This is a genomic window from Nonomuraea sp. NPDC049309, from assembly GCF_043196965.1.
GTDB lineage: Bacteria > Actinomycetota > Actinomycetes > Streptosporangiales > Streptosporangiaceae > Nonomuraea > Nonomuraea fastidiosa.
Map to the genome: position 1 here is coordinate 55,496 of NZ_JBICSH010000002.1, position 53,402 is coordinate 108,897.

The following is a 53,402-nucleotide window of genomic DNA, read 5'->3' on the forward strand; positions in this document are numbered from 1 at the left end:
GAGGAACACGTTGTCGAGCACCAGCAGCCCGCCCGGCCGCAGTCTGGGGACGATCTCCTCGTAGTAGGCGGGGTAGCCGGGCTTGTCGGCGTCCACGAAGGCGAAGTCGAAGGCGGGCTCGGCGGGCAGCGCGCGCAGCGTGTCGATCGCGGGGCCGATCCTGAGGTCGATGCGATCGGCCACGCCCGCCCGCTCCCAGAACGGCCGGGCGATGGAGGTCCACTCGGTGCTCACGTCACAGGCGATGAGCCGCCCGTCATCGGGCAGCGCACGGGCGATGCACAGCGACGAGTACCCCGTGAACACCCCGACCTCGATCGCCTGCCGCGCTCCCGCAAGGCGTACCAGCATGCCGAGCAGCGCGCCCTCGTCGGCCGAGATCTGCATCCCGGCCGAGCGCCCGGTCAGCTCCCGCGTCGTGGCGGCGAGTTCGCGCAGCAGGTCGTCGGCGGGGGTGCAGTGGGCGAGCAGGTAGTCCTCGACGATCGGGGAGACCGGCTCGATCCGGTCTCCGTTCACGGGCGCGTCCCACACCACCGGCTCCTGGAGGTGCCGCGTGACCGCGTCCTGGACCTCCGCCAGCCCGTCCGCGCCGGCCGCGGCGGCGATCAGCAGCAGTTCGCTCCTCGACGCCAGCACCGTGCAGGTGCCGCCGGGCAGGCTCACCGTGCCCCTGCCTGGGCCGGTGAGCCGGGCGTCCGGCTTCAGCTCCTCGGCCAGCCGGGCGAGGCGCTGGTCGGGGTGATCGATGGTGAGGCGCGCTGTGGACAGGGGCATGACTGATCCTTTTTTCGGGATATATCAGTACACGCCCAGTCTGCCGTGCGATCAGCCGATCGACAGGTCGAGACGGGGGAACGTGGCGATCTCCGCCTGGACGGTGGCGGCCTCGCCGGGCAGGGCGAAGAGGCTCCAGAACGTACGGGTCTGGCCGGGGGCGTACTTCTCGGTGGTGCTGCGCACGCCGGAGACGTCGGTGCAGGCGCAGTAGGCGCCCTTGTCCGTCTGGAGCCGTCCGGGCAGGTAACGGCGGCGTCCCGCCTGGTCGGTCAGCCGCACGTTGCCGGCCGCCTGGTGGGTGAGGCTCTCCCAGTCCTGCGCGTGGTGCAGCTCGTTGTACCAGGTCTCGGCCGAGCCCTCGTTCGTGATCTCGTACGTCAGCAGCCCGAGCCCGCCCGGCAGCCGGCGCAGCCCGGTGACCTTCATCGAGAACGGCTCGCCCCCGGCCGCCTTGACCTCGGCGGGCTCGGACGTCCGGGTGGCGCCGGCGGCCGGTTCCCGCCGCTCCTGCGGCCTGGCGAAGGTGACCGTCACGCGCCGGTTGCGGCGCCTGCCCTCCTCGGTGCCGTTGTCGTAGAGCGGGCGGCGCGAGCCGAAGCCGCGGGCCTGGAAGCGTACGCCGTCGCGGGTCACCAGGTTCTCCAGCTCCCGCTGCACGGCCTGGGCGCGGCGCTCGGAGAGCGGGTCGTTGATGGCGTCGTTGCCGGTGGCGTCCGCGTGGCCCTCGACCCGCACCGTGGCGGCCGGGGACGCGTCGATGAGCTTCGCCGTACGCGCGAGCACCGCCTTCGCCTTGCCCGTCAGCGTGGCCTTGTCGACGGCGAACAGCACGTCCGAGGAGAGGTTGACCTGCAGGTCGGTGCCGTTGTCGGCGATCTCGTCCGACTTGTCGAGCGACTCCGACGGCGTCACGATCCGCCGGACGATCGGGAGCACGGCCTGCGCGTCGGGGTCGGGGAAGTCGCCGGCCGGGGGCTCGTCGCTGATCGGCACGTCCGGCATGGGCGGGGCGACCGGGGTGACGACGGTGGCCGTGGCCGGGTTACCCGAGGGGGCGGGGACCACCGCGTACACGGTGATCGACTCGCCTGGCGGGATCGCGTACGGGAGATCGTCGCGCGTCTGGTCGCTGCACAGGCACGGGGAGCCGTCCGGCCGGTACGGCAGCAGCCACGTGTGGGCCGCCGCGTCGAGCACCCCGATGCCGGACGCCCACCTGATCTCGCCGAGCGGGCGGGTGTGGTCGCCCAGTTCGCCGGTCCACGGAAGGTCGTCCGTGCCGGTGTTGGACAGGCGGAGCTGCACGACCAGATGCTTGCCCTTGACCCGGTTGAGCCCGACGACCTCGAGCTTGAAGTCCTCCGTCATCGTGCTGCGGGTCTCGGCGAGCGCGGGCCTGGTGTCCTGCGCCGGGGACCCGCCGCCGGTGGGCGTCGCCGATGACGGCGCCGGGGAGGCGCTCGATGGGGCCGGAGGTGGCGGGGTCTCGCGCGGGGACGACATCCCGCAACCTGCCACGGCGAGCGCCAGGATCGCGGCGGCCATGGCATGGTTTCGGTGGAACATGCCGGCGATTGTTCCATGTCCGAAAAATCCCGCCAGCGAATTTCGCCGCCCTGGTACGGTGCTCACTTGTACCGGGTCGGCGCGGACGGGGACAGAAGGCAACGGCGCTCAGCCCGTACTGGACGGGTTGGGCGGAGGGGCGGAGGGCTACGGCGCTCGGTTCGTACCGTACGGACTGATGGGGGGCGGAATGCTGGAGCCGGAGGCACGGCGCGCGACGGCCGCGGCGATGACGACCGCCTCCTCGCTCGGCCTGGCGGCCGGCGACGCGATCGTCCTGCAGAACTCCAACAAGCTCATCCTGCGGCTGCTGCCCTGCGACGTCCTCGCCCGCGTGACCCCCGCCGCCGAACAGGTCGCGGACCTCGAAGTGGACCTCGCCCGCCGGCTCACCGAAGGCGGCGCTCCCGTCGCCGCCCTGGCCTCCGGGGTGGAGCCGCGGCCGTACGAGCACGACGGCTTCGTCCTCACCCTGTGGACGCACTACGAGCCGGCAGCCCGGCAGGTGACGCCGCCCGCCTATGCCGACGCCCTGCACAGGCTGCACCTCGGCCTGCGCGGGCTCGACGTGCCGGTGCCGCACTTCACCCACCGGGTGGAGCAGGCGCAGCGCCTCGTGGCCGACCCCGGCCGCACCCCCGAGCTGACCGCCGCCGACCGCGACCTCCTGGCCCGCACGCTGGACGACACGACCCGGACGATCCTCGCCGCCTCCCGCCCCGACCAGCCGCTCCACGGCGAGCCGCACCCCGGCAACGTCCTGGCCACGCCGGAGGGCCCGCTGTTCATCGACTTCGAGACGTGCTGCAGGGGCCCGGTGGAGTTCGACCTCGCCCACGCGCCGGAAGACGTGGCCTGCCACTATCCAGGGGCGGATGCGGACGTGCTCCGCCAGTGCCGCCTCCTCGTCCTGGCCATGATCACCACCTGGCGCTGGGACCGCGACGACCAGCTCCCCGACGGCCGCCGCCTGGGCACGGAATGGCTCGCCCGGCTCCGCGCCGAGTCACCGGAACCCACCCCTGCACCACCCCGCCCCACGGCCTCCCGGACGACGGCTCCGGCACCGGCACGTAAGGCTGCTCTGGAAAATCACGGGGCCGTCCGCCGGGGCCGTCCCCCCGCGCCGCCGGACGGGATCGGGCCGCGCGGGGAGACGTACGTGGCGTGGACGCGACGCGGTCAGGACGTACGGGGCTCCTCGGCCCGTTCCAGCAGCACCACCGGGATCTTCCGGCCCGCGGCCGCCTCGAACTCGGCGAACTTCGGGACGAGCGCCACCTGCTTCGCCCAGATCCGCTCGCGCTCCTCCCCCTCGGCGAGCCGGGCCACGACCGGCACCCGCTCCGTCCCGACCTCGACGACGGTCCGCGGGTTCGCCATGAGGTTGTGGTACCAGACCGGGTGGCGCGGGCTGCCGCCGTACGTCGCGAACACGGCCCAGCCCTTGTCGACCTCCAGGTAGAACAGCGGGTTGATGCGCTCCCGCCCGCTCTTGGCGCCGATGTGGTGCACCAGGATGAGCCGCAGCCCCCGCTCGTCGAATCCGGGCAGCGGCGGCGGGACGGGCCGCCCTGCGGCGAGCTCCTCTTCGCTGCTCCAGTGCACCCACCCGCCGTTGGCTCGGAACTCGGCGATGACGCGCGAATTCCAATCGTTGATGTCGGCGCCCCCGGCCTCTGCGGCACTGGTGACAGGCTCGTCGGACATGGAATCCCCCTTGACATATCCGGAGCATGTGATCGGCAAAGTAGCACAAAGCGGAGCAATCTCTCCGGATACGAGGGGACACCGGCCTCCGCGCACCGCTCCCCCGCCGGCCGGAGGTTCCGGCATGCCGCAAGCCCGACGGAGGAAGAGGGGCGTGATGGACTTCGGCCATGGGGCCCTGAGGCGTACGAGGCCTGCCAGGGCGCTCACCCGGGGGCCAGGCGGCTGAGCCGCTCCCATGCCTTGTACTGCTCGATGCGCCCCTGCTCCATCTGGAGCACCATGTCGTACGAGGCGCCGCCGACGATGAGCCGCGCCGGCGGCTCCGGCAGGTCGATGAGCTCCATGACGGCGGGCACGGCGGTGCTCGGGTCGGGACCGGCGTCGTCGCCCCACATCTCGGCGAGCCGGGCGCGCAGGTCCGCGTACCGGGGGTCGGGCTCGGTCGTGGTGGTGCCCACCGTGAACAGGCCGGTGTCGTAGCCGCCCATCTGCAGGATGGTGACCTTGATGCCGAACGGCGCCACCTCCATGGCCAGCGCCTCGCTCACCGAGTTCAGCGCCGATTTGCTCGCCGCGTACATGCCGGTCGAGGCGAAGCCGCCGCTCGCGCCCATCGAGGTCACCTGGAGGATGTGGCCGGAGCCCTGGGCGCGCAGGTGCGGCACGACGGCCTGGGTGACCCAGACGGCGCCGAAGAAGTTGACGTCGAACTGCTCTCTGAGCTGCTCTTCCGTGGCCTCCTCCACCATGCCGAGCAGCAGCCGGCCGGCGTTGTTGAGCACGATGTCGAGCCGCCCGAACGCGGCCACGGCCTTCTCCACGCCGTCGAAGACGGCCTTGCGGTCGGACACGTCGAGCGGCAGCCGTACGAGGGCGCCGGGGTAGCGACCCTCCAGCTCGGCCAGCGGCTCCACGTTCCGCGAGGCGGCGACGACGCGGTCACCGGCGGCCAGCGCCGCCTCGGTGAAAGCCCGTCCGAGGCCGCGGGACGCACCGGTGATGAACCATACTCGGGTCAATTTGCTCTCCTCAGCGATTGAGTGAGACGAGACGGTCCGTCTCGCCTCAAGGCCCCTTCACTGTGACGCACCCCCGCGCCGCTATCAAGACGGACCGTCTCGTCTCGCCGGAGTGTTATGCTGCGGCGCATGTCCAAGCACCCAGACCCCTCACGCCGCAGCGAGCGCTCCCGGCAGGCCATCCTCGCCGCCGCCCGCGAGCTGGTCTCCGAGGTCGGGTACGGCAAGGTCTCCATCGAGGCCATCGCCGCCCGCGCCGGGGTGGGCAAGCAGACGATCTACCGGTGGTGGCGCTCCAAAGGGGCGGTGATCTTCGACGCGTTCCTCGCGCTGAGCGAAGCGGACGAGGGCGGCGTGACGCTGCCCGACACCGGCGACATCGAGGCCGACCTGAAGACCGTGATGCGGGCGACGGTGGCGGAGTTCGCCGACCCGGCGTTCGAGGCGCCGATCAGAGCGCTCAACACGGAGATCATCAACGACCCCGACCTCGCCGCGCAGTACCGCGAGCGGCTGGCCGGGCCGGTGAACGAGGCCAAGAAGGCGCGGCTGCGCAGCGCGCAGCAGGCCGGGCAGATCGCCGCCGACCTGGACCTCGACCTGGCTCTCGAGCTGCTGTACGCGCCGCTCTTCCAGCGCTGGCTGCACCGCTCGGGCCCGCTGACCCCCGAGTACGCCGACGCCCTGGTGGACCTCTTCCTCAAGGCCGCCCGCCCTAGTTGACCCGGCAGGGCTCCGTCCAGATGCACCAGGGGCCGGAGAAGCGCTTGGAGAAGCCCGTCGCGTCGATGTCCGGCGCGCCGTCCTGGCTCCACGCAGCCGCTGCGCTCCAGGAAACCCGTGGCCACGATCGTGAAGGCGAACGCCTCACGCGATCGTGGCCACCCCGCCGAGCCTGTGAGCGCGTCCTAGCCGCGCTCCCCCGGACGGTCGACGATGACCGAATCCAGCAGGGCGATGGCCCATACCGAACCCTTGCGGAAGGCGGGCTCCGGGTTGCCGCCCACGCGCTCGTCCTGGAGCCAGACGGTCCGTTCGCCCAGGTAGTGATAGGTGTGCGGGTCGAGGATGTGGTACCTCCTGTGGATCTCGTCGCGCCCCTCCCGGTAGACGCCCAGCCCGGTGCGGCCCGCGGCATCGGTCACGCCCGATTCGACCCGTACGCCGGGGATCAGCGCCAGGGCCTCGAACATGGCCGACTCCAGCCGCGGCGGCATCGTGCCGTACCTGCTCAGATAGAGCATGATCACCCGAAACGCCCGGTCGGCGTCCGGTTCCGCGCTCTTCGGGACGCCCTCCTCGCGCGGGTAGTCGATCCAGTGGCGGTCCTTGGTGACCTTGGCCAGCAGCTTCTTCGGGTCGGTCGGCAGCGCGCGGAGCTTGGCGTCGTACTGCTGCGGCGACAGGTCGTCGTCGCCCGGATCCGGAGGCACGTCCTGGACCCGCAGCCTGCCGTTCTCGTCGTAGCCGGCGGTCTGCTTGCCGTCGTAGCGGGTCCAGCTCTCACGGGTCTCGGCCTCGTCCGAGTTGGGCTGCTTGTCCAGAACGCGGGTGTACTGCCACTGGGTCGGCTCCGGTACGGAGGTGGCGCCGCGCCCGCCGGCCACCTCGGCGGCCTTGGCGAGCACCATCCCGGAGTCCAGAGGCACGGTCGTCGAAGGGACGGCCACGGGCTGGGTCCCGGAGGGGCCGCCGGGCAGGACGACCACGGCGATCGCGGTGGCCGCCGCCCCCGCCGCCGCGACGGCGACCAGGCGGAGTGCGAGGCTCCGCCGGCGGCGCCGCATCCGGTCGAGCAGGCGGCGGCGCTGCGGGACGAGCCACTGCCCGTCCGGTTCCGGGACCTCGGCGCGCCACTCGCGCAGCGTACGCAGGTCATCCATCGAAAGCCTCCTCTCGCGTCGCCACCAGCGCCTGCCGGGTCCTGGCCCGAGCCCGGTGCAGGCGGGATCTGACCGTGCCGATCGGGATGTCCAGCGCGCGGGCCACGTCCTCGTACGTCATGTCGGCCCAGGCCACGAGCAGCAGCACCTCCCGGTCGCCCGGCGACAGCTCGGCCAGGGCCCGCGCCAGCCCGGCCTGCTGCGCCGCGACCCTGGCGTCGACGTGGTCGGCGTACGGCTCGATGACCTCGTCGACGCCGGTGCGGACCAGCGCGGTAGAACCGGAGCTCCACCCGGCGGTGCCGTTTGATGAGCCGGGCGGCGATGCCGTACAGCCACGGGCGGGCGTCCGGCTGGCTCGAGTCGTAGCGGTGGCGGCGCCGGAAGGCCGCCAGGAAGGTGTCGGAGACCACGTCGTCGGCCAGGGACGGGCCCAGCCGCCGAGCGACGTAGCGGCGGAGCGCGGGCGCGTGCCGGTCGAAGAGGTCGGCGAAGACCTCCGGCTCGCGTTCCGAGCGCCGTATCAGGGCCGCGTCATCGGCCCTGACGGGTTCTACGGCGATCACACTCATTGCTCCCGTCCTGCGCGGTTGCTTTCGACGGCTTTCGCCCGTACGGCCGTCGAAAGTTCGCGGTACGGGATGTGATCAGGACCACACTAGCCGGAGACGGCGGCGGCGACGGCCTTGAAGGCGGCCAGCACCTCCTGCTGATCGTGCGCGCCGGTCGAGGTGGTCGACTTGACGATCACCACGTCGTGCTCGGGAGAGACGTAGATGTACTGCCCGCCGAAGCCCGCCGCCATGAAGTCCTTGCCGCCGCCGAGCCACCAGTGCAGCCCGTATCGCGGATCGACCCCGGACGGGCTGGTGGACGCCTTCACCCACGACGCCGGCACCACCTGCTTGCCGTTCGCCTTGCCCTGGCGCAGGAAGAGCAGGCCGAAGCGGGCGTAGTCGCGGTCGGTGGCGTGGAAGCAGCAGTAGCCGAGGCTGTTACCGTCGCCGTCGGCGTCGATCCGGGCCGTGCCCGCCATGCCCGCGGGCCGCCAGATCTTCTTCTCGACGTAGCGGTGGTACGGGGTGCCGGTCGCCTCGGTGAGGACCCGGGCCAGCACGTACGAGTTCATGCTGTTGTACTCGAACCGCGTCCCCGGCTCCCAGTCGGAGCCCCGCTTGGTGACCATGGGCGTGAGCGGCAGGCCCTTGGCGGCGGCGACCTGCATCTTGGGGACGTCCTTGGCCTCGTCCCATTCGACGCCGGACGACATCCGCAGCAGGTTCCTGATCGACACGCCGTCGTAGCCGGAGCCGCGCAGCTCGGGCACGTACCGGGTGACCGGGTCGTCGATCGAGCGGATGTGCCCCTCCTTCAGCGCGACACCGATCGCCGCCGAGGTGAACGACTTGGCCATGGACCACGACTGGAACCGGGTCGTCCGGTTTGCGCCGGTGTACCGCTCGTGCACGATCTTCTGTCCGCGCAGGACGAGGAAGCCGTTGGTCTTCGTACGGGTGAGGAAGTCGTCGAGCGTGTGCTGCTCGCCCTTGTAGGTGTAGGTGACCGAGAGCGGGCGGTCGGCGTTGACCAGCGGGACCGGGTCGGCCGACGGCCTGATGACGTCGGCGGGCGGTGCCGTATGGGCGGTGGCCAGGGTGAGCGCGATGAGGATGCTGCGCACGTCGCCTCCTGTAGTCGGCTGAATCGGACAGGGGGCGATGGTGGACCGCTTTTCTGGCAGATCTCTGGCAGTTCGCTCCGCTCACTCCAGCCATGGGCGTGGCCTGCCGGTACCGCCGGCGGTGGGCAGCCGGATCTCGAAGCGGGCGCCGGTCACGGTGGCGGTGCCGCCGTGCAGCTCGGCCTGCTGGCGTACGAGGGTCAGGCCGAGGCCGGAGCCGGGACTGTCCCTCCTGCGGTGGAAGCGGGTGAACACCGTCTCGCGGTCGGCGTCCGGGACGCCTGGGCCGCTGTCGGCGACGGTGAGGACGGCGGTCCGCCCGGTGAGCGCGCTCCCCTCGCCGGAGGCGCCCCGCCCGCCCGACGCGACCTCCCCGCCGGAGGCACCCCGCACGCCCGACACGGCCTCCCCGCCGGAGGCGGGCTCCCCTTCGAAGGCGAGTGCCACGGTGATGGGCGGCTTGCCGTGCGTGGCGGCGTTGTCGATCAGGTTGTCGGCGATGAGCCGGAGCCCTTCCGCCCAGCCGCGCACGGTCACGCCGTCCGCCACCGCCTCGGTGATCGTCAGGCCGGGGTGGCGGCGGCGGGCCGCGGCGACGGCCTCGCGCACGATGCCGCTCAGATCGGCCGGCGCGGCGGTGGCGGGGTCGAGCAGCTCACCGGCGGACAGCTGGCGGAGCACGGTGACGAGCCGCTGGACGCGGGCCTGCTCGGCGGTCAGGTCGGCGACGACCTCGGCACGGTCGTCCGGGGTGAGGCCGGGATGCTCGAGCAGGGAGAGGTTGGCGGCCATGCTGGTGAGCGGGGTGCGCAGCTCGTGCGCGGCGGTGGCGGCGAACGCGCGGGCGGTCTCCAGCGCGGCGTCACGCCGGTCGAGCAGGTCGTTGAGCACCCCGGCCAGGTGGTCGATCTCGACGACGCGGGAGCCGGTGTCGAGCCGGACGTCCTGGGCGGTCGCCTGGCGGCTGAGCCGGGTGAGCGGCCGTACCGCGTACCGGCCGAGAACGGGTCCCGCCGCGGCGCCCGCGAGCGCGCCGATCAGCGTGACCGTGAGCACGCGCCGGCGCAGCAGCGCGAGCTGCCCGTCGAGCCGCTCCTTCGGCTCGAACAGCAGCAGCCGGTGGCCACGGCGGCCCAGGTCGGTGGCCACGTATCGCCAGCGGCCGTGGTCGGCGGGCCCGTCACCGGCGGGCGGCCGCTCCGGCACGTCGCCGATCGTCAGCGGCTCGCCGCCCTCGACGTGCACGTACACACCGGGTCCCGCCGCCGCGGCCAGTCGCTGTTCCATGAAGTCCGCAGGAACGGCGGGCACGGCGCCGACCCGCCAGGCGTACGAGGCGGCGGCCGGTCGCAGCGCGCGCAGCCGCGCCAGGAGCCGTTCGTCGCGTTCGGCGCGAAGATCGGCGGAGACCAGGGCGAGCACGAGCAGCCCGGACAGCGCCACCATGAGCGCGACCAGCGCGGCCAGGCAGATCGCGAAGCGGGTGGACAGCTTGACGCTGCCGGTTCGCGGCTTCACGGCCGCGGTTCGCGCAGCACGAAGCCGACCCCGCGTACGGTGTGCACCATGCGCGGCTCGCCGAGCTTGCGCCGCAGGTAGCTGACGAAGGTGTCGACGGCGTTCTCGGTGACGTCGAAGTCGTACCCCCAGACCAGCTCCAGCAGCGCCTCGCGGGACAGGACCAGACCGGCGTTGAGCGCCAGCACCTCCAGCAGGTCGAACTCGCGCCGGGTCAGCTCGACCTCGCGCCCGTGCATCGTCACCCGGCGCGCCTGCGGCTCGACCACCAGCGGCCCGACCCGCAGGGCGGCACCGGGCGCCCGCCCGGCCCGGCGCAGCAGCGCGCGCAGCCGCAGCACCAGCTCGCCCAGGTCGAACGGCTTGACCACGTAGTCGTCGGCCCCTGCGGCGAGCCCGGCGACCCGGTCGGCCACCTCGTCCATGGCCGACAGCATGAGCAGCGGCACGTCGGTCCCCTCGGCGCGCAGCCGCGAGCACACCTCGATGCCGGACATGCCGGGCATGGAGACGTCGAGCACGATCGCGTCCGGCCTGCGGACCGCGACGAGCTCGAGCGCGCCCTCCCCCGACTCGGCGGTGTCGACGCCGAACCCCTCAAGCCGCAGCCCGCGCCGCAGCGCCCGCAGGATGGCCGGGTCGTCGTCGACGGCGAGGATCTGGTGGCCGCCCAACGACACCTCCCTCGGTACGTCGGCCACAGATCCTACGTCGCCGAATCGGCGGTGCGGCCAGAGCCCGAAGAGCAGAGCGGCGCGCAAGGGAAGTCACCGGCGTACGGGATAGCGCAGATGAAGCACCCGATCGCCCTGGATCACCACGTCGGGATCCTCCAGCAGGCGCTGCCCATCGACCGGCCCGAAGAAGCACTCGCCCCACCCGAACACGACGGGCACGACGTCCATGCGCACCTCGTCGACCGCCCCGCGGCGAGCACCTGCCCGCCGACGTCACCGGCCGCCACCTCGACCAGGCGGTCACCCGCGAGCTCCTGCGCCTTCGCCACGGCCGCCTCGATGCCGTCCACGAAAGGGAACGGCGCCTCGGGGTCCCAGCCCTCGGGCATCGGCCGGTGCGACACGACGACCACGTGCTCGACGTTGCTCGGCGGCTTGCCGTCCCAGCCGCCGGTGAGGTCGAAGACGTGCCGGCCGGCGATCGTGACCCCGATCCGGTCTCAGTACGCCCGCGTGTAGCCGTAGGACGCCTGCGACACCTTCAGCGCGCCGCTGTCGTCCAGCGGCACGTCGCCGCTGGTCAACCAGTCGAACAGCGGCCCGGGCGCGTCGTTGTCGTCCGCGCGCCAGATGCGTGCTGCTGACGCCGGCCGCCGCGGTCGAACCGCCGATCGCCACCCTCCCACCGGCCGCCGCGATGACACCGCTCGCCCGGCGGACCAACCCGAGATCGGCCTGCTCGCCCTGCCTTTTCCTCAGCTCCTCTCCGAGCAGCGCCGACATCTCGTACGGCCTGCCCGCCGCATCCAGCCGCTCCCGCAGCTCGTCGGCGACCCGCCTGCCCCATATCCGCTCGACGGTCACCGGCCGGTCGCGCAGCTCGGCCGCGGGCATCGGCAGGAACGGCCCCAGCCCCCACGGCTTGACATGCACACCGACGGACCGGGTCCGCGGCGGATAGCCGAACTCGTAGGCGCGGGTCGGCATGGTGACCACGCAACCGTCGCCGTACTCGCCCATCGCGGCGTCGGCGCCACCGCGGATGCGGAACGGCGCGCGCACCGAGATCGACGATGAGCAGCGCGGTCGGAGCCGGAGGCAGCGTGAACCACGCGTACGGCGGTGCCCCGCCAGGTAGTAGAGGTCGTCGATCAACCCGTCCAGCGGCGGCCGCGGCACTCGGGACACGTACTCCGCACCCTCAGCATCGCCGATCCCGCCCCCGCAGCGATGATCCGCTCGACCGCGACCGAGCCGTCGGCCCAGCGCCAGGAGTCCCCCGCGATCCCGGGACCCCTCCCGGCGTACGCGCGCTAGAAAGGATCTCGCCCGTGGACCGTGGAACCGATCAAAGGTAGGCCCATGCACAGGAAGACCCTCTCCGCCTTGCTGCTCGCCGGCGCCATGGGCGTGACGCCCGTCGTGGCCGCCACGCCCGCCGCCGCCGCGGCCAAGCCCACCTACCGCAGCTGCTACGACGGCACGTGCAAGTTCACGTTCAAGAAGCCCGTGAGCTTCCGCATCTCCAAGGCGCGCTACGGCTTCTCCAGGGTGTACGTCTCCAAGGAGTACGTCGGCGGCATCTTCAACCAGGACATGGTCGTGGTGCGGGGACCGGGCGCGACGGCGTCCCTGGGCGAGGGCGCCGAGGGCGAGATCCGCGTCAACGGCAAGAACGCGCTGTCGTTCCGCGTCCTGGCGATCACCAGCCAGGGCGCCACCATCCGCTTCACGGGCTGACGTCCTGACGCGTTTGCAGGCCCCTGAGCCGGTACCGCCGGTTCAGGAGCCCGCTCACCACGGCGACCCGCCTCGCACCATCAAGACACCTGGGCGGAAACCGGCACACTCCCGTCCGTCGACGACCGGCCGCGCGTACGCCAGAGGGCGAACCCCGCGCAGCCGAGACCGATCAGGAACGGATGGACGGCGCCCCGCTCGATGAGCCCGACGAGGACGTTGACCCCCGAGACGAGGTCGGCGAAGTAGGCCACCATCGAGACCAGGCCGATCACGCCGACCGCCACCAGCGCCCGCCCGAGTCTCACGGACAGCCCGACGCGCCGGCGCATGCTTCCGAGCACGATGGCCAGGACGTTGCCGCCGACGAAGCCCGCCCAGGCGCCCAGGCCGTGGAAGTCGCCGGTGCCGTCGTCCATCGCCTCGCCGGATCCGGGAAACAGTCCCAGCAGGACGCCACCGGCGGCCAGCAGCGCCGCGGGCACGAGCGCCGCCCAGCGGCGCCGGCCGAGTGGACCGCTCAGCGCGACCACACCGGCCAGGATCGTGAGCCCGAACGCGAAGAAGCCGGTGTTCATCACCCATGCCAGCGGCGAGTACATGTACTGCCCGAACAGCGTCGAAGGCCCGTGAACGCCGAGATTGCTGATGAAGTGGTACGTGTAGCTGTAGGGCGGGTCCGTCCACGCCGCGGCGGCGATGAACTCGGCGAGCAAGAAGATCGCCGGCCCCGCGATGAGCAGGGCTCCCGCGGGCCGATTCCGCCAGGACCGCCGCGCGCCTTCAGGCGCTACGTCGATTGCCGGTTCGTTTCGTTCGAGGCTCGAGTTGCCGCCGCCTGCCATGGTCATGGTCCTTCCGGTATCGGCGCCGGGCGCCGGGGTCGGTGCGGGCTGGCGCCGAGTCCACGCAGTACGGGGCACTCGGTCACCCGATAACTTCACTCACTCACTTACTACACCGAAACTACTTTTATAGTCAATGTAGTTGTAGTTCGGGACTAGGATCGGGTCATGGCTGACGGAACGGCCCTCGGACGGCGGGAACGCAAGAAGGCGGCGACGCGTGCGGCGATCGTGGACGCGGCGACGGAGCTCTTCCTCGAGCGCGGCTTCGACGGAGTCAGCGTCCGCGAGATCGCCGACAAGGCGGACGTCTCACCCAAGACGGTCTTCACACACTTCCCGCAGAAGGAGGCGCTCGTCTTCAGCGACGAGGACGAACGCCACGAACGCCTCGTGGCCGCGGTCAGCGACCGAGCGCCCGGCACCACGATCTCCGACGCGCTGAAGGCGCACTACCTCTCCGAGATCGCCGCCATGAGGTCCGGCCCCCAACGCCGCCTCCTCGCCCTCATGGAAGAGACACCCGCCCTGATCGACTACGCGGAGAAAATGTGGTTCCGCCATGAGGGCGCCCTCGCCGCCGCGATCGCCAAAGACCTCGGGCTCACGGAGCCGACCCATGAGATCCGCTTCTACGCCCGTTTCGCCCTGCAGATCCAGCTCAACGCCATCCACGAGGCGGACCCCGAACCGACCATCGACGCCGGCTTCCGCCTCCTCGACCAAGGCTGGATCCACTACCACGAGTCCACAGACCAGGCCGCATCCGCGTGAAGACGCACAAGCAACCCCCGATCACCGCGGCACCCTGTTAGCAAGGGTGTTAGCAAGATCGCGACATGGTGGCTGTACGACATGACAAAGGCCCCTCCCACATCCCGGAAGGGGCCTTCTAGCTGCGAGCCGACGTGGGGAATCGAACCCCAAACCTTCTGTTTACAAGGGCAGGGCAGACACCATGTCGGTTGCCCTCGCACGGACCTGACCAGCAGGTCTAGATGGTCGCGGTGCGGCTGCGGGCGTCGGCGTTGCTGTACTGGTTGCTGTACAGCAGGCCTCAGCCCTCGTGTTCGATGGCAAGGACCGACGAAGTCGGTCCGCGGCAGCCGATCGCCCCGCCCCGTACGGCGAGCACCGAAGTCAGCGATCGTCACGGCACCAACCGGTTACCCCCTGATATCAGCACATCGAGCCGGCCCGCAGCCTTGACAGGAAGGTGATCAAGCCTGTCCGCTCCTGCCACGGATAGCGCCAAACAGGCCGACCACGTACGAGCATGCGGCTACTTTGAGCTTGCTCACCAGTTGGTGAGAATGGTGTAGACAAATTGTTACACGATGCCCTGTCCGAACACCTGTTCTTGTTGCGACAGATCTATACGGTGGAACCATGGCGGATAAGAGTGCGATCGAGTGGACAGAAGCAACTTGGAATCCTACGACTGGGTGTGACCAGATATCACCAGGATGCGACAACTGCTACGCTCTGGCACTTGCCCGTAGACTGAAAGCGATGGGAAACCCGAAGTACCAACACGACGGAGATCCGCGAACGAGCGGCGAAGGATTCGCCCTGACAACCCATCCGGACGCACTACAAATTCCCTATCGCTGGGCACGCCCGCGAACCATATTCGTCAACAGCATGTCTGACCTATTCCATGCTCGAGTGCCAGATGACTTCATCCTCAAGGTGTTTGAAGTCATGACGGACACTCCTCGACACACTTACCAGATTCTAACCAAGCGGCCTCGTCGCCTGGCCAGGATAGCCAATCGGCTTCCCTGGTCACCCAACATCTGGGTCGGCGTGAGCGTCGAGACAAAGGCGCAAGCATGGCGGCTTGACGATCTTCGTAGAGTTCCGTCGGCCGTACGATTCGTATCTGCGGAGCCACTACTTGGCGATCTGACTGAGATTAACCTCGCTGGGATCGACTGGCTTATTGCAGGCGGCGAAAGCGGTCCCAATCATAGGCCAGTCGATCCAGCATGGGTGCGTTCGCTTCGAGATCGCTGCCTAGAGGAGGGAGTTCCTTTCTTCTTCAAGCAATGGGGAGGCCGCACTCCCAAGCACGGTGGCCGCGAGATCGATGGGAAAACATACAGTGACCTCCCAGAACCGGAACGCTCTAGGCTGGTTCTATCCTCTTCAGGAGCAGTTTCCCTTTAGAGTCTGTCTTCGTCACTCCTTCTGCATGGAGTTCTTTCCATGCTCGCCTAAGGTGCTTTTCGCGCGCTTGCCCTATTGCGCTACCGTAGACGTCCGAATAGCGATCGGCGATGACGAACGATCGACCCTCGCCTAGTAGCCTGCGGAGATTTTCTTTGATTTCACGCGCCCACTCAGCAGCTAGCGATTCTTCGCTTGCCTTGAACAACTCTTCGTCTTCGAAGAGGGTGCCCTGGGTGTCCTCGTGATACACGAACTCGCGCCACTCCTGCAGGCCAAGAGAAACAGCTTCGCCGAATACCCGTAATCCTTCTTCATGTCGGGTAAGGAAGACTAGATAGTATGCCGGCTTGTGATGGGCTTTGTTTCTTACATCGACGGTCCAGTAGCCGTAACGGAATCTAGCTGCTTTACTTAACCGTTCTGCATATCCGTCTATTACTGCGGCTTCAGATGCCTCTTTGTCATCTGCATTCTCCATCCATGCTTCTCTCCACCACTCGCCGCCACACACCTCGTCCATCCTCCGAAGGGTAGCCGGGGAGGGCGTATTGCTGGTCAGATGCCCAGCAATACGGCGAAGCCCTGTTGCATTGAAGTTGATCAATACCTCGGTCGCAGGTGCGCCCACACCACCAGGCCTCTGCAGTACCTTCACAGCATCGACGAATGGCACCATGAGGCCAAAAGGATCTAGGAATACAAATAGTGGTATGCCAGCGTTACGACGAAGAAGCACATCTAGGTGATCCTTGACATCGCCTTCATAGACCTCTGCAACCACATCTTGCGCTTCAGTCTCGACCAAGGCTTTGAGCTTCTCTAGACAGTTGCGATCCTTCTCGACAAACATGCATTCGATTTTCCTCCCGGGTGACGAAGAGCGCGCAGTGCGAATCAGAAGGGCGGGAGAGCCTTCCCTGCCGTCCTGATACCGCCCTTCTCCGGCATACCCGTCGATGAACGCGACCCGGTTGCCCTGAGAGAACTTACCCACCTTGCTCGCGAACGGTGGAACGTATTGCTTCAGGATTGCGTGCTTGAGGATTGCTGCCGCCTTCTTGTCATCGAAGAATGCCATCCGAAACCCCTCGCCGAGTCGCTGTGATGGATGGATGGCCCTAACTGTAAAACCGCAACTTCTCCTAATCAAACGATGAAGGGACGATAAACGTCCCAGTTATATTTCTTCAGCCATAACCCCTGTATATAGCCGATCCGAAACGCGTACCATAGTGATGATTAGGGGGTGAGACCTGTATCTACGCTTCGTGTCAGAAGCTCGCATCTCTGATGTGCGGCGGGGTGGCCGGGCGGGACCGGCCCGGAGAGGCCGCACGCCCGCCCGGACCGCCCGGCCGCCCGCCGCCCATCGGGCGGCGGCTTGATGACGTGGAGATAAGTTGCTTTCTGGCCCGACCGTAGTTGTGTCTGCTGAGACTCCGAGCTACTGCTTGTACGGCTGGGCGGTGGTCCAGATGCGGGTGAAGCTGGTCAGGTAGGTGGTGGCCGGCCCTTCGTTCTCTTCGTCGGTCATGTGTATGACGGGGGCGTTGGCGGCTGGGGTGCCGTAGGCGTGGGTGTTGATCAGGAGTTGCCTGTCCGCGCGGTACAGGGAGTTGTAGAGGACTGTGCGGTGGAGGCGGAGTTCGATCCCGTCGACGTCTAGCAGGGGGCGGTAGAGGGTCAGGGCGTTCTTGATGCGGGCGGCCATGACGTCGGCGCCGATGCCTTCGTCTTCTCCTCTAGCGGCGACTTGCGGGCTGTCGGGGTCGCCTAGGAGGAGGCGGACTCGGACGCCGGCCTTTGCCCGGTCGGTGAGGATGCGGTGGATGGCGGCGTCCTCGGCAAGGAACAACGCGCTGTAGGCGAGGATGTCGATCTCTTCGGTGGCGCTGGTGAAGTGGGTGCGCCAGGTCGTCTGGGGGATGGCCCATCGGTGGGGGTAGATCGTCTGGATGCCGGTGGCCACCGGCTGGCGTTTGGGGGCGGCTTCCGGCCATAGGTCTGCCTCGTCGACCTTAAGGAGGTCGGCTACGGCCCAGCGGTGGCGGGGGTAGGGGGTGCGGCCGTTGAGCCATCTGCTGACGGTTTTCGGGTCTACGGACAGGGCTGCGGCTACGTCGGCGGCGTTGAGGCGGGCTGCGGCCAGTGCGTAGCGGAGGTTGTTGTTCATGACCGGCCTGCTCCTCTCGCAGAACGACCCTGTCCTGCGAAGGTAACACCAGACGTCCCTAGACGTCCCCTAGTTGCGGTGTTCTCGCCCCAGGTTGTGGAGCCAAGCTCGACGCACCAACCCACACCGGACATCGAGGGAGGGCGAAGGTGCACCAGAGCCAGAGCATCAAGGCGCAGCAGCGGGCATACGCCGAGCGGTTGCTGCTCGCGCTGGGCGAGCGGCTGGGCGAGCGCGGAGTTACGCACGTGTTCGTGGTCGCTCAGGATGGGCGGCCGGCGCTGGACGTGACCGACAGCCGGGGCCGGATGCGGCGGGTGTTCGTCCATCTGCCGTTCTGCTGGTTCTACTGGGGTGAGGAGCAGGATGAGCGAGTCTCGTTCCTGGATATGGCCCGCGCGGTGGATCGGATCGAGGAGGCCGCCCGCGCCGGGTGGGCGGACGGTGAGCAGGGTGATCTGCGGATCAACCTGGACAAGCTGCTCGATGCTTACCGCGGCTGAGCAGATGGCCGAACGGGAGTGGCTGACCGGGGGGCGGGTCTACGTCCAGATCGCGGATCGGGTACGGGAGTGGATCCACTCGGGTGAGTTCGCCCCTGGTCAGGCGCTGCCCTCGGAGGGCGAGCTGTGCCGGCGCTTCGGAGTTGCGCGCAACACCGTGCGGCGTGGGCTGACCATTTTGGAGGAGGAAGGGTTGCTGGTCACCGTGCCGTCCAAGGGGCGCATGGTGGCCGGCCACAGTACGGCGGCCTCGTACCGGTATGAAACGATCGCGGCGTGGTTGAGGCGGCAGATCGAGCAAGGGCACCTCTCTCCGGGTGATCTGCTGCCGAGTGAGGCTGAGCTGAGGCGGCGGTTCGAAGCGTCGCGGAACACCGTTCGGCAGGCCCTCACCGTGCTGGAGCGGGAAGGGCTGATCGTGGCGGAGCATGGGCGCGGGCGGTTCGTCCGGATATGGGAGCGGAAGACGTCCCAGGACGTCTAGCCTTCCCCCGGCGATTCGGGGCGTAGTTCGCGCCTATTGTGAACCGCGTGGGACATACCGAATGGGCATACGGCCTGGCCAAGGACCTGCTGGAGACGTCGCTGCCCCGGCGGTGGGCGCACACGCAGGGTGTCGCCGAGCAGGGCGAGCGCCTGGCCTCGATCCTCGGCGCGGACAGCGACCTCCTGATCGCCGCCTGCCTGCTGCATGACATCGGGTACGCCCCCGACCTCGTCAACACCGGCATGCACCAGCTCGACGGCGCCCGCTACCTGCGGGACGTGGCCAAGGCGGACGAGCGGCTGTGCCGCCTGGTGGCGTACCACTCGTGCGCGGACAACGAGGCGCGGCAGCGGGACCTGCTCGACGTGCTGGTCAAGGAGTTCGATCAGGAACGGGCGGACCTGGCGCGGGCGCTGACGTACTGCGACATGACCACCGGGCCGGATGGCCGGCACCTGGACGTCCTGGACCGGCTGGCCGAGATCCATTCCCGGTACGGCCCAGAGCACGTGGTCAGCCGGTCGATCACCGACGCGACCCCGTGCATCGTGTCGTCGGTGCGGTCGGTGGAGGCGGCGCTAGCCGATGTAGGGAAGGCCGACGCCGGATAGGTAGTGCTCGATCCGCATCCGCATCGACCGATCCATGGGCAGGGACAGGACTTTGTCCCTGGGCACCCAGCGGACTTCGCGAGACTCGTCGCTCGGCGTCGGCTCACCCGATACCACGCGGCCGGTCAGGACGAGGGAGAACTCCTGACGGGCCTCGCCGTTGGAGGTGTAGAGGATCACGTGGCGCGGGTCGCTGTAGGTACCGACCAGACCGGTGATCTCGCACGTGATCCCGGTCTCCTCCAATGTCTCCCGGACGGCCGCCGCCGGGATCGACTCGCCCAGATCGATGGCCCCGCCCGGCACTGCCCAGTTGTCGTTGTCCGTACGGTGGATCATCAGCAGATCGCCGACCGCGTTCGTCACGATGACGTTCACGGACGGCACCAGACTGTTGGGCTCAGGCGCGGCGGGATCGTCGTAGTAGTCGATGCGCTTGCCCACAGATCACGCCTCCACGGGGACGGCCCCGTCCCAGACCCGCTCGAAGCTCTCAGCGTACGTCGTGACCATCTCCCCACCGGCCACCCTGCGCAGATGCAGGACGGGCGCGTTGGCGGCCCGGTTGCCGTAGACATGCATGTTGATCAGGAGATCGTCGTCGGCGCGGTAGATCGAGTTGTAGAGGATCGTCCGGTGCAGCCGCAGCTCGAAGTTCTCCACCCCGAACAGCGGCCGGTACAGCACGAGCGCGGTACGGATCTGCGCCGCCAGCCCATCCCCGACACCTTCGTCGGCTCCCCGCCGGGCAACCTCAGCGCAGTCGGGGTCACCGAGCAGGATGCGCACCCGTACGCCGGCCCGTGCCTTCTCACCGAGCAGCCGCACCATGGCGGCGTCGTCAGCAAGGAAGAGCCCGCTGTAGACGAGCACGCCGATCTCCTCGGACGCGCTAGAGAACAGATGTCCCCAGGCGTCCCTCGGCACCGCCCACCGGTGCGGATAGATCGCCAGGACCTCGCTCTCGGACGCGGCCACGACCTGCTCACGGGAGAGGGCCTGCGGCCACAGGTACGTCTCGTCCACCCCCAGGTACGAAGCCGTGGCAAACCGGTGCTTACGGTACGGCTCGCGTCCCTTGGTGATCCACCGCTCCACGGTCTTGGGATCGACCTGGATCGCCTCGGCCAGCTCCGCGACGCTCACGCCCTTCTGCAACAGCGCCGCGCGTAGCCGTTCGTTCGCCATCTCACCTGCTCCACAGGACGTCCGGGGACCTGGCCATCGTAGGCCGGACGTCTTGAACATGTCCCGTCGTGTAGTGATCTCGTCCTGACTCTGCGTCGCATCCTCGGTTGCGCAACGCCACAACGGCACCGACCGAAGGAGGGGATGCATCAATGCACATCGAGATCACCGTTCCCGGCGAGACGCCCGCCTGCGAGTGCGGCAACGCCCTCACCCGAGGACAGAACCGCTGCCGCAAGTGCCTGGCTCGGGCCCGCTGGGCGCGTAAGGAGCGGGCCAGGAACCGCCGCCGCAACCGCCGTTCGGAGACCCGCCGTCCGCCGCGCGGCCCGGCGCAGGCGGGGGTGGTGTGGGCATGACCGCGCTTCCACTGATCATCGCCGGATTGCTGGGGGTCGCGCTGTTGGCCGGGTACGTCACGGTCCTGGTCGGCATCCGCCGCGAGGACAAGCGGCTCAGCCTGCGTCAGGCGCCGGCCGGGGCCTCGGCCTCGCTGGCGCGCAAGGTCACCGGCTGCTACGTCCGGAACGGCGTGTCGTGGACGTAGCCAACTGCTCCTCGACCTTCGCCAGCCGCCGCGACAGGTCCTCGACGGTGGCGCGCAGCTCGGCCAGCTCGTCCCGGGGAGCCGACTCGGCGTCGCGGACGAACACGCCCTTGCCCTGCTGCCCGATCACCAGGCCCTCGGTGCGCAGCACGCCCACCGCGAGCTTCACCACCGACAGGGACGCCCCGTACTGCTCGGCGAGCTTCGCCGTGGACGGCAGCGGAGCGCCGGGCGGCAGAGACCCGCCGCGGATCTGCGCGCGCAGGTCGTCGGCGATCTGGAGGTAGGCGGGCTGCCCGGTGTGTCTGACCATCGCCCATCTATCTCACCACGAATGTTCGACCTGGCCAACCGAGGGAACATTGACAACTGAGCCAACTAGGTCAACTATGTTGCTCACGATGAACGAGGAGGTCACATGCGTTCCGTCCCGATTCCTGTCGATGTCAGCAAGCTCGCCATCACCTGCGTCAAGGCCCCGCGCCCGCGCGTGCTCAACAAGGACACCGGCGAGATCAAGACCGACAAGAACGGCAACACCGTCTACGAGGTCACCGTCTCGGTGGAGGACGAGTTCGGCCGCATCGAACTCGTCAAGATCGGCATTACCGGCGAACCGCCCATCAGCGTCGGCGACCGGGTCAACGCCATCGGCCTGCTCGGCTACGTCTGGGAGGTCGCCGGCCGGTGGGGCATCGCGTACCGCGCCAACGCCCTGCTCCCGATCCGGGAGGCCGTCGATGCGTGATGCCCTGGAAACGCTCGCAGTCCTGGCCGCCGTGGCGGCCGGGCTGTGGGCGTGGCGCCGCTACCACCGCCAGTCCTTCTGGCTGGTGTGCGGCTTTCCGCTGGTCGCGCTGTCGGTACGGGCCTCGTGGCGGCGGGTGGCGCTGGGCTGCGGGCTGACGAAGAAGCGGCAGCGGTGGTGGTTCACGACCGTGCCGGGCGCGATCGCCTCCACCGGCATCGTCCGCGTACGGCGCAGGTGGCAACGCGTCGCCGTGGACACCAAGCCGTTCATGTGGCTGCCGCTGCCGACCCGGCACGGCTGGCGCGTCACCCTGCACACCCTGGAGGGCCAGACGCCCGGCGACTACGCCGACGCCGCCGAACGCCTCGCCCACTCCTGGGGTGTGCACGCCGTCCGCGTCTCGTCGCCCCGGCCCGGCCGCGTCGTCCTCATGGCCACCATGCGCGACCCGCTGGTCAAGGTGGACGACCTGCCGCCCTCGCCCGACCTGCTCAAGGTGGTCGTGGGACGGCTGGAGACCGGCAAGCCGTGGATCATCGACTTCCGTACGGTGCCGCACTGGATCAACGCGGGGGCGACCCAGTCCGGCAAGAGCAACCTCGCCAACGCCCTGATCGTCGGCCTCGCGCCCCAGCCCGTCGCGCTGGTCGGCTTCGACCTCAAGGGCGGAGTGGAGTTCACACCGTACGCACCCCGCCTGTCGGCCCTGGCCACCTCACGCGCCGAATCGGTCGGCCTGCTGACCGACCTCGTCGGCCTCATGATCGACCGCATGGGCCTGTGCCGCCAGGCCGGCGCCCGCAACATCTGGCAGCTCCCGCCCGCCCTCCGCCCCGTCCCGGTCGTCGTCCTGGTGGACGAGCTGGCCGAGCTGTACCTGATGGCCGACAAGTCCGAGAAAGACGAGATAGCCAAGGTCTCCACGGCCCTGCTCCGCGTCGCCCAGCTCGGCCGCGCGTTCGGCATCTACCTGTTCTGCTGCGGCCAGCGCATCGGCTCCGACCTCGGCCCCGGCGTCACCGCCCTGCGCGCCCAGTGCTCGGGCCGCATCTGCCACCGCGTCAACGACCCCGAGACCGCCACCATGACCCTCGGCGACCTCGACCCCGCCGCCCTCGTCTCCGCCCGCTCCATCCCGGCCGAGACACCCGGGGTCGCCATCGTCGCCGGCCAGGACGGCCAGTGGTACCGCGCCCGCTCCTTCTACGTCACCGAGCAAGCAGCGGAACGCGCCGCCCGCACCCACGCCCACCTCACCCCGTCCTGGGACGAGATCACCACCCACCTGCCTCAGCCCGTCACCGCCTGAACCCAAGGAAGGGAGGAACGATGCGACGCTGCGCCAGCCGGCTGCTCGACACCGGCCCGGTCATCGTCCTGGCCGTCATCGCGGGTGCCGGATCGTTCACCCACATCCGCGACACCGCCAGCCAGCACGGCCAGACCGGCTGGATGTCCTGGGCCGTCGCCGTCTGCATCGACCTCACCTGCGTCATGGCCGCCCGCGAACGCCAGCGCGACCGCAAGCTCGGCCGGCCCCGGCGCGGCCGGGTCTCCTGGCCCGTCCTCGTCCTCACCGGCGGCATCGCCCTGTCCCTGGCCGCCAACCTCGCCCAAGCCGACCCGACGGTGTGGGGCTGGATCACCGCCGCCACCCCACCCGCCGCCTTCATCACCGCCGTCTCGATGCTGGAACGCCGCGCGGCGAACCCACCGCCCCCGGATCCAGTGGCGCAAGAACCGGAGAACGAGCCGGCCCTGGCACCCGCCCTCGTCGCCTACGCCCGTCGCATCGCCGACGACCACCAGGCCAAGCACGGCAAACCCATCACCAGCGACGCCCTCCGCACCCACCTGGGCGTCTCGCACCAACTCGCCACCGACCTGATGCGCACCCTGCGCACCACCTGAAAGGAGAGCCCGCCATGCGCATCCGCATAGACGGCACCCGAGCCGAGATCGTGGACGCCCTGTTCCGCCTGCGCCTGCACTTCACCGTCATCGGCGTCTCCCGCGCCTACCCCGACCGCGCCCGCCCGCACCACTGGCGCGTCTACCTCACCACCACCGCCAGGAAGCCGCCGACATGACCGAGCAGGTGATCCACTACCGCTGCTGCACCTGCAACGGCACCGGTATCGACCCTGACAACGCCCGCTGCCGTGACTGCGACGGCACCGGCATCGACAACCACGGCGCCTGAAAAGCGCAGCGCCCTCGGCCTGGCCGCACATCCGCCAAGACGCCTGCCAGGTCGAGGGCCGTCCCTTCACCCGTACGAGCGAAAGGAGGACTCCATCTTGCCCACAACCCACGCCACCGCGCACGCCAAAGCGGGCATGATCGCCCGCCTGAACAGCCCCGACTACGACCGCTGGGCCGGCCAGATCCGCGCCACCGGCGGCTGCCGCCAGCCCATCCACCTACGCGGCAAGATCGACCACTACGACCGCGCCACAGGCCGGCTCCTGCACCGCTACACCACCAAGCACGAGCCAGACGGCGTCCTCCGCATCCCCTGCAAAACCCGCCGCGCCTCCCGCTGCCCCACCTGCGCCGAGACGTACAGAGCCGACACCTACCACCTGATCCGCGCCGGCCTGGTCGGCGGCAAAGGCGTCCCGGAAACGGTCGCCACCCACCCAACCCTGTTCATCACCCTGACCGCACCCAGCTTCGGCGCAGTCCACACCCACCACGAGAGGAACGGCAAGCCCCAGCCCTGCCACCCACGCCGCAACGCACGGACCTGCCCGCACGGCATGGTGATGTCCTGCACCGCCCGCCACAGCAAGAACGATCCCCGCCTCGGCGAACCACTGTGCCCCGACTGCTACGACTACACCGGCACCGTCCTGTTCAACGCCCTGGCCCCGCTGCTGTGGAAGCGCTTCGCCGACTCCGCACGCCGCCACCTGGCCAAACAAGGCGGCCTGCCCCTGAAGGACCTGCGCCACCACCTGACCCTCTCCTTCGCCAAAGTCGCCGAATACCAGCGACGCGGCGTCGTCCACTTCCACGCCGTCATCCGCCTGGACGGCCCCGGCGGCCCCACAGCACCCCCACCACCCTGGGCCACGCAAGAAGCCCTAACAGAAGCGATCAACCACGCCGCGAAGGCCGTCACCGCGAAGGTTCCGGCCTATGCCGACCACCCCGAACGCACCCTGCGCTGGGGCGACCAACTCGACATCCGCCCCATCACCATGAACGGCGACCTCACCGACCAGACCGTGGCCGGCTACATCGCCAAGTACGCCACCAAGGCCGCCGAATGCGTCGGCACCCTGGACCACCGCATCAACCCGCTCGACAACCTGGAGGCGTACAACCTCCGCGCCCACGCCCGCCGCCTCATCACCACCTGCCTGCAGCTAAGCAAAGAGCCGGCCCTAGCAGACCTCCGCCTCGCCGACTGGGCCCACATGCTCGGCTTCCGCGGCCACTTCTCCACCCGCTCCCGCCACTACTCGACCACCCTCGGCGACATCCGCGCCGACCGCGAACACCACGCCCGCACCGAAGACATCACCACCGGCCGCCTCCCGCTGTTCGACGACGACACCGTCCTCGTCATCGCCGAATGGCACTACGCCGGCAAGGGCCACCCACCCGGCGACCAACTCCTCGCCGCCGCCCTCACCGGCACTCGCCTCGGAGGCGCCCATGACCTCTGAGCTGCTCACCGTCCCGCAAGCCATGGCCGCCCTGAAGGTCAGCCGCTGGACGCTCTACAACCTCATCCGCTCCGGCGAGCTCCGCTCCATCGTCGTCGGCACCCGCTGCCGCCGCATCCCCGCCACCGCCCTGAACGACTACGTCACCCGACTCTGCGAGGAGGCCGTCTGATGCCCACCAAGACCACCTCAGCCTCCGCAGACGAGCCCCGCCGTCCACGCAAGAGCCGCCGGACCCGCGCCAACAACGAAGGCTCGATCTTCCCGTACAAGAACGGCTGGGCAGGCTATGTCTGGGTCACCACCCCGGAGGGGAAGCGGACCCGCAAGTGGACGTACGGCAAGACCCGCGAAGAGACCCACGAGAAATGGCTCAAGCTCCACGAACAGGCACGCAAGGGACCCGTGGCCACCAAGCACGAGACCGTGGGTGCGTTCCTCCGACGCTGGCTCACCGAGGTCGTCGAGCCCAACCGTGAGCCGACCACGTACGTCGCGTATGAGCCGCTGGTCCGGCTCTACCTGATCCCCGGTTTGGGGAAGAAGCGACTCGACAAACTGACCGTCCGCGACGTGCAAGCCTGGCTCAACACCCTGCCCACCCTTTGCACCTGCTGCGACCAGAAGAAGGATCACAAGCGTCCGGAGGGCAAGCGCCGGTGCTGCGCCATTGGGAAGTGCTGCCAGAGCTACCCGGCCCGGTACACCATCATCGGCATTCGCCGTACCCTCCGAGCCGCTCTCAGCCACGCCATCCGCGAGGAACTGATTTCGAAGAACGTCGCTGCCCTAACCACCCTGCCCAGCACTACCAAGACCAAGAAGAAGCGGCTCCAGATCGTCTGGAGCGTGGACGAGGCCCGTCGATTCCTTGAGCACGTCCGGGACGACCCGCTGTACGCCGCATACGTGCTCATCCTCGTCCTAGGCCTGCGCCGTGGTGAGGTCCTCGGCCTGGCCTGGGACTGCGTGGACCTGGAGGGTGAGGAGATCCACATCGCCCGCCAACTCACCAGGGTCGGCGGGCAACTCCTCCACCGTGACAAAGTCAAGATCGATGACTCGCCAACTTCCCTCCCTCTCCTGGGCCTGTGCATCTCAGCTCTGAAACAGCGCAGGGAAGTACAGGATCAGGCACGAGAGAAGGCCGGCGACAGGTGGAAGGACTCGGGCCTGGTCTTCACCACGAGATACGGCACGCCCATCGAACCACGGAACTTCAACCGCGCCTTCGAAGCGCACTGCAAGAACGCCGGTGTCCCGCGCATCCGCGTCCACGACACCCGCCACACCTGCGCCTCGCTCCTGGCAGCACTCGACGTCCATCCGCGCGTGGCGATGCGCATCCTCAGGCACTCACAGATCAGCGTGACCATGAACGTTTACACCCAGATCGCAAGCCCGGAAACCCGAAAGGCCCTCTACAAGCTCAATCAAAGCCTTGACGGCTGAGCCGCTCCGGGACAGTGTGGCCTCTCATGACTACGAGAGGCCACGCTTCGTGTCTGTTGAGCGACAGCAACGCTCGACATGCCATCCCAACTGTCCATCATGCACCTATTGACCTTTTTGCTAGGAAACAGGTCCTGGCCTGCACAGTTGGGATGCCCTTCCTCTCTTGACAACGCGGGAGATGGAACATCTGCGACAGGGCAAAGCGCCGTGCAGAAGCAAGCAGAAGATCTGTGAGATGCCAATCCAGTGCCCGAACTGTGGCCACACGATCTACCAGCGCCGCACCGTCAGGCGCCGTGCCATCGACCCGAGCGTGCTCGGTGAACGTCCCCCTCTGTTCGAGGAAGGCGGCTGGCTTACTACCGAGCAGGTGGCAGCCGACTTGCACATCAAGCCCAACAGCCTGACGAGCATGGTCTCCCGCAAGGCCTTTCCGAAAGCAGACCTCAAGTGGAGGGGGCGCACTTACTGGAGGCCCTCCACCGTCCCACGCTGGTGGGAAGAGTCCCGACGAGTCGTCTTCGACCCGCCCAGCGACTGCCCCTGATCATGATCTTCCGGCTCCCACGAGCGAAGGGAGAACGTTCCTCAGATCACATTCGGGATCCACATCCGCCCCTAAGGACTGTTCGCTTTCTCCAGCCGCAGCGGGTCTAGAGGCTGTCAGGGATGCGCCGAAGCCGTTGCTGTACAACGCTGCTGTACGACATGACAAAGGCCCCTTCCCGAGTCCCGGAAGGGGCCTTCTAGCTGCGAGCCGACGTGGGGAATCGAACCCCAAACCTTCTGTTTACAAGACAGATGCTCTGCCGATTGAGCTACGTCGGCACGGCCTACCAGTGTAGACGCTACCGCCGCCTGTGACGAGCGGCCTCGTACAGCGCCACTCCTGCCGCGACTCCCGCGTTGAGGGATTCGGCGGCGGCGCGCATCGGGATGCGCGCAAGTACGTCGCACTGCTCGCGGACGAGCCGCGACAGCCCCTTGCCCTCAGAGCCTACGACGATGACCATCGGTTCGGTCAGCAGCTCGACGTCTTCGATGTCGGTGGAGCCGCTGCCGTCGAGGCCGACGATGAACAGGCCGGCCTCGCGGTATTCGCGCAGGGCGGCGGTGAGGTTGGAGGCGCGGGCGACGCGGAGGTTGGCGAGGGTGCCCGCGGACGTCTTCCACGCGCCGCTCGTGACGCCGGCGGAGCGGCGGGACGGGATGAGCAGGCCGTGGGAGCCGAACGCGGTGGCCGAACGGGCGATGGCGCCCAGGTTGCGCGGGTCGGTGACGGAGTCGAGGGCGACGATCAGCGGCACCTCGGCGGCGTCTTGGGCGATCTCGATGAGCTCGGACGGGTGCGCGTAGTCGTAGGCGGGGATCTGCAGGGCGATGCCCTGGTGCACGCCGCCCTCGGTCAGGCGGTCGAGCTTGTCGCGGGTGGTCTCGAGCAGCGCGATGCCGCGCTCGGCCGCGATCTTGATGGAGTCGCGTACGCGGTCGTCGTTGTCAATGCGCTGGGCCACGTAGAGCGCGCTGCACGGCACCCCGGCCTGCAGCGCCTCCAGGACCGGGTTGCGCCCGCCGATGTACTCGGGCGCGTCCTCGGAGCGCCGCTGCGGCCGCAGCGGGGCGGCGCGGCGGGCGCCCGTGCGTTCCTCCCGCGCGATGCGCTCGGCGCGCGCCTTCTCCTTGTACCAGTGACGCATCTCGGCAGGCGGCGTCGCGCCCTTGCCTCGAAGCGCACGGCGGCCCTGCCCGCCGGTGCCCTTGGCCGGGCCCTTCTTCTTCGCGGGCTTGCCTGATGCCCTACCGCCTGCTGCCATGCGTTCAAGGGTACTCGGGCCGACGCCCTCCTCAGCCCACGCCGAAGGCCCCGCACCGAGCGGGGCCTCGCGTCCCGACCGTCGGCTCGGCTATCGGCGCAGCTCCCAGCGCGGCCCGTGCGGGGTGTCCTCGACGGTGATGCCCGCCTCCGCGAGCCGGTCCCTGATCGCGTCGGCCGCCTCGTAGTCCTTGCGCTTGCGGGCCGCCTGGCGCTGCTCCAGCGCCACCGCGACCAGCGCGTCGACGACCGGCGTCAGGTCGGAGCCGGTGCCCCGCCACTGCGGCGAGCGCGGGTCGAGGCCGAGCACGTCGAGCATGTTCTGGGTCTCGGCGAGCAGCCGCGCCACGGCCTCCTTGTCGCCGCGCGACAGCGCCACGTTGCCCTCGCGCACCACCTCGTGCACGACGGCGAGCGCCTGCGGCGTGCCGAGGTCGTCGTTGAGCGCGTCGACGAACGCCTGCGGCAGCGGCGCGTCGGCGTCAACGTCGTGGATGACCTCGGCGGCCCGCGTCACGAACCCCTCGATCCGCTGGTACGCCGCCGCCGCCTCGAGCAGCGCCTCCTCGGAGTACTCGATCGAGGAGCGGTAGTGCGGCGCCGCGAGGTAGTAGCGCAGCTCGACGGGACGCACCTTCTGCACCATCTCGGGGATCAGCAGCGAGTTGCCGAGCGACTTGCTCATCTTCTCGGTGCCGATCTTGAGCAGGCCGTTGTGCATCCAGTAGCGGGCGAACCCGTCGCCGGCCGCCCTGGACTGCGCGATCTCGTTCTCGTGGTGCGGGAAGACCAGGTCGATGCCGCCGCCGTGGATGTCGAACGTCGGCCCCAGGTACTTCGTCGCCATCGCGGAGCACTCGAGGTGCCAGCCGGGCCGGCCGGGACCCCACGGGGTGGGCCAGGTGGGCTCGCCGGGCTTGGCGCCCTTCCACAGGGCGAAGTCGCGCGGGTCGCGCTTGCAGGAGTCGTCGTCGGTGTCGGCCGCCGGCCGCATGTTCTCCAGCTTCTGGTTGGACAGCGAGCCGTACTGCTCGGCCCAGGAGCGTACGTCGAAGTAGACGTCGCCGCCGGAGGCGTAGGCGTGGCCGCGCTCGATGAGCCGCTCCATGAGCTGGATCATCTCCGGCACGTGGCCGGTGGCGCGCGGCTCGACGGTGGGCGGCAGGCAGCCGAGCGTCTCGTACGCCCAGGTGAAGGCCCGCTGGTTGCGCTCGGCCACGACGAACCAGGGCACGCCCTCCTCGGCCGCCACCCTGATGATCTTGTCGTCGATGTCGGTGACGTTGCGGCAGAACGTCACCTCGTACCCCGAACGCATGAGCCATCGCCGCAGCACGTCGAAATTGACGCCCGAGCGGATGTGGCCGATGTGCGGAGGAGCCTGCACGGTGGCCCCACACAGGTAAATGGACGCCCGGCCGGCTTCGACCGGAACGAATTCACGGATGGTGCGCGTGCTGGTGTCGTAGATGTGCAGGCTCACGAAGGCAAGGCTAACGCCTCTGCGGCGTCGTCACGCCGGGAAATCAGCCCCGTACGTTCACACGGTCAGGAGAAATTCGGACGATCAGCCGTTCGGTGCCCGGTTCATCCTCCCATGGCCGTCCTTGGTACTTCTGCGACATCTGCTGGATCAGCGCGCCCTCGGGGTCCGGCGTCAGCGTCACGTGGCCGCGCACCTCGACGTACCGGTAAGGGTCGTCCGGGTCGATGACCAGGACGGTCGCGCGCGGGTCGCGCTCGAAGTTGCGCGCCTTGACACGGCCCTTCACGGTCGAGAACACCACGTCGTCGCCGTCCGTGTGCACCCAGACGACGGTCGAGTGCGGCCAGCCGTCAGGGTTCACACTGGTCACCGTCGCGTAATTCGGCGCGTCCAGGAGTTTGCGCGCTTCTTCTGACATCTTTGCCATGCGTTCTCCCTTGATCGGTCGCGAACCCCATTCTTCTGTAGTCTCGAAGACGCCATGGACGTGACTCCCCCCTCTCTGCTCCGCCGCTTGGGCCTGATCTTGGCCGGGCTCGCCGTCGCCGCACTGGCCGGGGCCGCGTGCGCGCTCTCCTTCGACGATCTGCGTGCGCTCGCCGTCACCGGTGAGGCCAGGCAGGACCTCGCCTTCCTCTATCCGGCCGCCTTCGACGCGCTGCTGGTGGTCGCGCTGGTGGGCGTCCTGCTGCTGCGCTCGGCCAGGCTTCTGGTACGCCTGCACGCGGCGTTCGTGCTGGTCCTGCTGATCGCGGCGGCCGCCGCGGCCGACGTCGCCACGGCGGTGCGCGTCACCTTCGACGCCCGGCAGACCGCCATCGGCGTGGCGCTTGCCCCGTGGGTGATGCTGGCACTGGCGCTGTGGCTGTGGCTGCTGCTGATCAAGCACGTGCAGGCGCATCGGGCGCCGGCGTACAAGGGGGACGGGGAACAGCACGACCTGGTGCCCTTCGAGGGCTCCCGTACGTCCCCGCCGGACACCGAGCCGCCCGCACCCGAGCCCGCCGCCGAGCCGCCCGCGCCGGTGACCTCCCCCTCCAAGACCCCGCCGGTGTCGGAACGCGTCACCGAGTGGCCGGCCCAGCCCGAGCCGGCGACCCGCCCCGTACGGACGCCCCGCCCGGCCCCGGAGCCGGCCACGCAGGCCCGCGAAAAGGGCGAGGACGCGGGCTCCGTGCCGGACGAGGAGCCGGCCCGCAACGTACGCGCGGCGGCCCGCGAGGACGCGCACAGCGACGCACCCGAGGAGCCCCGGGCCGAGAGCCACGCGGAGGCGGGCGAGACGACGCCGCCCCAGCCTCGCGAGGACACCCGGACCGAGGCGCAGGAGCATGCCGAGACACGCGAACACGCCGTAGGCGAAACACACGAGGCAGCGCAGAGCGACGCACACGAGGCCGTGCGGAGCGATGCGCACGAAGGAGCGCGGAGCGCCGCACCCAGCGAGGCACATGAGGAGACAGGGGGCGATGCGCCGCTCCGAACGCGTGAAGAAGCGGAGGGCGCCGCGCCAAGCCAGGCGCGCGAAGAAGCGCCGAGCACGGAGCGGAGCGAGCCCGTCGAAGAACCACGGACCCGCCCGGTCCGCTGGGGCGACCGCGTCAGGCCGACCGACGTCCTCGTCCACCCGCGTCCGTCGCGCGAGTCGGCCGGCAGGGACGCCGACACCCAGCCCCATTCAGTGATCGCCGGCGACGCTCCGGACCCCGACCACGGCGCCGAGCTGGCCGACGAGCAGGAGCGCCGCCGCGAGGAGCTGGAGGACACCGCCCCGCACCGCGTGATCCTCGACGACTCCCCCGCCCCGGCCGAACGCCTCCGCAGCACCCCACGCCCACCCGAGGACTGACAGCGCGGCAGGACCAGCCGGCCGAATCGATGAGAGCGCGAAGAGGGCCCGCCCGGGAGCGATCCCTGGCGGGCCCTTCTCACGCCTTCTCCCGCCGGTACGCAAGGCTCAGCCGCTGAGCGAGCCGGTACGTACGGCGCAGGGTCAGATGCTGCGGCCCCTGCCGCGCCGCAGGCCGGCGACCAGGCCCACACCGACCATCGCGAGCACGACCTGCATCAGCAGCTCGATCCAGTCGATGCCCGGTGTGGTCTCCACGCCCAGCACCTGCGCGAGCAGGGTGCCCACGAGGGCGGCGACGATGCCGACGACGATGGTGAGGATCCACCCGATGGCCTGCCTGCCGGGAAGCAGGAGACGGCCGATGGCGCCGATCACGGCGCCGATCACGATGGCGCCGAGGATGGATTCGATGGTCATGGTAGGAAACCTCCCCGTGAGGGTGAGCGGTTCACTCTCACGGGTTGGTCGCTACCCGATCTACGGCGTTTATGCGTTGCTTTTACGAACGCGCAGGTCAGGTGGTTGTTCTACCGCTCCGACCGCCACGCCCCATGCCGAACTTGGTCACGAGGAGCACTCCGATCACGGCCAGGACCAGTTGCAGGATGTGCTCGATCCAGTCGATGCCTCTGGTGTCGGCCCAGCCGAACGCCTGGGCGATCAGGGTGCCGATCAGGGCGGCCACGATGCCGACGATGAGGGTCAGGCCGATGGACATGTTCTGCCTGCCGGGCACCAGCAGTCTGGCCAGCGCACCGACGATGGCGCCGATGACTACTGCGCTGATAATCGCGCCGATCATGTGGAGCTCCCCCCGAAGACGTTCACATGTCTTGGCGGGACACATACCCCCTGAACAGGCGAACTACCCACAAGGGGAAGGCGGCGGTCCGTACCGCGCCAGTGACGAACCGCCGCCTCCGCTTTTTCGGCGGGTTGGCGACGACCCGCCAGGACACCCTCACGTATCCCGCAATGAGGACGCACAGCACACGCCACGGGTTGACGCCGACCCCCGGCAAGCCCCAGCGGGTTCGAGTTGATTCCCGGCCCAGGCAACGACCTCGCCCGCGACCCGGCGGCCACACAGCGGCACTCGCTCCTTCAGCGAGTGACGCCCCGGCGAGTAGGACGCGACGCCGGGCGCGGCGGGACGGTGGCGGCCATGGCGCTCCCGAAAGCACGACGCGACGACGGGTACGGCGCGCCCCGGCGGGCGTGGCGGGACGGTGAGCGCCGGCCGGGCGAGGGCACGGCGCTCCCGAAAGCGGGACACGACGCCGGGACGACGCCCCCGGAGAACGCGGCGCGATGGTAGGCGTAGCGCCCTGGAGAACGCGGCACAACGGCCGAGACGGCGCTCAGGTGAAGGTGATGCAACGGCGGAGATGGCGCCACGAGAGTGCGCCGGGCGGCGGGCATGGTGCGATCGCACGCATCCGCCACCACACGACCTCGAACCGGCGGCGGCCGACAGGAGCCGCCGTCACGGCCGGAGTGCGGCCCGACGCGCACGCCAGGGGCCGACACGCCGGTGGCGATGGCGGGCATGGTGTGACAGCGGGCGCCGTCGATCAGGCCGACGCCGGCCTCACCGCGATCAGGCCCGCGTCAGACTCGCGGCGCTCAGGCCCGCGCCAGGCTCACGGCGATCAGCCCGGGGCCTACGCGGAGACCGCGATCACCAGTGCGGTCGCGACGGCCGCGACGCCCTCCCCGCGCCCCGTCAGCCCGAGGCCGTCGGTGGTGGTGGCGGAGACGCTCACCGGCGCCCCCAGGGCGGCGCTGAGCGCCTTTTCGGCCTCGGCCCTGCGCGGCGCGAGCTTGGGCCGGTTGCCGATCACCTGGACGGCCACGTTGCCGATCTCGAAGCCGGCGGCGCGCACCTGGCGCGCGGTCTCCTCGAGGAGGGCCGCGCCCGAGGCGCCGGACCAGCGCGGATCGGCGGTGCCGAACAGCCCGCCGAGGTCGCCGAGCCCGGCCGCCGACAGCAGGGCGTCGCAGGCCGCGTGGGCGGCGGCGTCGCCGTCGGAGTGGCCTTCGAGCCCGAGCTCGCCCGGCCAGTGGAGGCCGGCGAGGTTGAGCTCGCGCCCGGAGTCAGGTGATGCGAACGGGTGGACGTCGACTCCGACGCCCACCCGTGGAAGATGCGTGTTCAGGAGTTGAGTACCTCGTCGAGAAGGGCCTCTGCCTTGTCCTCATTGGTCTTCTCGGCCAGGGCCAGCTCACTGACCAGGATCTGGCGCGCCTTGGCGAGCATGCGCTTCTCGCCGGCGGACAGGCCACGCTCGCGGTCTCTCCGCCACAGGTCCCGAACCACCTCGGCGACCTTGTTCACATCGCCGGAAGCGAGCTTCTCAAGGTTGGCCTTGTAGCGACGGGACCAGTTGGTCGGCTCTTCAGTGTGCGGCATGCGAAGGACATCGAAAACCCGTTCAAGGCCTTCCTGACCGACAACATCGCGCACACCGACGAGTTCTGCGTTTTCAGCTGGCACCTGGACGGTAAGGTCGCCCTTGTCGACCTTGAGCACCAGGTAGGTCTTTTCCTCACCCTTGATGGATCGCGTCGTGATTGCTTCGATCCGAGCAGCCCCATGGTGGGGGTAGACGACAGTGTCGCCGACCTGGAAAGTCATGTGACAAGTACCCCTTCCGCTGTACTCCAGGGTACCACGCATCCACAGCCTCCCGGAACAGTGAAATCCTCATAACTGCAGGTCAAGGCCTCATATTGGGGCTTGACAAGCGCTCAACTCTATGAATCGCATTTCCGGACATAGCGAATGACCTGCAGGGGTGTGGATATGACCTTGCATTGGGGTGGATATGGTGGGCGCTGCACAACACGCACGCGCGACACCTGCGCTGAACCAAGGAGAACCCGCCCGTGACCAGCCGTCGCTGGATTGTCGTAGCCGCCGCGTTCTTGGCAGCCCCCGTGCTGGCGGGCTGCGGGGCAGGATTCGACGCCACCACCAACAAGCCGTACGCCCCCAACGAGGCACAGGTGTTGATCGAGAACGGTCGTTACGGCTCGGAGAGCGGCATTCACATCCCGCAGGCGTTCATCCTCGGCCCCGACTCGGGAGCCCAGCTCCCCTGGCGCGGCTCCGCTCCGATCTACCTGAACATCCTGAACACGTCGGGCACCCCCGACACGCTCCAGGCTGTCAACGCCGGTGACATGGGTCAGGTCAAGGTCGCCAACCCCATCCAGCTGCCGAGTAACCAGCTCGTCAACACCGGCAAGCCGTCCCCCCAGCTGATGCTCGAGGCGATCCCCAAGAGCCTCAGGGGCGGCGAGACGATCAAGCTGGACCTCCAGTTCGCCAACGCCGGCACGATTTCGCTGAACGTGCCCGTGGTGACGCGCAGCCGCGAGTACGCGACGTACCCGCCGGCGCCGGGCGCGACCCCGGCGGCGACGCCCACGCCGACGCCGAGCCCCGCGGGTGAGGCCGAGGAGGCGCACTAGCCGAGGCGGCGCGCTGAAGGAGGGAGGCCCGCTGGAAGGGCTCCAGAAGGCGCTGAAGACCGCCGGAGATCGCCCAGAGGGCATGAGAAGACCCCGGTACCGGCGAACGGGTACCGGGGTCTGTCATTCCTCCACAGCGTCGAACTTGTAGCCGAGCCCGCGCACGGTGAGGATGCAGCGCGGGTTGGACGGATCAGACTCGATCTTGGCCCGCAGGCGCTTGACGTGGACGTCGAGCGTCTTGGTGTCGCCCACGTAGTCGGCGCCCCAGACGCGGTCGATGAGCTGGCCCCTGGTGAGCACGCGCCCGGCGTTGCGCAGCAGCACCTCGAGCAGCTCGAACTCCTTCAGCGGCAGCTGCACGGGCTCGCCGCGGACGGTGACGACGTGGCGGTCGACGTCCATGCGCACGGGCCCGACGGCCAGCACGGCGCTGTCCATCTCGTCGGAGGTGTCGCCCTGGCGGCGCAGCACGGCGCGGATGCGGGCGACCAGCTCGCGCGAGGAGAACGGCTTGGTGACGTAGTCGTCGGCGCCGAGCTCCAGGCCCACGACCTTGTCGATCTCGCTGTCCTTGGCGGTCAGCATGATGACGGGGACCTTGGAACGCTGCCGCAGCGACCTGCACACCTCGGTGCCGGGCAGCCCCGGCAGCATCAGGTCGAGCAGCACCAGGTCGGCGCCGTTGCGGTCGAAGGTGTCGAGCGCCTCGGGGCCGGTCGCGGCGACCGACACCTCGAAGCCCTCCTTGCGCAGCATGTAGGACAGGGCGTCGGAGAACGACTCCTCATCCTCCACGACGAGTACGCGGGTCATGCAGATGCTCCTGTACGCCTCATGACGCGGCCGGCGCGTCCGACGGTGGTTTCGCTTCGCTCGGTCACGAGGCTGCCTCCATGGGGATCGAGGGTGGTACCGCCACCGCCTGGCCGCCGAAGGCCGGCAGGCGGAGGGTGAAGGTGGAGCCGGAGCCTTCCTTGCTCCAGACGGACACCTCGCCGGCGTGCGCGGCGGCGACGTGCTTGACGATGGCCAGGCCGAGCCCGGTGCCGCCGGTGGCGCGCGAGCGTGCGGCGTCGACGCGGAAGAAGCGCTCGAAGATGCGCTCCAGGGCGTCCTCGGGGATGCCGATGCCCTGGTCGCTGACGCTGATCTCGACGGAGTCGCCCGCGGGCCGCACGCTGACCACGACCCGCGTGTGCTCGGGGCTGTAGACGATGGCGTTGTCGATGAGGTTGCGCAGGGCGGTGACGAGCAGCTCGGCGTCGCCCCAGACGCGCAGGCCCTCGGTGCCGCCGGAGACCAGCGTGATGTCCTTGGCGACGGCCTTGGTGTTGCAGTGGTCGATGGCGTCGTGGACGGCCTCGTCGATGGAGACCTGGCCGGGCGTGGGGATGGGCTCGGCGCCCTGGATCCTGCTGAGCGTGATCAGGTCCTGGATGAGGTAGTTGAGCCGGGCGGTCTCGTGCTGCATGCGCCCGGCGAAGCGGCTGACCGCCTCGGGGTCGTCGGCGGCGTCCTGGATGGTCTCGGCCAGCAGGCTCAGCGCGCCGACCGGGGTCTTGAGCTCGTGGCTGACGTTGGCGACGAAGTCGCGGCGCACGGCCTCGACCCTGCGCCGTTCGGTCTGGTCCTCGGCCAGCACCAGCACCTGGCCGTAGGTGCCGAGCGGCGCCACGCGCACGGCGAAGCTGGTGGTCTCCTGGCCGAACTTGTGCCCCGCGACGTCGATCTCGCTCTCGCGGATCTCGCCGTCGCGGCGTACCTGGCGGGCCAGGGCGAGCAGCTCGGCGGCCATCAGCCGGTCGCCCTTGACCAGCCCGAACGCGCGCGCCGCGGAGCTGGCCCGCAGCACCCTGTCGTGGGCGTCGAGCACCACGGCGGACGAGGGCAGCACGGCCAGCACGGACGCGACGCCCTGCGGCAGCGCCGCGCCGGTCTCGACGCCGTCTGGGGTCGTGCGGCTGGGGGCCTCGATCTGATGGCGGTAGAACAGCACCGCCAGCGCGCCCACCACGAACCCGGCCAGGGCCGCGAAGCTCATGGCCATCTCACTCATGTCTCCGATGGTAGGTGGCGCTTTCGCAGGGACAGACCCCCTCATCAGCGGATGAACGCCCCTTTCCCGGAAAGTTCATCTTGTGGTCGGAGTTCGTTCATCGACGCGCACGTACGGTGACGGACATGCGCGACGCGTACCACGAAGAACTCGACTCGCTGACCGGCAAGCTGGTGGAGATGACCCGGCTGACCCGCTCGGCCATCTCCCGCGCCACCACGGCCCTCCTCGACGCCGACCTGCAGCTCGCCGAGAGCGTGATCTCCCGTGACGAGGAGGTGAACGCGACCTTCGCCGACCTGGAGGCGTCGATCTTCGAGCTGATGGCCAGGCAGCAGCCGGTCGCGGTGGACCTGCGCATGGTCATCACGGCGCTGCGCATGGGCACCGACCTCGAACGCATGGGCGACCTCGCGGTGCACGTGGCCAAGGTGGCGCGGCTGAGGCACCCCGAGTCGGCCATCCCGGCGGAGCTGCGCTCGACGATCCTGGAGATGGGGCAGATCGCCGAGAACCTCGTCACCAAGGCGGGCAGCTGCGTGGCGTCGCGCGATGCGGACGCGGCCATGGAGCTGGACGCCGACGACGATGCGATGGACCGGCTGCACCGCAGGTTGTTCCGGGCCATCCTGGCCAAGGACTGGGCGCACGGGGTCGAGCCGGCGATCGACATCACGCTGGTGGGCCGCTACTACGAGCGGTACGCCGATCACGCGGTGCGCGTGGCGCAGGCCGTCGTCTACCTGGTCACGGGTTCACGACCGAGCTGACGGTAGTGGCGGCACGACGCGCAAGGGGTGCGGGACTCCCGCACCCCTCGCGCACGTGTGAGGTCAGCGGCCCTGGTTGGCGACGGCCTCGATGGCGGCCTTGGCGGCCTCGGGGTCGAGGTAGCGGCCGCCCTTGACGGTCGGGCGGAACTCGGCGTCGAGCTCGTAGACCAGGGGGATGCCGGTCGGGATGTTGAGCCCGGCGATCTCGTCGTCGCCGATGCCGTCGAGGTGCTTGACCAGCGCGCGCAGCGAGTTGCCGTGGGCGGCGACCAGCACGGTGCGGCCGGCCGCGAGGTCGGGGACGATCTCGTCGTACCAGTACGGCAGCATGCGGCCGACGACGTCCTTCAGGCACTCCGTGCGGGGCATGAGCTCCGGCGGCAGCAGGGCGTAGCGGGGGTCGCCGGACTGGGAGAACTCGTCGTCGTCCGCGATGGGCGGCGGGGGCACGTCGTAGGAGCGCCGCCACAGCATGAACTGCTCGTCGCCGAACTCCTCGCGGGTCTGCGCCTTGTTCTTGCCCTGGAGCGCGCCGTAGTGGCGCTCGTTGAGCCGCCAGCTCCGCTTGACCGGCAGCCACAGCAGGCCGGCCTCCGACAGCGCGAGGTGGGCCGTCTGGATGGCCCTGGTCAGAAGGCTCGTGTGGACGACGTCCGGGCGCAGCCCGGCCTCCTGGAGCAGCTTGCCGCCGCGGCGGGCCTCCTCCTCGCCCTTGGCGGACAGGCTGACGTCCACCCAGCCGGTGAACAGGCCCTTCGCGTTCCAGTCACTCTCGCCATGCCTCAGCAGCACCAAAGTCGCCATGCGGCCCATCCTATGGTTCGCCCGCCGGGCGGCGTTCGGGGTCCGCGAAGCGCGCGAACGCCCGCAGGTTGGCCAGGGACTCGCCGCGCTTGGCCCGCCACTCCCACTCGCGCCTGATCGAGGAGGCGAAGCCCAGCTCCAGCGCCCGGTCGAACCACTCGTCCGAGTACGTCAGCACGCAGCCGAGCAGCCGGTCCACCTCCTCCTCGGTGACGGCGGCCAGCGGGATCCTGCCGACCAGGTAGACGTCGCCCACGGGGTCGAGCGAGAAGTGCACGCCGTACATGGAGCCGTTCTTGCCGAGCAGCCAGCGGTAGAACTCGGCGTGGTTCTCGTCCGGCCGGCGGCAGAAGAACGCCTCGACGTGCAGCACCTGCTCGCCGACGATGAGCCAGGTCATGGTGGCGAGCTTGTGCTGTCCGGGCAGCTTGGCGAGGAACGCCCCCGGCCGCGGCTCCTCGTAGGTGACCTCCGCGGCCTTCAGCGCCGCTTCGACGACTTCGCGCATGCCTACCACCCTAGAAGGGACCATGGACGGTACTAGAACAACGTACGGTCAGGCGTTCGGCAGCGCGACCGCCGTCTTGTGCAGATGGGCGACGGCGCCCGCGTAGACCTCCATGAGGCGGGCGGCGGTGGCCTGCCAGCCGAAGGCGGCGGCGTGCTCGCAGGCGCCCGCCGCGAGCCGGGCGCGGCGGCGCGGCGCGGCGAGCAGGCGGCGCAGCGCGAGCGCCCAGTCGGCGGGGTCGTGGCCGTTCACGAGCAGCCCGGAGACGCCGTCGCGGACGGCCGTGCGCAGCCCGCCGACGGCCGCGGCGGCCACCGGGGTGCCGCACGCCTGCGACTCCAGCGCGACCAGCCCGAACGACTCGCTGTACGACGGCACGACGGTGACCGTGGCCGCCCGGTACCAGTCGGCCAGCTCCTCCTGGGGAGCGGGCGGCACGAGGCGGACGACGTCGGCGATGCCCAGCTCGGCGGCCAGGTCGGTGAGGAACGACGGGCGGGCCAGGCCGTTGCCCGACGGGCCGCCCACGCAGGCGACCACCAGCCGCTCGCGCAGCGCGGGCTCGTCGATGAGCATCCTGAAGGCGGCGCGCAGCAGCACGTCGGGGGCCTTGAGCGGCTGGATGCGGCCGACGAACAGCAGCACGTGGGCGTCCTGCGGGATGCCGAGGCGGCGGCGGGCGGCGCCCTGGGATGCGGGCCTGAAGACGCTGAGGTTGACGCCGGGGCTCACGACGGCGACCCGGCCGGGGTCGGCGCCGTACAGGCCGATCAGCTCCTCGGCCTCGTCGCCGGTGTTGGCCACCAGGCGGTCGGCGACGTCCACGACCTGCTGCTCGCCGATCACCCGCGCGGCGGGCTCGGGCTTGTCGCCGCGGGCGAGCAGGAGGTTCTTGACCTTGGCCATGGTGTGCATGGTGTGCACGAGCGGCACGCCCCAGCGCTCCTTGGCCAGCCAGCCGACCTGGCCGGACAGCCAGTAGTGGGAGTGGATGACGTCGTAGCGGCCGGCGTCGTACATGGCCTCGGTGCGCAGCACCTCGGACAGGAAGGCGCAGAGCTGGCCGGGCAGGTCGGCGCGGTCCATCTCCTCGTACGGGCCCGCGGTGAGGTGGCGGACGATGACGCCGGGCGCGATCTCGGCGACGGGAGGCAGGTCGCGGGCGGTGGCGCGGGTGAAGATCTCGACCTCGACGCCGAGGCGGGCCAGGCGCTTGGCGGATTCGACGATGTAGACGTTCATCCCGCCGGCGTCGCCCGTGCCGGGCTGGTCCAGCGGCGAGGTGTGCATGCTGATGGTCGCGACCCGCCTGACCCGTCGTCGCCTCACTCGACACCACCTCCAGACGACATACAACTGTCCCAACATTCCTGACATTCCCGACAGATGGTCATTTGTGGAGGTACAAAGGTGCACCTCCCGGCTCCTGGCAGGATGGAGGGCATGCGCAGAACAGCTGTGGTGACCGGTGCGAGCAGCGGCATCGGCGAGGCGGCCGCGCGGCGGCTCGCCGCCGAGGGTTACGACGTGGTGGCGGGCGCACGGCGCCGCGACCGGCTGGAGAAGCTGGCCGCGGAGGTGCCCTCGATCAGGCCGGTGGCGCTGGACGTGACCTCGCAGGAGTCGGTGGACGAGCTGGTCGCCGGGCTTGAGCGCTGCGACGTGCTCGTCAACAACGCGGGCGGGGCGCTCGGGATGGAGCCTGTCGCCGAGGCCAGGCTCGACGACTGGCAGCGCATGTACGACGTGAACGTGCTCGGCACCCTCCGCATGACCCAGGCGCTGATCCCCAAGCTCATCGAATCGGGCGACGGCGTGCTGGTGCTGCTCACCTCGACGGCGGGGCACGTCGCGTACGAGGGCGGCGGCGGTTACGTCGCGGCCAAGCACGCCCAGCGCACCATGGCCGAGACCCTGCGCCTCGAGCTGGTCGGCCGGCCGGTGCGGATCGTCGAGATCGCGCCCGGCATGGTCAAGACCGAGGGCTTCGCGGTCACCAGGTTCCGCGGCGACGAGGCGGCCGCCGCCCGCGTCTACGAGGGCGTGCCCGACCCGCTGACCTCCGACGACATCGCCGACGCCATCGCCTGGTGCGTCACCCGCCCCGCCCACGTCAACATCGACCGCCTGGTCATCCGCCCGCGCGCCCAGGCCGCACAGCACAAGGTCCACCGCGTCAGTGGCTAGACCGGCCAAGCCGGTCGGCACGATCACCCGGGGCACGACGGGCCACAACCGGCTGCGGCGCGGCGACCGCTGGATCGCCGCCGTGCACGGCCGGCTGCTGCGGGCGGCCGAGCGGCCCCTGGTCGTGGACCTCGGCTACGGCGCCTCGCACACCACGACGCTCGAGCTGTTCACCCGGTTGCGCCGGGTGGCGCCGGGCGTCGAGGTCATGGGCATCGAGATCGACCCGGCGCGGGTGGCGCTGGCCCGGCCGTACGAGCGCGAGGGGCTGAGCTTCCGGCTCGGCGGGTTCGAGCTGCCCGTGCCGCGCCCGCCCACGCTCGTCCGCGCCTTCAACGTGCTGCGCCAGTACGGCGAGGACGAGGCGTGGCACTACTGGGACGTGCTGCGCGCCGGCCTCGCGCCCGACGGCGTGCTCGTGGAGGGCACCTCCTCGGAGAACGGGCGGCGGGCCGTCTGGGTGGGCCTCACGGCGCGCGGCCCGCAGACCGTCACGTTCTCCGCCCGTTTCGCGGCCTTCGAACGGCCCTCCGACCTGGCCGACCGGCTGCCCAAGACGCTCATCCACCGCAACGTCCCCGGCGAGCGGATCCACGCGTTCCTCAGCGACTTCGACCGGGCGTGGGCGGTCAGCGCGCCCTACGGCGCGCACGGGCGGCGGCAGCGCTGGCTCGCGGCCATCGGCGAGCTGTCGCGCACCTGGCCGGTGCCCGCCCACCCGCCGCTCGGCGGCGTCGCCCGCTGGCGCCTCGGCGAACTGACCCTCCCCTGGTCGGCCATCGCCCCCCGCTGACGAGCCCCCATGGCGTCGCGGCCCGCTACAGGTGCGCCTCGAAGGCGGCGTACGCGGCGGCGTCGAACAGCACGAACCGCACTTCGCGCACCGACGTGCCGGCCGAGCGCACCGCGTCGAGCGCGATGCGGGCCGCGTCGCCGACCGGCCAGCCGTAGATGCCGGTCGAGATCGCGGGGAAGGCCACCGACTCCGCCCCCAGCTCGTCGGCCACCCGCAGCGACTCGACGTGGCAGGAGGCCAGCAAGTGAGAACGGTCCTCCGAGCGCGAGTAGACGGGCCCGACGGTGTGGATGACCCAGCGCGCGGGCAGCCGGCCGGCCGTGGTCGCCACGGCCCGGCCGGTCGGCAGGCCGCCGGCGTACCGTCCGGCCCTGAGCTTCCTGCACTCCTGCAGGATCTCGGGGCCGCCCCTCCGGTGGATCGCGCCGTCCACGCCGCCGCCGCCCAGGAGCGAGGAGTTGGCGGCGTTGACGATCGCGTCCACCTGCTGCTCGGTGATGTCACCTTGGACGAGCGTGAGTTCCATGGCACAGAGCCTGCCAAAAGAGCCCGCCGAAAGAGCCTGCCGAAACAGCGGCCGGTACCGCAGAGCCGGATCAGGCGCGCGCCACGAGCACGGTGACGTCCAGCGGCAGCGCGCGCACGTCCTCCAGCTCGAACCCGGCGCCGGCGAGCAGGTGCTCGTACTCGGCGCGGGTGCGCTCGCGGCCCGCGCCGTTGTTGACCAGCATGTGCACGTCCCAGGCGATCGCGAGCGCGCCGGGCGCGTCGTGCGGCCGGTCGGGGACGAGCCGCTCGATCACCAGCAGCCGCCCGCCGCCGGGTACGGCCCTGCGGCAGCAGGCCAGCACCCGCGCGGCAGACTCGTCGTCCCAGTCGTGCAGGATCCGCGAGAGCAGGTAGACGTCGCCGCCTGGCGGCACGTGCTCGAAGAAGTCGCCCGGCACGAACTCGCACCTGCCGGCAAGGCCCGCGTCGGTCAGCGCGGCGCGGCCCCGCTCGACGGCCCCCGGGCCGTCGAACAACGTGCCGCGCACCCCCTCGGCCTGGGACAGGACGGCGGCGAGCAGCGTGCCGCGGCCACCGCCGACGTCCACCACGTGGCGGTGCCGGGTGAAGTCGTAGACCTGCGGCACCTGCGCGAAGAACGACGTGCCGCAGGCCATGGCCCGGTCGAAGGCCGCGCCCATGTCGGGGTGCTCGGCGGTGTAGTCGAAGAACGGCTTGCCGTAGACGTGCTCGAAGCCCGGCCTGCCGGTCCGCACCGCGTAGGCGAGCGCGCCCCACGAGGCGTAGAACGGGCCCGCGTAGAACAGCGCGAGGTCGGCGAGCGATTCCGGGTGGCGGCGCGACAGCAGCGCGCCGGTGGGCGTGAGCGCGTACGCGCCGCCCATGTCCTGCTCGACCAGGTCGTGGCTGTCCAGCAGGCGCAGCAGCCGGTGGAGCGCGCCCGCGTGGACGCCGCACTCGCGGGCCAGCTCGCCGCAGGTCAGCCGCCGCTCGTACAGGCGGTCGGCCACGCCCAGCTCGGCCATCGCGGCCACCGCCTGGGTGAGCCAGGCGCCGGTGAGCCTGCTCAGCACCGCGCGCTGCGCGCCGTCGTCAGCCATCGGCCACCAGCTCGGGCGTGCGCGCCAGGTGGGAGCGCAGGATGTGGGGATAGTGGCCGGCGCAGGCCAGCTCGACCCGGCCGGGCCAGGCGGTCGGCCGGCTGAAGTACAGCACGGTACGGCCTCCCCTGGCCTCGTCCTCGTACGGGTTGAACCCACCGCCGTCGGGCGCGAAGCCGAGCACCGAGGTGAGCAGCCTGCCGAGGCCGCGCACCACGATCTCGTCGGGCGCGAGCACGTCGAGCGCGAGGTGCGTCTCCTCGTTGCGCTCGCGTTCGCGGGCCGCGATGCGCGCGAATCCCGGTCCCGGTTCCGGCACGAACACCTCCAGCGCGGGGCCGCCCGCGGCGCGCACGGCGTAGACGATGGCGACGGGCAGGTCGAGGTCGTAGCGCTCGGCCAGCCGCCGCCGCACGACGGTGCTGGGGCAGGTGCGCCGGATCTCGAAGCCGCGCGCCCACAGCGAGGCGCGCAGGTCGTCGATCGTGCTGGGGAACAGCAGGATCGCGGCGTGGTCGATCCGGCAGTGCCGCTCCAGCGCGGCCTGCACGGATGGGGTGACGCCCGGCTCGCGGGCGAAGACCGCCCACGTCTCCAGCCGCCACATCAGCTGGTCGAGCCGCCGCTCGTCTACCGGGTCCACGCTCGGCGCACTCCCTTGTCGATTACGGAAGGTGACACCGTAGCAACGTTAGGGAGTCTCAAGCCCCGGATGCCAGCTCGACACGTTGTAGAGCTAGTCTGAAAGACGTGAAGGGTCTTGGCGAGCTTGAGCGCAGCATCATGGACATCCTCTGGGCGGAGAGCAAGGCGCTGACCGCCCGCGAGGTCGGCAAGCTGATTGCCGACCGTGACCTCGCACCCACGACGGTGATGACCGTTCTCGACCGCCTCACCCGCAAGGGCTTCCTGCAGCGCACCCGCGATGGGCGCGCGTGGAGATATCAGCCGGCCGAAAGCCGTGACGCATACATCGCCGAGCTTATGCTGGAGGCGTTGGACCTGACGGGCGACCGATCGGCCGCCCTGACCCGCTTCGCCCAGGCCGTGTCGGGCCCGGAGGCGGAGATCCTGCGCAAAGCCCTTGAGGAGCTGGAGGAAGAGTGATCACGGCAGTGGTGCTGGCGGCGCTCGCCACGGCGTGCGCGGTCGGCTCCTGGCGTTTCACCACCGCTCGATGGACCTCCCGGGCCCCCAGGCTGGCCATCATCGTCTGGCAGTCACTCGGCCTCGCCTGGGGGCTCGCCACCACAGGCGCCATGCTCGCCTTCGCGGTCCAGCCTTACGGCACCGGCGTCATTCCGGGGCTCGCCGCGTTCGCGCGGGGCGAGACTCCCCCGCAGGCGTGGGATCCCCTCCACGTGCTCGCGCTGATCGCCGGGCTCACCGCGCTCGCGGTACTGATCGCGGTGCTGATCACCGCGGGAGTGCAGGCGCTGCGGGCCCGCCGCAGGCACCGCATGCTGCTCGCGCTGACCTCCCACGACGACCCGGGCGTGCCGGGCGTGCGGGTGCTCGCCCATCCCAGCGCCGCCGCCTACTGTGTGCCGGGCCTGCGCTCGCAGGTCGTGGTCAGCGAAGGCGCGCTCAAGCTGCTGTCGGAGGACGAGCTGGCCGCCGTGCTCGCTCACGAGGCCGCCCACGTACGCGAGCGCCACGACCTCGTGCTGCTGCCGTTCGCCGCGCTGCGCAGGGCGCTGCCCTGGTCGAAGGTGGTGGCCGACGCGCAGGCCCAGGTCGAGCTACTGGTCGAGATGGCCGCCGACGACCGGGCGCGCCGCTACTGCTCGCCGCGCCGCCTGGCGACGGCGCTGCTGCGTTTCGGCACGGCGGGCGCGATGCCGGCGCCGCAGGGCATGCTCGGCGTCCACGCGAGCCACGTCATGGCAAGGGTGGATCGCCTGGTCAAGCCGCTTCCCGAGCTGGCGGCGCACGTACGGTACGGCTACATCGCGCTGTCTGTGACGTTGGTCACCAGCGCGCCGCTTCTCTGGTTCCTGCAGCTCTGACGCTTGCAGGTGTTAACCACCCTGTTTGCAATTGCAAGCAGGGCGATGCAGACTATGGGTATGGCACTACCCAAAGTCGGCTCGATCGGTGAATACATCCGCGAACAGCGGCAGCAGGCGAAGATCTCGCTGCGCCAGCTCGCCGCGGCGGCCGGGGTCTCCAACCCCTACCTGAGCCAGATCGAGCGCGGCCTGCGCAAGCCGAGCGCGGAGATCCTCAACCAGATCGCCAAAGGTCTGCGGATCTCCTCGCAGGCGCTCTACGTGCAGGCGGGCCTCATCGAGGACCGTGAGCCGCCCAGCGACGTGCTCACCGCGATCAGGGCCGACCCGCATCTCACCGAACGCCAGCGTCAGGTGCTGATCGACATTTACGAGTCGTTCCGCAAGGAGCAGCCGGCCGGGGACGAGCAGACCTCCCAGAATGCCCGTCCCCAGCGCGACTCCCGATCGGACGACGAGCCGCTGCCCGAGGAGTATCGCGCCGCTCTTGAGCCCTATGCGGCGCCCTCGCGCGACGACAACGTCACCCAGGAAACCAAGGAAGGTTAACCCATGACGCTCGCCACCGAAGTCAAGAAGCTCACCGAGTCCAAGCCGTTCTACGCCGTCGCCGGTGTCGGCGACTACGCCGTGGAGAAGCTGCGCGAGCTGCCCGAGCACCTGCAGAAGCTCCAGTCCCGCCGCTTCGAGCTGGCCAAGGAGCTGCCGGTCAAGGCGCGCCAGTACGCCGACAAGGCCGAGGGCATCGCCAGGGAGCTGCCCGAGAAGGCCCGCACGTACGCCGACCAGCTCACCCACAAGGCGAGCGAGGTCTACGAGGAGTTCGCCACCCGTGGCCGCCGCGTGGTCAGCAAGACCACCGGTGAGGCCGCGCTGGAGCTGGAAGAGGTGTCCGTGGCCGCCGAGCCGCCGGCCGCCGAGCCGGTCAAGCCGGCCAGGAAGCCGCGCTCCACGACCACGGCGGGCACGGCGGGCAAGACCAAGGCCTGACCCACCTTTTCGGGCCCGCCTCCCTTGTGGAGGCGGGCCACTTTCCGCTTACGGGGTGCCCGCGCACGCAGGGCTCCTATTAGGCTGAAGCCGTTTGCATCGAGGCGTTGGGCGGAGACGACTACATGAACGCGATCTACGGGGTCTTCAACCTCCTCTTCCTGGTGCTGGCCATAGGCATCTTCTGCATGTCGGCCTACGCGCTCGTGCACGCCATCCGGGTGCCCGCCAACGCCTTCATCGCGGCGGGCAAGCTGCAGAAGAACCTGTGGCTGCTGATCCTCGCCCTGGCCACGCTGTTCTCCGCCGGCGGCGCGCTGAGCTACTTCCAAGCCTTCTCGGTGGTCGGCAGCAGCACCTTCATCGGGATCGGGCTCGGCATCTTCTCGATCGCGGCGGTCATCGCGGCGACCATCTACATCGTGGACGTCAAGCCGGCCGTCAAGGGCATGGGCGGCCGCGGCAGCAGCGGTCCCTACGGCCCCTGGTAAAGCCCCTGCTCCCGGCGGGCCTTCAGCTCGCCGGCCAGCCAGGCGGCGAGCCGCTCGTGCCCGGAGCGCGTCGGATGGATGCCGTCGGGCAGGACCGCCTCGGGCGGCCACGTCATGTGCAGGGGGTCGAGGAAGGGCACCTTCTGGGCGGCGGCGGCCTGGGCGAGCGCGTCGCGCACGCGGTACGCCTTGCGCGGCGGCTCCTTCAGCCAGATGGGCCCCACCACGACCGTCTCGGTCTCCGGCCAGCGTGCGCGCACTTTGCCGAGCAGCGCGGCGGCGGCGTCACGCACCTCGTCGGGGCTCCAGCGGCGGTCGTTGTGGCCGCCGGAGATGACGAGCAGGTCGGGGGCGGGCCGCCAGGCCAGCTCCAGCTCGTACGAGCGCTCGAACGTCCGCCCCACCCGCCCGGCGTTGCAGAACCCGGTGCCGCCCGCGCCCGCGATGATCGGCTGCCAGCCCATCAGCCTGCCGGTGTGGGCCGCGTAGGTCTCCCAGCGCGGCACCGGCCCCGAGCCCACGGTGAAGCTGTCGCCCACGAACATCAGCACGGGTGCGGGTGTCCTCGCCCCGCGCGCCGCCCCGATGCCTCCACAGGCCGGCAGGGCGAGCAGCGCGAGGACCGCGGCGTATCGCGTAAGCCTCCGCATGACCACCCCAGGGCACTAGGCTTCCGACATGAGCACCGATCTCCACGGACGCACGCAACGACTGGAGCTTTCCGACCAGAATCTGCGCGACTTCGAGGCCGTCGTCCTGGACGCCACCCCCGAGGGCATCGTGCTGAGCAGGTCGGCATTCTATCCAGGTGGGGGCGGCCAACCGGCGGATCACGGCGTTCTGATCTGGCAGGGTGTCGAGACGCGCATCGTAGGCGCCCGCAAAGGGGACGATCTCTACCTGATTCCGGCGGAGGGCGATCCCATCCCGCCGGTCGGCACCGTCGTCAAGGGGGCGGTGGCCGACGAGCGGCGCTCGGCCCTCATGCGTACGCACTCCGGGCTCCACGTGCTGTGCGGCGTGGTGTTCAGGGACTACGGCTGCCTGGTCACCGGCGGCAACATGGAGCCGCTCACCGCGCGCATGGACTTCAACCTGCCGGAGGTGCCGCCCGGCTTCAAGGACGCCGTCGAGGCGGCCTGCAACGCCGAGATCGCCGCCGACCGTCGCATCGACGTGCGGGTGCTGCCCAGGGCCGAGGCGTTCGCCATCCCCGACATCATCCGCACCGCCACCAACCTCGTGCCGGAGAGCGTGCAGGACGTGCGCATCGTCGACATCGTGGGCCTCGACACGCAGGCCGACGGCGGCACCCACGTGGCCTCGACCAAGCAGATCGGCCGCATCGAGGTGACCAAGATCGAGAGCAAGGGGAAGGGCTTCCGCCGCCTGCGCATCCGCATCGCGGACTAGCCGGCCCGAGCCCGATCACCGCGCCTGATCACCGCGCCCGATCACCGCGCCTGATCACCGCGCCCGATCACCACGCCCGATCACCACGCCTGATCACCGCGCCTGATCACCATGCCCCGGCCCCGTACCCGATCACCACGCCCGATCACCGCGCTCCGGCCCCGAGCCCGTCACCGCGGGCCGGCCTGTGCGTCGATCACCGCGTGCCGGCTCGCGGGCCGACCACCTTCTCCAGACCGTCGAGCAGCGGCTGCAGGCCGAACTCGAAGAGCCGGTCGAGGTCGAGGTCGAAGTCGTCGCCGAGCTCGTCGATGACCTTGCCGAAGGCGCGCAGCTCGCCCGACTCGGCCACCCCGCGCAGGGCCGGCTGCTGGGCGTCCATCCACTCGCCCGCGCTCATGCCGGTCTGCGCGCGCGCCCGGCGCTCGTGCTCCAGGTTGGCCGCGATGCCCTGCACGTAGCTGAAGATCAGCGTGTGCACGTACATCTTGGTCACCGGGTCGAGGCCGGTGCCCTCCAGGGCGCGCATGGCCCACTCGGTGTGCTGGAGCAGGGCGGGCGACGGCATGGGCCGGGTCAGCGTGGTCGTGTGGGCCAGCCAGGGGTGCGCGCGGTAGGCGGCCCACTGTGTCCTCGCGGAGACCTCCAGCCCCGCGCGCCAGCTCTCCGGCGGCTCTCCGGGCAGCGGGAAGTCCTCGATCACCGCCCCGACCATGAGCATGACCAGCTCGTCCTTGCCGCCCACGTGGCGGTAGAGGGACATCGTGGCCACCCCGAGCCGGGTGGCCAGGCCGCGCATGGTCAGCTCGTCCAGGCCCTCCTCGTCGGCGATCTCGACGGCCGCGCGCACGATGCGCTCGCGGGTCAGGTCGTCGTCCGACAGCGCGCGCGGCACCTTGCGCGTACGGCTCTGCGCGACGACCGTGCCCACCCGGGGCTCGGCGACCACGACTCCCTCCCTGGCCAGCAGCGTGAGCGCCTTCGCCGCGGTGGCCAGCGCGACGTTCCAGTCTCTGGCGAGCTGCCTGGTCGAGGGCACCCGCTCGCCGGGGCGGAGCCTGCCGTCGGCGATGCGCCGCTTGATGTCTGCGGCGATGCGAGCGTGCGGCGGGACACCCTCTCCCGCTCCCGCCCGAGAACCTGAGCCCGATCCCGCTCGGGAATACGCACCCGAGCCCGCGCCTGAGCCCGCTGGGGAACGCGCCCCCGAACCCGCCTCGGCACCCGCACGCGAGCCCGCGTCTGAGCCCGCCTGGGGAGCCGACCCCGGCCCTGTCGTCATCTAACCTCCTGTACTAGTACAGATCTTCCCCACTATAGCTTGCTACCTGCTGTATGTACTACATACATTCAGTTCTGCGTACAACGTCAACAGCAAGGAGCGTGACGATATGAAGATCCTGGTCTCCGGCTCGGGCGTGGCGGGTGCGGTGCTCGCCCACTTCCTGGGGCGCGCGGGCGCCGACGTGACGGTGATCGAGCGGGCCCCGGCCCTCCGCACCGGCGGGCAGCCCATCGACATCAGGGGCGCGGCGCTCGTCGTGGCGGAGCGCATGGGGGTGCTCGAGGAGGTCAGAGCGCTGCGTACGACCCAGCGCGGCATGTCCATGGTGGACCGCGACGGCAACGAGCTGATGCGCGACACCGAGGCGACGATCAGCGGCGGCAGGATCGACGGCCCCGACATCGAGATCATGCGCGGCGACCTGGTCTCCGTGCTCACCGCCGCGAGCCCGGCCCGCCGCGTCTACGGCGACTCGATCGCCACCCTGACCGAGGACGGTGAGGTGACGTTCGAAGGCGGCGGGCACGACCGCTACGACCACGTCATCGGCGCCGACGGCCTGCACTCGCGGGTGCGCGCGCTGGCCTTCGGCCCCGAGGAGCGCTACCTCCACCACCTCGGCACGTACATCTCCGTCTTCACCACCGACAACTTCCTCGGCCTCGACCACTGGCAGACCTGGTTCAACGACGGCGCGGCGGGCGGCGTCGCCTTCAGCGACCGCGACCCCGCCAAGATGATCGTCAACCTGGGCTTCGAGAGCGCGCCCATCGCGTACGACCACCGCGACGTCGAGCAGCAGAAGCGGCTGATCGAGGAGCGCTGCGGGCGGCTGTGGGAGGCGCCCAGGCTGATCGAGGCCATGTGGAAGTCCGACGACTTCTCCTTCGGCCCCATCGCCCAGATCAAGATGGAGCGGTGGACCAGCGGCAAAGTGACGCTGGTCGGCGACGCCGCCTACTGCGCCTCGCCGCTGTCCGGGCAGGGCACCAGCCTGGCCATGGTGGGGGCGTACGTGCTGGCCGAGGAGCTGCTGGCGGGACCCGAGGGCGCGGGCGAGCGTTACGAGCGGCGCATGCGGCCGTTCGTGGCGGCCAACCAGGCGCTCGTCACCGAGAACCCCGGCGGGCCCGCCCCGATGGAGAGCGTCCAGCGGGCGGCGAACGCGATCTCGATCGGCTGAGCGGTTCCCGCCACGATCCGGTCAAGCGGAGGTAGATTCAAGGCGTGACCGAGCTCGTGCGGTGGGAACTCGAAGACGGCGGCACTGTACTGGTCGAGTCCGGCTCCGGAGAGGAGACGGACGGAGGATGGGAGTCGGCCGGCATCGGAGCCGGTACGCTTCGCCAGGCCAAGCTCCGGCTGGAGGAGTCACTCTCCGATGTGCGCGACGCCGCGGCGGCGGCGCTCAGGACGTTCCGCGATCTGCCGATCGGGCCCGACGAGGTCGAGCTGGAGTTCGGCGTGAAGCTCCAAGCCGAGGTCGGGGCGGTGGTCGCCAAGGGCAAGACGGAGGGCCAGCTCGTCGTCAGGCTCCGCTGGCAGGCCTCCGACCGGAGCGACGGGCAGGCCCCCGGCCCCACCGGCCAGAACGGCTGACCGTGAAAGGGGCGTGGCGCGCCCGCGTCCACGGGCCGGAGGGCACTCTGGGCGCCGGATTCCTGGTCACGCCCGACCTGGTGCTCACCTGCGCTCACGTGGCGCTGAAGGAGAGCGCGCCTTTGGTGTCCTTCCCTCAGGCGGGCAGAGGTGACCTGCTCGGGCTGCGCGCGACGATCCACATGACGGGGCCCTGGCGGGCTCAGGACGACTTCGGCGACGTCGCCGTGCTACGACTCGAACGCGCAGTGGACATCACCCCGGCCAAGCTGGTGACGCGTGCCGACCCGGGGGACGGTTACGTGGCTCACGGGTTCCTACGGCAAAGCGATCACACGGGCGCTCCGCTGGAGCTCTCACTCACCACCACCGACCTGTTCGGCGAGTGGCAGCACCTGCGGGTGGTCGTCGCCCACGCCGAGATCCCCGACAAAGGCTTCAGCGGCGCGGCCGTCTACGACGACGAGACCGGCGACGTCATCGGCATGTTCACCGACAAGGCAAGGCCCTCGACGAGGCTCACCGGCCGGATGCTGCCCGTCTCGTCCATCCGCCGCCACTGGGAGGAGCTGGACGACGTCCTCGACCTGCCCTGGCTGTCGCAGGACGAACGGCGCGAGCTGCGCCGGATCGTGGCGGCGGCCGGGACCGGCACGGACCTGCGCGAGCTGGTGCAGCGGGTCTTCCCCGGCAGCGGCGCCCACCCCGACTTCCGCTCGGTGTGGGACGCGATCCGGCACGTCGCCGAGGAGCTGCCCGGGGAGGACCGGCTGCGCCGGTTCCTGTACGAGCTGGTCAAGACGCTCACCCCGGAGCCGGCCTGCGACGACCTTCGCCGCTGGATCCGCGAACACCTCGACACGGCCGACATCCTGCGTGCCCAGAGCGAGCTGGCCGAGAGTCTTGAGGCTCTGGGCCGGTTCGACGAGGCCAGGGAGCGGTGCGCGGAGGTGCTGCGCCGCTACGAGGGCTCGGAGACCGCGTACGGCGCCGAGTACCTGCTGCTCCTGCACCGCTTCGCGATGGTCCTCTCCCGCCTCGGTGACTACCGGCAGGCCCGAAACCTGACGCGGCGCACCATGGAGTACTTCCGCGAGCACGGCGACGAGCGGGTGCTGCTGCGCATCGCCACCGACCGGGCGCGCGTCCTGCACGACGCGGGCGAGCTGCAGGCCGCGGTGTCCCTCATGGACGAGGCGCTGGAGCGCTGGGCGCGGGCGGCCGACCCGCTCGACGTGCTCGCCGCCCGCACCGTCCG

The 53,402-nt window shown here is 70.0% G+C and carries 64 protein-coding genes, 1 tRNA gene and 2 pseudogenes (2 of these 67 running past the window's edge); 31 read left to right on the forward strand and 36 right to left on the reverse strand.

The features are described 5' to 3' along the window. Together ACGFIM_RS13940 and ACGFIM_RS13945 are read right to left on the reverse strand one after the other, a co-directional pair. Positions 1-777 carry the 5' portion of a class I SAM-dependent methyltransferase gene (locus tag ACGFIM_RS13940; protein WP_393199893.1) on the reverse strand. 144 nt of this gene lie to the left of the window's left edge, so 777 of the gene's 921 nt are visible here — the first part of the coding sequence; its start codon is at positions 775-777; its stop codon lies off the left edge, out of view. A gap of 51 nt (positions 778-828) precedes the next feature. Beyond that, positions 829-2,346, reverse strand: a complete 1,518-nt coding sequence (locus ACGFIM_RS13945; RefSeq protein WP_393199895.1) for an OmpA family protein — start codon at positions 2,344-2,346, stop codon at positions 829-831. A 229-nt stretch (positions 2,347-2,575) separates the two neighbouring features. Between ACGFIM_RS13945 and ACGFIM_RS13950 the strand changes: the two are divergent. After that, positions 2,576-3,184, forward strand: a pseudogene (locus tag ACGFIM_RS13950) (phosphotransferase); the annotation flags it as partial. A gap of 344 nt (positions 3,185-3,528) precedes the next feature. On the opposite strand, the gene ACGFIM_RS13955 reads toward ACGFIM_RS13950, so the two are convergent. After that, positions 3,529-4,296: a nitroreductase family deazaflavin-dependent oxidoreductase gene (locus tag ACGFIM_RS13955; protein WP_393199897.1), complete on the reverse strand. Its 768-nt coding sequence runs from the start codon at positions 4,294-4,296 to the stop codon at positions 3,529-3,531. Further along, complete coding sequence (locus ACGFIM_RS13960; protein WP_393199899.1) at positions 4,263-5,078, reverse strand: SDR family NAD(P)-dependent oxidoreductase; 816 nt, start codon at positions 5,076-5,078, stop codon at positions 4,263-4,265. Before ACGFIM_RS13960 ends, ACGFIM_RS13955 begins: the two co-directional genes overlap by 34 nt. A gap of 129 nt (positions 5,079-5,207) precedes the next feature. Between ACGFIM_RS13960 and ACGFIM_RS13965 the strand changes: the two genes are divergently transcribed. After that, positions 5,208-5,801: a TetR/AcrR family transcriptional regulator gene (locus tag ACGFIM_RS13965; RefSeq protein ID WP_393199901.1), complete on the forward strand. Its 594-nt coding sequence runs from the start codon at positions 5,208-5,210 to the stop codon at positions 5,799-5,801. Between the two features lie 185 nt (positions 5,802-5,986). Here the strand turns inward: ACGFIM_RS13965 and ACGFIM_RS13970 are convergent, their stop codons facing one another. The 8 genes and pseudogenes from ACGFIM_RS13970 to ACGFIM_RS14005 all read right to left on the reverse strand — a co-directional run bounded on the left by ACGFIM_RS13970 (position 5,987) and on the right by ACGFIM_RS14005 (position 11,523). Then, positions 5,987-6,961 carry a CU044_5270 family protein gene (locus ACGFIM_RS13970; protein ID WP_393199903.1) on the reverse strand — a complete coding sequence of 325 codons (975 nt, stop codon included), beginning with the start codon at positions 6,959-6,961 and terminating at the stop codon, positions 5,987-5,989. Next, complete coding sequence (locus tag ACGFIM_RS13975; protein ID WP_393199905.1) at positions 6,954-7,109, reverse strand: sigma factor-like helix-turn-helix DNA-binding protein; 156 nt, start codon at positions 7,107-7,109, stop codon at positions 6,954-6,956. The genes ACGFIM_RS13970 and ACGFIM_RS13975 overlap by 8 nt, the downstream gene beginning before the upstream one ends. 205 nt (positions 7,110-7,314) lie before the next feature. Then, positions 7,315-7,533 (reverse strand): annotated as a pseudogene (locus tag ACGFIM_RS13980) (RNA polymerase sigma factor); the annotation flags it as partial. 86 nt (positions 7,534-7,619) lie between these two features. Continuing rightward, on the reverse strand, positions 7,620-8,642 hold the full coding sequence (locus ACGFIM_RS13985; protein ID WP_393199907.1) for a serine hydrolase domain-containing protein: 1,023 nt from the start codon (positions 8,640-8,642) through the stop codon (positions 7,620-7,622). Between the two features lie 81 nt (positions 8,643-8,723). Then, positions 8,724-10,160, reverse strand: a complete 1,437-nt coding sequence (locus tag ACGFIM_RS13990) for a sensor histidine kinase (RefSeq protein WP_393199909.1) — start codon at positions 10,158-10,160, stop codon at positions 8,724-8,726. Beyond that, on the reverse strand, positions 10,157-10,861 hold the full coding sequence (locus tag ACGFIM_RS13995; RefSeq protein WP_393199911.1) for a response regulator transcription factor: 705 nt from the start codon (positions 10,859-10,861) through the stop codon (positions 10,157-10,159). Before ACGFIM_RS13995 ends, ACGFIM_RS13990 begins: the two co-directional genes overlap by 4 nt. A 66-nt stretch (positions 10,862-10,927) precedes the next feature. Further along, positions 10,928-11,065 carry a hypothetical protein gene (locus ACGFIM_RS14000; protein WP_393199913.1) on the reverse strand — a complete coding sequence of 46 codons (138 nt, stop codon included), beginning with the start codon at positions 11,063-11,065 and terminating at the stop codon, positions 10,928-10,930. Positions 11,066-11,337: 272 nt separating this feature from the next. Further along, positions 11,338-11,523, reverse strand: a complete 186-nt coding sequence (locus ACGFIM_RS14005; RefSeq protein WP_393199915.1) for a hypothetical protein — start codon at positions 11,521-11,523, stop codon at positions 11,338-11,340. Between the two features lie 676 nt (positions 11,524-12,199). Here ACGFIM_RS14005 and ACGFIM_RS14010 point away from each other — a divergent pair. After that, complete coding sequence (locus ACGFIM_RS14010) at positions 12,200-12,577, forward strand: hypothetical protein (protein ID WP_393199917.1); 378 nt, start codon at positions 12,200-12,202, stop codon at positions 12,575-12,577. Between the two features lie 80 nt (positions 12,578-12,657). On the opposite strand, the gene ACGFIM_RS14015 is transcribed toward ACGFIM_RS14010, so the two are convergent. Next, on the reverse strand, positions 12,658-13,377 hold the full coding sequence (locus tag ACGFIM_RS14015) for a DUF998 domain-containing protein (RefSeq protein WP_393202542.1): 720 nt from the start codon (positions 13,375-13,377) through the stop codon (positions 12,658-12,660). Positions 13,378-13,590: 213 nt separating this feature from the next. Here ACGFIM_RS14015 and ACGFIM_RS14020 point away from each other — a divergent pair, with 213 nt between their 5' ends. Together ACGFIM_RS14020 and ACGFIM_RS14025 are read left to right on the forward strand one after the other, a co-directional pair. Further along, positions 13,591-14,196: a TetR/AcrR family transcriptional regulator gene (locus tag ACGFIM_RS14020; RefSeq protein ID WP_393199919.1), complete on the forward strand. Its 606-nt coding sequence runs from the start codon at positions 13,591-13,593 to the stop codon at positions 14,194-14,196. Positions 14,197-14,811: 615 nt separating this feature from the next. After that, entirely contained in the window at positions 14,812-15,594 is a 783-nt protein-coding gene (locus ACGFIM_RS14025) for a DUF5131 family protein (RefSeq protein ID WP_393199921.1), read from the forward strand. Here the strand turns inward: ACGFIM_RS14025 and tcmP are convergent. Together tcmP and ACGFIM_RS14035 are read right to left on the reverse strand one after the other, a co-directional pair. Next, the gene (gene tcmP / locus ACGFIM_RS14030) at positions 15,554-16,675 is read right to left on the reverse strand and encodes a three-Cys-motif partner protein TcmP (RefSeq protein WP_393199923.1); all 1,122 of its coding nucleotides are present in this window, start codon (positions 16,673-16,675) and stop codon (positions 15,554-15,556) included. The genes ACGFIM_RS14025 and tcmP overlap by 41 nt on opposite strands. A 366-nt stretch (positions 16,676-17,041) precedes the next feature. Continuing rightward, positions 17,042-17,770, reverse strand: coding sequence for an XRE family transcriptional regulator (locus tag ACGFIM_RS14035; protein WP_393199925.1), 729 nt, complete (start codon positions 17,768-17,770; stop codon positions 17,042-17,044). Positions 17,771-17,919: 149 nt separating this feature from the next. Here ACGFIM_RS14035 and ACGFIM_RS14040 point away from each other — a divergent pair, with 149 nt between their 5' ends. The 3 genes from ACGFIM_RS14040 to ACGFIM_RS14050 are packed head-to-tail and all read left to right on the forward strand — an operon-like array spanning position 17,920 to position 19,371. Next, positions 17,920-18,273 (forward strand): hypothetical protein, encoded by a 354-nt coding sequence (locus ACGFIM_RS14040; RefSeq protein ID WP_393199927.1) that lies wholly within the window; start codon positions 17,920-17,922, stop codon positions 18,271-18,273. Beyond that, positions 18,257-18,757 carry a GntR family transcriptional regulator gene (locus ACGFIM_RS14045; RefSeq protein WP_393199929.1) on the forward strand — a complete coding sequence of 167 codons (501 nt, stop codon included), beginning with the start codon at positions 18,257-18,259 and terminating at the stop codon, positions 18,755-18,757. The genes ACGFIM_RS14040 and ACGFIM_RS14045 overlap by 17 nt, the downstream gene beginning before the upstream one ends. 47 nt (positions 18,758-18,804) lie before the next feature. Continuing rightward, positions 18,805-19,371, forward strand: a complete 567-nt coding sequence (locus ACGFIM_RS14050) for an HD domain-containing protein (protein ID WP_393199931.1) — start codon at positions 18,805-18,807, stop codon at positions 19,369-19,371. On the opposite strand, the gene ACGFIM_RS14055 is transcribed toward ACGFIM_RS14050, so the two are convergent. Next, a complete protein-coding gene (locus ACGFIM_RS14055; protein WP_393199933.1) occupies positions 19,339-19,815 on the reverse strand; it encodes an NUDIX hydrolase in 477 nt (158 codons plus the stop codon). The genes ACGFIM_RS14050 and ACGFIM_RS14055 overlap by 33 nt on opposite strands. Before the next feature lie 3 nt (positions 19,816-19,818). Then, the gene (locus tag ACGFIM_RS14060) at positions 19,819-20,559 is read right to left on the reverse strand and encodes an XRE family transcriptional regulator (protein WP_393199935.1); all 741 of its coding nucleotides are present in this window, start codon (positions 20,557-20,559) and stop codon (positions 19,819-19,821) included. 152 nt (positions 20,560-20,711) lie between these two features. Between ACGFIM_RS14060 and ACGFIM_RS14065 the strand changes: the two genes are divergently transcribed. Then, the gene (locus ACGFIM_RS14065; protein ID WP_393199937.1) at positions 20,712-20,918 is read left to right on the forward strand and encodes a hypothetical protein; all 207 of its coding nucleotides are present in this window, start codon (positions 20,712-20,714) and stop codon (positions 20,916-20,918) included. Further along, entirely contained in the window at positions 20,915-21,106 is a 192-nt protein-coding gene (locus ACGFIM_RS14070; RefSeq protein WP_393199939.1) for a hypothetical protein, read from the forward strand. Before ACGFIM_RS14065 ends, ACGFIM_RS14070 begins: the two co-directional genes overlap by 4 nt. On the opposite strand, the gene ACGFIM_RS14075 is transcribed toward ACGFIM_RS14070, so the two are convergent. Continuing rightward, entirely contained in the window at positions 21,066-21,419 is a 354-nt protein-coding gene (locus ACGFIM_RS14075) for a GntR family transcriptional regulator (RefSeq protein WP_393199941.1), read from the reverse strand. The two genes, ACGFIM_RS14070 and ACGFIM_RS14075, sit on opposite strands and share 41 nt — an antisense overlap. Before the next feature lie 105 nt (positions 21,420-21,524). Here ACGFIM_RS14075 and ACGFIM_RS14080 point away from each other — a divergent pair, with 105 nt between their 5' ends. The 7 genes from ACGFIM_RS14080 (at position 21,525) to xerC (ending at position 26,986) form a co-directional block, all read left to right on the forward strand. Next, positions 21,525-21,854, forward strand: coding sequence for a hypothetical protein (locus tag ACGFIM_RS14080; RefSeq protein ID WP_393199943.1), 330 nt, complete (start codon positions 21,525-21,527; stop codon positions 21,852-21,854). Next, positions 21,847-23,166 carry an FtsK/SpoIIIE domain-containing protein gene (locus ACGFIM_RS14085; protein WP_393199945.1) on the forward strand — a complete coding sequence of 440 codons (1,320 nt, stop codon included), beginning with the start codon at positions 21,847-21,849 and terminating at the stop codon, positions 23,164-23,166. Before ACGFIM_RS14080 ends, ACGFIM_RS14085 begins: the two co-directional genes overlap by 8 nt. Before the next feature lie 20 nt (positions 23,167-23,186). Continuing rightward, positions 23,187-23,768, forward strand: a complete 582-nt coding sequence (locus ACGFIM_RS14090) for a DUF2637 domain-containing protein (protein WP_393199947.1) — start codon at positions 23,187-23,189, stop codon at positions 23,766-23,768. Between the two features lie 14 nt (positions 23,769-23,782). Next, positions 23,783-23,947 carry a hypothetical protein gene (locus ACGFIM_RS14095; protein ID WP_393199949.1) on the forward strand — a complete coding sequence of 55 codons (165 nt, stop codon included), beginning with the start codon at positions 23,783-23,785 and terminating at the stop codon, positions 23,945-23,947. Between the two features lie 210 nt (positions 23,948-24,157). After that, a complete protein-coding gene (locus ACGFIM_RS14100; protein ID WP_393199951.1) occupies positions 24,158-25,534 on the forward strand; it encodes a replication initiator in 1,377 nt (458 codons plus the stop codon). Next, entirely contained in the window at positions 25,524-25,706 is a 183-nt protein-coding gene (locus ACGFIM_RS14105) for a helix-turn-helix transcriptional regulator (RefSeq protein ID WP_393199953.1), read from the forward strand. Before ACGFIM_RS14100 ends, ACGFIM_RS14105 begins: the two co-directional genes overlap by 11 nt. Next, the gene (gene xerC, locus ACGFIM_RS14110; RefSeq protein WP_393199955.1) at positions 25,706-26,986 is read left to right on the forward strand and encodes a tyrosine recombinase XerC; all 1,281 of its coding nucleotides are present in this window, start codon (positions 25,706-25,708) and stop codon (positions 26,984-26,986) included. The genes ACGFIM_RS14105 and xerC overlap by 1 nt, the downstream gene beginning before the upstream one ends. Before the next feature lie 758 nt (positions 26,987-27,744). Here xerC and ACGFIM_RS14115 read toward each other — a convergent pair. The 4 genes from ACGFIM_RS14115 to ACGFIM_RS14130 all read right to left on the reverse strand — a co-directional run bounded on the left by ACGFIM_RS14115 (position 27,745) and on the right by ACGFIM_RS14130 (position 30,715). Further along, positions 27,745-27,817, reverse strand: a tRNA-Thr gene (locus ACGFIM_RS14115). Between the two features lie 20 nt (positions 27,818-27,837). Next, complete coding sequence (gene rlmB / locus ACGFIM_RS14120) at positions 27,838-28,803, reverse strand: 23S rRNA (guanosine(2251)-2'-O)-methyltransferase RlmB (RefSeq protein WP_393199957.1); 966 nt, start codon at positions 28,801-28,803, stop codon at positions 27,838-27,840. 90 nt (positions 28,804-28,893) lie between these two features. After that, positions 28,894-30,285, reverse strand: a complete 1,392-nt coding sequence (cysS, locus tag ACGFIM_RS14125) for a cysteine--tRNA ligase (RefSeq protein WP_393199959.1) — start codon at positions 30,283-30,285, stop codon at positions 28,894-28,896. A gap of 43 nt (positions 30,286-30,328) precedes the next feature. Next, positions 30,329-30,715 (reverse strand): PPOX class F420-dependent oxidoreductase, encoded by a 387-nt coding sequence (locus ACGFIM_RS14130; protein ID WP_393199961.1) that lies wholly within the window; start codon positions 30,713-30,715, stop codon positions 30,329-30,331. Between the two features lie 87 nt (positions 30,716-30,802). Between ACGFIM_RS14130 and ACGFIM_RS14135 the strand changes: the two genes are divergently transcribed. Continuing rightward, positions 30,803-32,137 carry a DUF2637 domain-containing protein gene (locus ACGFIM_RS14135; RefSeq protein WP_393199963.1) on the forward strand — a complete coding sequence of 445 codons (1,335 nt, stop codon included), beginning with the start codon at positions 30,803-30,805 and terminating at the stop codon, positions 32,135-32,137. A 144-nt stretch (positions 32,138-32,281) separates the two neighbouring features. Here ACGFIM_RS14135 and ACGFIM_RS14140 read toward each other — a convergent pair whose 3' ends face one another. From ACGFIM_RS14140 to ACGFIM_RS14155, 4 genes are all read right to left on the reverse strand, one after another. Next, the gene (locus ACGFIM_RS14140; protein WP_393199965.1) at positions 32,282-32,557 is read right to left on the reverse strand and encodes a GlsB/YeaQ/YmgE family stress response membrane protein; all 276 of its coding nucleotides are present in this window, start codon (positions 32,555-32,557) and stop codon (positions 32,282-32,284) included. Positions 32,558-32,654: 97 nt separating this feature from the next. Next, a complete protein-coding gene (locus tag ACGFIM_RS14145) occupies positions 32,655-32,942 on the reverse strand; it encodes a GlsB/YeaQ/YmgE family stress response membrane protein (RefSeq protein ID WP_393199967.1) in 288 nt (95 codons plus the stop codon). A gap of 862 nt (positions 32,943-33,804) precedes the next feature. Beyond that, positions 33,805-34,278: a 2-C-methyl-D-erythritol 2,4-cyclodiphosphate synthase gene (gene ispF, locus ACGFIM_RS14150; RefSeq protein ID WP_393199969.1), complete on the reverse strand. Its 474-nt coding sequence runs from the start codon at positions 34,276-34,278 to the stop codon at positions 33,805-33,807. Positions 34,279-34,295: 17 nt separating this feature from the next. After that, on the reverse strand, positions 34,296-34,778 hold the full coding sequence (locus tag ACGFIM_RS14155) for a CarD family transcriptional regulator (protein ID WP_020544658.1): 483 nt from the start codon (positions 34,776-34,778) through the stop codon (positions 34,296-34,298). A gap of 251 nt (positions 34,779-35,029) precedes the next feature. Here ACGFIM_RS14155 and ACGFIM_RS14160 point away from each other — a divergent pair, with 251 nt between their 5' ends. Continuing rightward, on the forward strand, positions 35,030-35,617 hold the full coding sequence (locus ACGFIM_RS14160; RefSeq protein WP_393199971.1) for a copper chaperone PCu(A)C: 588 nt from the start codon (positions 35,030-35,032) through the stop codon (positions 35,615-35,617). A 123-nt stretch (positions 35,618-35,740) separates the two neighbouring features. Here the strand turns inward: ACGFIM_RS14160 and ACGFIM_RS14165 are convergent, their stop codons facing one another. Both ACGFIM_RS14165 and ACGFIM_RS14170 read right to left on the reverse strand, forming a co-directional pair. Continuing rightward, positions 35,741-36,433, reverse strand: a complete 693-nt coding sequence (locus ACGFIM_RS14165; RefSeq protein ID WP_393199973.1) for a response regulator — start codon at positions 36,431-36,433, stop codon at positions 35,741-35,743. 64 nt (positions 36,434-36,497) lie between these two features. Then, the gene (locus ACGFIM_RS14170) at positions 36,498-37,667 is read right to left on the reverse strand and encodes a sensor histidine kinase (protein WP_393202544.1); all 1,170 of its coding nucleotides are present in this window, start codon (positions 37,665-37,667) and stop codon (positions 36,498-36,500) included. 134 nt (positions 37,668-37,801) lie between these two features. Between ACGFIM_RS14170 and phoU the strand changes: the two genes are divergently transcribed. Then, positions 37,802-38,446: a phosphate signaling complex protein PhoU gene (gene phoU, locus ACGFIM_RS14175; protein ID WP_393199975.1), complete on the forward strand. Its 645-nt coding sequence runs from the start codon at positions 37,802-37,804 to the stop codon at positions 38,444-38,446. 63 nt (positions 38,447-38,509) lie between these two features. Here the strand turns inward: phoU and ACGFIM_RS14180 are convergent, their stop codons facing one another. The 3 genes from ACGFIM_RS14180 to mshA are packed head-to-tail and all read right to left on the reverse strand — an operon-like array spanning position 38,510 to position 41,090. Continuing rightward, a complete protein-coding gene (locus tag ACGFIM_RS14180; RefSeq protein WP_393199977.1) occupies positions 38,510-39,253 on the reverse strand; it encodes a phosphoglyceromutase in 744 nt (247 codons plus the stop codon). A 10-nt stretch (positions 39,254-39,263) separates the two neighbouring features. After that, positions 39,264-39,761, reverse strand: a complete 498-nt coding sequence (locus tag ACGFIM_RS14185) for a YbjN domain-containing protein (RefSeq protein ID WP_364063069.1) — start codon at positions 39,759-39,761, stop codon at positions 39,264-39,266. Between the two features lie 48 nt (positions 39,762-39,809). Continuing rightward, a complete protein-coding gene (mshA, locus tag ACGFIM_RS14190) occupies positions 39,810-41,090 on the reverse strand; it encodes a D-inositol-3-phosphate glycosyltransferase (RefSeq protein WP_393199980.1) in 1,281 nt (426 codons plus the stop codon). Between the two features lie 114 nt (positions 41,091-41,204). On the opposite strand from mshA, the gene ACGFIM_RS14195 reads away from it, so the two are divergent. Both ACGFIM_RS14195 and ACGFIM_RS14200 read left to right on the forward strand, forming a co-directional pair. Next, a complete protein-coding gene (locus ACGFIM_RS14195) occupies positions 41,205-41,948 on the forward strand; it encodes an SDR family NAD(P)-dependent oxidoreductase (protein ID WP_393199982.1) in 744 nt (247 codons plus the stop codon). Beyond that, entirely contained in the window at positions 41,941-42,741 is an 801-nt protein-coding gene (locus ACGFIM_RS14200) for a class I SAM-dependent methyltransferase (RefSeq protein WP_393199984.1), read from the forward strand. The genes ACGFIM_RS14195 and ACGFIM_RS14200 overlap by 8 nt, the downstream gene beginning before the upstream one ends. A gap of 25 nt (positions 42,742-42,766) precedes the next feature. On the opposite strand, the gene ACGFIM_RS14205 is transcribed toward ACGFIM_RS14200, so the two are convergent. From ACGFIM_RS14205 to ACGFIM_RS14215, 3 genes are all read right to left on the reverse strand, one after another. Further along, a complete protein-coding gene (locus ACGFIM_RS14205) occupies positions 42,767-43,270 on the reverse strand; it encodes an O-acetyl-ADP-ribose deacetylase (protein ID WP_393199986.1) in 504 nt (167 codons plus the stop codon). 70 nt (positions 43,271-43,340) lie between these two features. After that, positions 43,341-44,354: a methyltransferase gene (locus ACGFIM_RS14210; RefSeq protein WP_393199988.1), complete on the reverse strand. Its 1,014-nt coding sequence runs from the start codon at positions 44,352-44,354 to the stop codon at positions 43,341-43,343. Beyond that, on the reverse strand, positions 44,347-44,997 hold the full coding sequence (locus ACGFIM_RS14215; protein ID WP_393199990.1) for a hypothetical protein: 651 nt from the start codon (positions 44,995-44,997) through the stop codon (positions 44,347-44,349). Before ACGFIM_RS14215 ends, ACGFIM_RS14210 begins: the two co-directional genes overlap by 8 nt. A 107-nt stretch (positions 44,998-45,104) precedes the next feature. Here ACGFIM_RS14215 and ACGFIM_RS14220 point away from each other — a divergent pair, with 107 nt between their 5' ends. The 5 genes from ACGFIM_RS14220 to ACGFIM_RS14240 all read left to right on the forward strand — a co-directional run bounded on the left by ACGFIM_RS14220 (position 45,105) and on the right by ACGFIM_RS14240 (position 47,847). Continuing rightward, the gene (locus tag ACGFIM_RS14220) at positions 45,105-45,461 is read left to right on the forward strand and encodes a BlaI/MecI/CopY family transcriptional regulator (RefSeq protein ID WP_393199992.1); all 357 of its coding nucleotides are present in this window, start codon (positions 45,105-45,107) and stop codon (positions 45,459-45,461) included. After that, positions 45,458-46,363, forward strand: a complete 906-nt coding sequence (locus ACGFIM_RS14225) for a M56 family metallopeptidase (protein ID WP_393199994.1) — start codon at positions 45,458-45,460, stop codon at positions 46,361-46,363. Before ACGFIM_RS14220 ends, ACGFIM_RS14225 begins: the two co-directional genes overlap by 4 nt. A 60-nt stretch (positions 46,364-46,423) precedes the next feature. Beyond that, on the forward strand, positions 46,424-46,915 hold the full coding sequence (locus ACGFIM_RS14230; RefSeq protein WP_364063042.1) for a helix-turn-helix transcriptional regulator: 492 nt from the start codon (positions 46,424-46,426) through the stop codon (positions 46,913-46,915). A 3-nt stretch (positions 46,916-46,918) separates the two neighbouring features. Then, positions 46,919-47,356, forward strand: a complete 438-nt coding sequence (locus ACGFIM_RS14235; protein WP_393199996.1) for a hypothetical protein — start codon at positions 46,919-46,921, stop codon at positions 47,354-47,356. 125 nt (positions 47,357-47,481) lie between these two features. Further along, entirely contained in the window at positions 47,482-47,847 is a 366-nt protein-coding gene (locus ACGFIM_RS14240) for a DUF2516 family protein (protein ID WP_393199998.1), read from the forward strand. On the opposite strand, the gene ACGFIM_RS14245 is transcribed toward ACGFIM_RS14240, so the two are convergent. Then, positions 47,832-48,497: an SGNH/GDSL hydrolase family protein gene (locus tag ACGFIM_RS14245; RefSeq protein WP_393200000.1), complete on the reverse strand. Its 666-nt coding sequence runs from the start codon at positions 48,495-48,497 to the stop codon at positions 47,832-47,834. The two genes, ACGFIM_RS14240 and ACGFIM_RS14245, sit on opposite strands and share 16 nt — an antisense overlap. Positions 48,498-48,525: 28 nt before the next feature. Here ACGFIM_RS14245 and ACGFIM_RS14250 point away from each other — a divergent pair, with 28 nt between their 5' ends. Beyond that, positions 48,526-49,260, forward strand: a complete 735-nt coding sequence (locus tag ACGFIM_RS14250) for an alanyl-tRNA editing protein (RefSeq protein WP_393200002.1) — start codon at positions 48,526-48,528, stop codon at positions 49,258-49,260. Positions 49,261-49,456: 196 nt separating this feature from the next. On the opposite strand, the gene ACGFIM_RS14255 is transcribed toward ACGFIM_RS14250, so the two are convergent. Further along, positions 49,457-50,356, reverse strand: coding sequence for a TetR/AcrR family transcriptional regulator C-terminal domain-containing protein (locus ACGFIM_RS14255; RefSeq protein WP_393202546.1), 900 nt, complete (start codon positions 50,354-50,356; stop codon positions 49,457-49,459). Between the two features lie 295 nt (positions 50,357-50,651). On the opposite strand from ACGFIM_RS14255, the gene ACGFIM_RS14260 reads away from it, so the two are divergent. The 3 genes in view from ACGFIM_RS14260 to ACGFIM_RS14270 are tightly spaced (at most 44 nt apart) and all read left to right on the forward strand, a layout consistent with a single transcriptional unit that may run on beyond the window. After that, entirely contained in the window at positions 50,652-51,728 is a 1,077-nt protein-coding gene (locus tag ACGFIM_RS14260; protein WP_393200004.1) for an FAD-dependent monooxygenase, read from the forward strand. A gap of 44 nt (positions 51,729-51,772) precedes the next feature. Beyond that, on the forward strand, positions 51,773-52,144 hold the full coding sequence (locus ACGFIM_RS14265; protein WP_393200006.1) for a CU044_2847 family protein: 372 nt from the start codon (positions 51,773-51,775) through the stop codon (positions 52,142-52,144). A gap of 2 nt (positions 52,145-52,146) precedes the next feature. Further along, a protein-coding gene (locus ACGFIM_RS14270; protein ID WP_393200008.1) for a tetratricopeptide repeat protein crosses the window boundary here: on the forward strand, positions 52,147-53,402 show its 5' portion. The gene runs 892 nt beyond the window's last position; the window shows 1,256 of its 2,148 coding nt (coding positions 1-1,256); it begins with the start codon at positions 52,147-52,149; its stop codon lies beyond the right edge, outside the window.

Coding starts and splice junctions, on each gene's coding strand:
- ACGFIM_RS13945 (WP_393199895.1), bottom strand. CDS start 2,346: ATGTTCCACCGAAACCATGCCATGGCCGCCGCGATCCTGGCGCTCGCC.
- ACGFIM_RS13955 (WP_393199897.1), bottom strand. CDS start 4,296: ATGGGAGCGGCTCAGCCGCCTGGCCCCCGGGTGAGCGCCCTGGCAGGC.
- ACGFIM_RS13965 (WP_393199901.1), top strand. CDS start 5,208: ATGTCCAAGCACCCAGACCCCTCACGCCGCAGCGAGCGCTCCCGGCAG.
- ACGFIM_RS13970 (WP_393199903.1), bottom strand. CDS start 6,961: ATGGATGACCTGCGTACGCTGCGCGAGTGGCGCGCCGAGGTCCCGGAA.
- ACGFIM_RS14000 (WP_393199913.1), bottom strand. CDS start 11,065: ATGGACGTCGTGCCCGTCGTGTTCGGGTGGGGCGAGTGCTTCTTCGGG.
- ACGFIM_RS14010 (WP_393199917.1), top strand. CDS start 12,200: ATGCACAGGAAGACCCTCTCCGCCTTGCTGCTCGCCGGCGCCATGGGC.
- ACGFIM_RS14020 (WP_393199919.1), top strand. CDS start 13,591: ATGGCTGACGGAACGGCCCTCGGACGGCGGGAACGCAAGAAGGCGGCG.
- ACGFIM_RS14025 (WP_393199921.1), top strand. CDS start 14,812: ATGGCGGATAAGAGTGCGATCGAGTGGACAGAAGCAACTTGGAATCCT.
- tcmP (WP_393199923.1), bottom strand. CDS start 16,675: ATGGCATTCTTCGATGACAAGAAGGCGGCAGCAATCCTCAAGCACGCA.
- ACGFIM_RS14035 (WP_393199925.1), bottom strand. CDS start 17,770: ATGAACAACAACCTCCGCTACGCACTGGCCGCAGCCCGCCTCAACGCC.
- ACGFIM_RS14045 (WP_393199929.1), top strand. CDS start 18,257: ATGCTTACCGCGGCTGAGCAGATGGCCGAACGGGAGTGGCTGACCGGG.
- ACGFIM_RS14060 (WP_393199935.1), bottom strand. CDS start 20,559: ATGGCGAACGAACGGCTACGCGCGGCGCTGTTGCAGAAGGGCGTGAGC.
- ACGFIM_RS14065 (WP_393199937.1), top strand. CDS start 20,712: ATGCACATCGAGATCACCGTTCCCGGCGAGACGCCCGCCTGCGAGTGC.
- ACGFIM_RS14070 (WP_393199939.1), top strand. CDS start 20,915: ATGACCGCGCTTCCACTGATCATCGCCGGATTGCTGGGGGTCGCGCTG.
- ACGFIM_RS14075 (WP_393199941.1), bottom strand. CDS start 21,419: ATGGTCAGACACACCGGGCAGCCCGCCTACCTCCAGATCGCCGACGAC.
- ACGFIM_RS14080 (WP_393199943.1), top strand. CDS start 21,525: ATGCGTTCCGTCCCGATTCCTGTCGATGTCAGCAAGCTCGCCATCACC.
- ACGFIM_RS14085 (WP_393199945.1), top strand. CDS start 21,847: ATGCGTGATGCCCTGGAAACGCTCGCAGTCCTGGCCGCCGTGGCGGCC.
- ACGFIM_RS14090 (WP_393199947.1), top strand. CDS start 23,187: ATGCGACGCTGCGCCAGCCGGCTGCTCGACACCGGCCCGGTCATCGTC.
- ACGFIM_RS14095 (WP_393199949.1), top strand. CDS start 23,783: ATGCGCATCCGCATAGACGGCACCCGAGCCGAGATCGTGGACGCCCTG.
- ACGFIM_RS14105 (WP_393199953.1), top strand. CDS start 25,524: ATGACCTCTGAGCTGCTCACCGTCCCGCAAGCCATGGCCGCCCTGAAG.
- xerC (WP_393199955.1), top strand. CDS start 25,706: ATGCCCACCAAGACCACCTCAGCCTCCGCAGACGAGCCCCGCCGTCCA.
- rlmB (WP_393199957.1), bottom strand. CDS start 28,803: ATGGCAGCAGGCGGTAGGGCATCAGGCAAGCCCGCGAAGAAGAAGGGC.
- ACGFIM_RS14130 (WP_393199961.1), bottom strand. CDS start 30,715: ATGGCAAAGATGTCAGAAGAAGCGCGCAAACTCCTGGACGCGCCGAAT.
- ACGFIM_RS14140 (WP_393199965.1), bottom strand. CDS start 32,557: ATGACCATCGAATCCATCCTCGGCGCCATCGTGATCGGCGCCGTGATC.
- ACGFIM_RS14145 (WP_393199967.1), bottom strand. CDS start 32,942: ATGATCGGCGCGATTATCAGCGCAGTAGTCATCGGCGCCATCGTCGGT.
- ACGFIM_RS14155 (WP_020544658.1), bottom strand. CDS start 34,778: ATGACTTTCCAGGTCGGCGACACTGTCGTCTACCCCCACCATGGGGCT.
- ACGFIM_RS14165 (WP_393199973.1), bottom strand. CDS start 36,433: ATGACCCGCGTACTCGTCGTGGAGGATGAGGAGTCGTTCTCCGACGCC.
- ACGFIM_RS14170 (WP_393202544.1), bottom strand. CDS start 37,667: ATGGCCATGAGCTTCGCGGCCCTGGCCGGGTTCGTGGTGGGCGCGCTG.
- phoU (WP_393199975.1), top strand. CDS start 37,802: ATGCGCGACGCGTACCACGAAGAACTCGACTCGCTGACCGGCAAGCTG.
- ACGFIM_RS14180 (WP_393199977.1), bottom strand. CDS start 39,253: ATGGCGACTTTGGTGCTGCTGAGGCATGGCGAGAGTGACTGGAACGCG.
- ACGFIM_RS14185 (WP_364063069.1), bottom strand. CDS start 39,761: ATGCGCGAAGTCGTCGAAGCGGCGCTGAAGGCCGCGGAGGTCACCTAC.
- ACGFIM_RS14195 (WP_393199982.1), top strand. CDS start 41,205: ATGCGCAGAACAGCTGTGGTGACCGGTGCGAGCAGCGGCATCGGCGAG.
- ACGFIM_RS14205 (WP_393199986.1), bottom strand. CDS start 43,270: ATGGAACTCACGCTCGTCCAAGGTGACATCACCGAGCAGCAGGTGGAC.
- ACGFIM_RS14210 (WP_393199988.1), bottom strand. CDS start 44,354: ATGGCTGACGACGGCGCGCAGCGCGCGGTGCTGAGCAGGCTCACCGGC.
- ACGFIM_RS14230 (WP_364063042.1), top strand. CDS start 46,424: ATGGCACTACCCAAAGTCGGCTCGATCGGTGAATACATCCGCGAACAG.
- ACGFIM_RS14235 (WP_393199996.1), top strand. CDS start 46,919: ATGACGCTCGCCACCGAAGTCAAGAAGCTCACCGAGTCCAAGCCGTTC.
- ACGFIM_RS14240 (WP_393199998.1), top strand. CDS start 47,482: ATGAACGCGATCTACGGGGTCTTCAACCTCCTCTTCCTGGTGCTGGCC.
- ACGFIM_RS14245 (WP_393200000.1), bottom strand. CDS start 48,497: ATGCGGAGGCTTACGCGATACGCCGCGGTCCTCGCGCTGCTCGCCCTG.
- ACGFIM_RS14250 (WP_393200002.1), top strand. CDS start 48,526: ATGAGCACCGATCTCCACGGACGCACGCAACGACTGGAGCTTTCCGAC.
- ACGFIM_RS14260 (WP_393200004.1), top strand. CDS start 50,652: ATGAAGATCCTGGTCTCCGGCTCGGGCGTGGCGGGTGCGGTGCTCGCC.